This window comes from Shimia sp., assembly GCF_049116215.1.
Classification (GTDB): Bacteria; Pseudomonadota; Alphaproteobacteria; order Rhodobacterales; family Rhodobacteraceae; genus Shimia.
Window position 1 is genome coordinate 55448 of the sequence record NZ_JAGDZB010000005.1, and the last position, 55714, is coordinate 111161.

At 58.3% G+C, this 55714-nt stretch carries 53 protein-coding genes and 1 tRNA gene (1 of these 54 only partly in view); 22 read left to right on the plus strand and 32 right to left on the minus strand.

The features are described 5' to 3' along the window. Positions 1 to 120, plus strand: the final stretch of a protein-coding gene (locus JXR15_RS14990) for a DUF6525 family protein (RefSeq protein WP_422054018.1). Its footprint begins 144 nt before the window's first position; 120 of the gene's 264 nt are visible here — the last part of the coding sequence; its start codon lies off the left edge, out of view; it ends in the stop codon at positions 118 to 120. A gap of 12 nt (positions 121 to 132) precedes the next feature. Here the strand turns inward: JXR15_RS14990 and JXR15_RS14995 are convergent, their stop codons facing one another. Beyond that, complete coding sequence (locus JXR15_RS14995; protein ID WP_422054019.1) at positions 133 to 1626, minus strand: DUF1214 domain-containing protein; 1494 nt, start codon at positions 1624 to 1626, stop codon at positions 133 to 135. A 372-nt stretch (positions 1627 to 1998) separates the two neighbouring features. Here JXR15_RS14995 and rpsA point away from each other — a divergent pair, with 372 nt between their 5' ends. After that, positions 1999 to 3678, plus strand: coding sequence for a 30S ribosomal protein S1 (gene rpsA, locus JXR15_RS15000; protein ID WP_299418582.1), 1680 nt, complete (start codon positions 1999 to 2001; stop codon positions 3676 to 3678). Positions 3679 to 3821: 143 nt separating this feature from the next. Continuing rightward, positions 3822 to 4664 carry a hypothetical protein gene (locus JXR15_RS15005; protein WP_422054020.1) on the plus strand — a complete coding sequence of 281 codons (843 nt, stop codon included), beginning with the start codon at positions 3822 to 3824 and terminating at the stop codon, positions 4662 to 4664. Here JXR15_RS15005 and JXR15_RS15010 read toward each other — a convergent pair. Together JXR15_RS15010 and JXR15_RS15015 are read right to left on the minus strand one after the other, a co-directional pair. Then, a complete protein-coding gene (locus JXR15_RS15010; RefSeq protein ID WP_422054021.1) occupies positions 4661 to 5422 on the minus strand; it encodes an isocitrate lyase/PEP mutase family protein in 762 nt (253 codons plus the stop codon). The two genes, JXR15_RS15005 and JXR15_RS15010, sit on opposite strands and share 4 nt — an antisense overlap. Next, positions 5419 to 6483: a bifunctional transcriptional activator/DNA repair enzyme AdaA gene (locus JXR15_RS15015; protein ID WP_422054022.1), complete on the minus strand. Its 1065-nt coding sequence runs from the start codon at positions 6481 to 6483 to the stop codon at positions 5419 to 5421. The genes JXR15_RS15010 and JXR15_RS15015 overlap by 4 nt, the downstream gene beginning before the upstream one ends. Positions 6484 to 6618: 135 nt before the next feature. Between JXR15_RS15015 and JXR15_RS15020 the strand changes: the two genes are divergently transcribed. Further along, complete coding sequence (locus JXR15_RS15020; protein ID WP_422054023.1) at positions 6619 to 7368, plus strand: class I SAM-dependent methyltransferase; 750 nt, start codon at positions 6619 to 6621, stop codon at positions 7366 to 7368. Positions 7369 to 7413: 45 nt separating this feature from the next. Here the strand turns inward: JXR15_RS15020 and JXR15_RS15025 are convergent, their stop codons facing one another. From JXR15_RS15025 to JXR15_RS15035, 3 genes are all read right to left on the minus strand, one after another. Continuing rightward, the gene (locus JXR15_RS15025; protein ID WP_299418592.1) at positions 7414 to 8325 is read right to left on the minus strand and encodes an ABC transporter permease; all 912 of its coding nucleotides are present in this window, start codon (positions 8323 to 8325) and stop codon (positions 7414 to 7416) included. Next, positions 8318 to 9325, minus strand: coding sequence for an ABC transporter permease (locus JXR15_RS15030; protein WP_422054024.1), 1008 nt, complete (start codon positions 9323 to 9325; stop codon positions 8318 to 8320). The genes JXR15_RS15025 and JXR15_RS15030 overlap by 8 nt, the downstream gene beginning before the upstream one ends. Before the next feature lie 109 nt (positions 9326 to 9434). Next, on the minus strand, positions 9435 to 11135 hold the full coding sequence (locus JXR15_RS15035) for a peptide ABC transporter substrate-binding protein (RefSeq protein WP_422054025.1): 1701 nt from the start codon (positions 11133 to 11135) through the stop codon (positions 9435 to 9437). Positions 11136 to 11435: 300 nt separating this feature from the next. On the opposite strand from JXR15_RS15035, the gene JXR15_RS15040 reads away from it, so the two are divergent. The 4 genes from JXR15_RS15040 to JXR15_RS15055 all read left to right on the plus strand — a co-directional run bounded on the left by JXR15_RS15040 (position 11436) and on the right by JXR15_RS15055 (position 15940). Beyond that, on the plus strand, positions 11436 to 13256 hold the full coding sequence (locus JXR15_RS15040; protein ID WP_422054026.1) for an ABC transporter ATP-binding protein: 1821 nt from the start codon (positions 11436 to 11438) through the stop codon (positions 13254 to 13256). A 4-nt stretch (positions 13257 to 13260) separates the two neighbouring features. Continuing rightward, the gene (gene argE, locus JXR15_RS15045) at positions 13261 to 14424 is read left to right on the plus strand and encodes an acetylornithine deacetylase (RefSeq protein ID WP_422054027.1); all 1164 of its coding nucleotides are present in this window, start codon (positions 13261 to 13263) and stop codon (positions 14422 to 14424) included. A gap of 159 nt (positions 14425 to 14583) precedes the next feature. Next, positions 14584 to 15405 carry an arginyltransferase gene (locus JXR15_RS15050; RefSeq protein ID WP_422054028.1) on the plus strand — a complete coding sequence of 274 codons (822 nt, stop codon included), beginning with the start codon at positions 14584 to 14586 and terminating at the stop codon, positions 15403 to 15405. Between the two features lie 103 nt (positions 15406 to 15508). Then, positions 15509 to 15940: a hypothetical protein gene (locus tag JXR15_RS15055; protein WP_422054029.1), complete on the plus strand. Its 432-nt coding sequence runs from the start codon at positions 15509 to 15511 to the stop codon at positions 15938 to 15940. Positions 15941 to 16033: 93 nt separating this feature from the next. Here the strand turns inward: JXR15_RS15055 and JXR15_RS15060 are convergent, their stop codons facing one another. From JXR15_RS15060 to JXR15_RS15075, 4 genes are all read right to left on the minus strand, one after another. Further along, positions 16034 to 17146: an ABC transporter substrate-binding protein gene (locus JXR15_RS15060; RefSeq protein WP_422054030.1), complete on the minus strand. Its 1113-nt coding sequence runs from the start codon at positions 17144 to 17146 to the stop codon at positions 16034 to 16036. 251 nt (positions 17147 to 17397) lie between these two features. After that, positions 17398 to 18033 carry a 50S ribosomal protein L25/general stress protein Ctc gene (locus JXR15_RS15065; protein WP_422054031.1) on the minus strand — a complete coding sequence of 212 codons (636 nt, stop codon included), beginning with the start codon at positions 18031 to 18033 and terminating at the stop codon, positions 17398 to 17400. Positions 18034 to 18137: 104 nt separating this feature from the next. Then, a complete protein-coding gene (locus JXR15_RS15070) occupies positions 18138 to 18764 on the minus strand; it encodes a hypothetical protein (RefSeq protein ID WP_422054032.1) in 627 nt (208 codons plus the stop codon). Between the two features lie 65 nt (positions 18765 to 18829). After that, positions 18830 to 19996 carry an alpha-hydroxy acid oxidase gene (locus JXR15_RS15075; RefSeq protein ID WP_422054033.1) on the minus strand — a complete coding sequence of 389 codons (1167 nt, stop codon included), beginning with the start codon at positions 19994 to 19996 and terminating at the stop codon, positions 18830 to 18832. Between the two features lie 144 nt (positions 19997 to 20140). Between JXR15_RS15075 and JXR15_RS15080 the strand changes: the two genes are divergently transcribed. Continuing rightward, the gene (locus tag JXR15_RS15080; RefSeq protein WP_422054034.1) at positions 20141 to 20686 is read left to right on the plus strand and encodes a heme NO-binding domain-containing protein; all 546 of its coding nucleotides are present in this window, start codon (positions 20141 to 20143) and stop codon (positions 20684 to 20686) included. A 56-nt stretch (positions 20687 to 20742) separates the two neighbouring features. Then, positions 20743 to 22059: an ATP-binding protein gene (locus JXR15_RS15085; protein WP_422054035.1), complete on the plus strand. Its 1317-nt coding sequence runs from the start codon at positions 20743 to 20745 to the stop codon at positions 22057 to 22059. Positions 22060 to 22093: 34 nt separating this feature from the next. Here JXR15_RS15085 and JXR15_RS15090 read toward each other — a convergent pair whose 3' ends face one another. From JXR15_RS15090 to JXR15_RS15100, 3 genes are all read right to left on the minus strand, one after another. Beyond that, a complete protein-coding gene (locus tag JXR15_RS15090; protein WP_422054036.1) occupies positions 22094 to 23665 on the minus strand; it encodes a trimethylamine methyltransferase family protein in 1572 nt (523 codons plus the stop codon). Between the two features lie 115 nt (positions 23666 to 23780). Then, complete coding sequence (trpA, locus tag JXR15_RS15095) at positions 23781 to 24572, minus strand: tryptophan synthase subunit alpha (protein ID WP_422054037.1); 792 nt, start codon at positions 24570 to 24572, stop codon at positions 23781 to 23783. Positions 24573 to 24653: 81 nt separating this feature from the next. Then, positions 24654 to 25064 carry a VOC family protein gene (locus JXR15_RS15100; protein ID WP_422054038.1) on the minus strand — a complete coding sequence of 137 codons (411 nt, stop codon included), beginning with the start codon at positions 25062 to 25064 and terminating at the stop codon, positions 24654 to 24656. Between the two features lie 99 nt (positions 25065 to 25163). On the opposite strand from JXR15_RS15100, the gene ychF reads away from it, so the two are divergent. After that, positions 25164 to 26261 (plus strand): redox-regulated ATPase YchF, encoded by a 1098-nt coding sequence (gene ychF / locus JXR15_RS15105; protein ID WP_422054039.1) that lies wholly within the window; start codon positions 25164 to 25166, stop codon positions 26259 to 26261. Between the two features lie 74 nt (positions 26262 to 26335). Here the strand turns inward: ychF and JXR15_RS15110 are convergent, their stop codons facing one another. The 4 genes from JXR15_RS15110 to JXR15_RS15125 form a co-directional block, all read right to left on the minus strand. Next, positions 26336 to 27067 (minus strand): amino acid ABC transporter ATP-binding protein, encoded by a 732-nt coding sequence (locus JXR15_RS15110; RefSeq protein WP_422054040.1) that lies wholly within the window; start codon positions 27065 to 27067, stop codon positions 26336 to 26338. Next, entirely contained in the window at positions 27067 to 27900 is an 834-nt protein-coding gene (locus tag JXR15_RS15115) for an amino acid ABC transporter permease (RefSeq protein ID WP_422054041.1), read from the minus strand. The genes JXR15_RS15110 and JXR15_RS15115 overlap by 1 nt, the downstream gene beginning before the upstream one ends. A gap of 14 nt (positions 27901 to 27914) precedes the next feature. After that, the gene (locus JXR15_RS15120) at positions 27915 to 28730 is read right to left on the minus strand and encodes an ABC transporter substrate-binding protein (RefSeq protein WP_422054042.1); all 816 of its coding nucleotides are present in this window, start codon (positions 28728 to 28730) and stop codon (positions 27915 to 27917) included. A 184-nt stretch (positions 28731 to 28914) separates the two neighbouring features. Continuing rightward, positions 28915 to 30693, minus strand: coding sequence for a PQQ-dependent methanol/ethanol family dehydrogenase (locus tag JXR15_RS15125; RefSeq protein ID WP_422054288.1), 1779 nt, complete (start codon positions 30691 to 30693; stop codon positions 28915 to 28917). A gap of 318 nt (positions 30694 to 31011) precedes the next feature. Between JXR15_RS15125 and JXR15_RS15130 the strand changes: the two genes are divergently transcribed. Continuing rightward, the gene (locus JXR15_RS15130; RefSeq protein WP_422054043.1) at positions 31012 to 31983 is read left to right on the plus strand and encodes an ABC transporter substrate-binding protein; all 972 of its coding nucleotides are present in this window, start codon (positions 31012 to 31014) and stop codon (positions 31981 to 31983) included. Positions 31984 to 32046: 63 nt separating this feature from the next. Then, on the plus strand, positions 32047 to 32697 hold the full coding sequence (locus tag JXR15_RS15135; protein ID WP_422054044.1) for an ABC transporter ATP-binding protein: 651 nt from the start codon (positions 32047 to 32049) through the stop codon (positions 32695 to 32697). On the opposite strand, the gene JXR15_RS15140 is transcribed toward JXR15_RS15135, so the two are convergent. Genes JXR15_RS15140 through JXR15_RS15165 form a run of 6 tightly spaced genes read right to left on the minus strand, consistent with a single transcriptional unit; the run spans position 32637 to position 37356 of the window. After that, positions 32637 to 33173, minus strand: coding sequence for a tetratricopeptide repeat protein (locus tag JXR15_RS15140; protein ID WP_422054045.1), 537 nt, complete (start codon positions 33171 to 33173; stop codon positions 32637 to 32639). The genes JXR15_RS15135 and JXR15_RS15140 overlap by 61 nt on opposite strands. A 58-nt stretch (positions 33174 to 33231) precedes the next feature. Beyond that, a complete protein-coding gene (locus tag JXR15_RS15145; protein WP_422054046.1) occupies positions 33232 to 34023 on the minus strand; it encodes an ABC transporter permease in 792 nt (263 codons plus the stop codon). Beyond that, the gene (locus JXR15_RS15150) at positions 34020 to 34736 is read right to left on the minus strand and encodes an ABC transporter ATP-binding protein (protein ID WP_422054047.1); all 717 of its coding nucleotides are present in this window, start codon (positions 34734 to 34736) and stop codon (positions 34020 to 34022) included. The genes JXR15_RS15145 and JXR15_RS15150 overlap by 4 nt, the downstream gene beginning before the upstream one ends. Beyond that, positions 34733 to 35194: a hypothetical protein gene (locus JXR15_RS15155; RefSeq protein ID WP_422054048.1), complete on the minus strand. Its 462-nt coding sequence runs from the start codon at positions 35192 to 35194 to the stop codon at positions 34733 to 34735. Before JXR15_RS15155 ends, JXR15_RS15150 begins: the two co-directional genes overlap by 4 nt. A gap of 27 nt (positions 35195 to 35221) precedes the next feature. After that, entirely contained in the window at positions 35222 to 36181 is a 960-nt protein-coding gene (locus JXR15_RS15160; RefSeq protein WP_422054049.1) for a YVTN family beta-propeller repeat protein, read from the minus strand. Continuing rightward, positions 36178 to 37356, minus strand: a complete 1179-nt coding sequence (locus tag JXR15_RS15165; RefSeq protein ID WP_422054050.1) for an ABC transporter substrate-binding protein — start codon at positions 37354 to 37356, stop codon at positions 36178 to 36180. The genes JXR15_RS15160 and JXR15_RS15165 overlap by 4 nt, the downstream gene beginning before the upstream one ends. Before the next feature lie 145 nt (positions 37357 to 37501). Here JXR15_RS15165 and pedF point away from each other — a divergent pair, with 145 nt between their 5' ends. Both pedF and JXR15_RS15175 read left to right on the plus strand, forming a co-directional pair. Next, positions 37502 to 38203: a cytochrome c-550 PedF gene (pedF, locus tag JXR15_RS15170; RefSeq protein ID WP_422054051.1), complete on the plus strand. Its 702-nt coding sequence runs from the start codon at positions 37502 to 37504 to the stop codon at positions 38201 to 38203. A 3-nt stretch (positions 38204 to 38206) separates the two neighbouring features. After that, positions 38207 to 39115: a transporter substrate-binding domain-containing protein gene (locus tag JXR15_RS15175; RefSeq protein WP_422054052.1), complete on the plus strand. Its 909-nt coding sequence runs from the start codon at positions 38207 to 38209 to the stop codon at positions 39113 to 39115. Positions 39116 to 39119: 4 nt separating this feature from the next. Here JXR15_RS15175 and JXR15_RS15180 read toward each other — a convergent pair whose 3' ends face one another. Together JXR15_RS15180 and JXR15_RS15185 are read right to left on the minus strand one after the other, a co-directional pair. Beyond that, positions 39120 to 39992, minus strand: coding sequence for an FAD:protein FMN transferase (locus JXR15_RS15180; protein ID WP_422054053.1), 873 nt, complete (start codon positions 39990 to 39992; stop codon positions 39120 to 39122). Continuing rightward, complete coding sequence (locus tag JXR15_RS15185) at positions 39989 to 42085, minus strand: 4Fe-4S binding protein (protein ID WP_422054054.1); 2097 nt, start codon at positions 42083 to 42085, stop codon at positions 39989 to 39991. The genes JXR15_RS15180 and JXR15_RS15185 overlap by 4 nt, the downstream gene beginning before the upstream one ends. Positions 42086 to 42188: 103 nt before the next feature. Here JXR15_RS15185 and JXR15_RS15190 point away from each other — a divergent pair, with 103 nt between their 5' ends. Next, positions 42189 to 42953, plus strand: coding sequence for an ABC transporter permease (locus JXR15_RS15190; RefSeq protein WP_422054055.1), 765 nt, complete (start codon positions 42189 to 42191; stop codon positions 42951 to 42953). Positions 42954 to 43027: 74 nt separating this feature from the next. Here JXR15_RS15190 and JXR15_RS15195 read toward each other — a convergent pair. Beyond that, positions 43028 to 43117 (minus strand) — tRNA-Ser (locus JXR15_RS15195). A gap of 169 nt (positions 43118 to 43286) precedes the next feature. Here JXR15_RS15195 and JXR15_RS15200 point away from each other — a divergent pair. Then, complete coding sequence (locus JXR15_RS15200; RefSeq protein ID WP_422054056.1) at positions 43287 to 43670, plus strand: carboxymuconolactone decarboxylase family protein; 384 nt, start codon at positions 43287 to 43289, stop codon at positions 43668 to 43670. Positions 43671 to 43687: 17 nt separating this feature from the next. Here the strand turns inward: JXR15_RS15200 and plsY are convergent, their stop codons facing one another. The 5 genes from plsY to JXR15_RS15225 all read right to left on the minus strand — a co-directional run bounded on the left by plsY (position 43688) and on the right by JXR15_RS15225 (position 47696). Beyond that, on the minus strand, positions 43688 to 44299 hold the full coding sequence (gene plsY / locus JXR15_RS15205; protein ID WP_422054057.1) for a glycerol-3-phosphate 1-O-acyltransferase PlsY: 612 nt from the start codon (positions 44297 to 44299) through the stop codon (positions 43688 to 43690). Further along, on the minus strand, positions 44299 to 45573 hold the full coding sequence (gene pyrC, locus JXR15_RS15210; RefSeq protein ID WP_422054058.1) for a dihydroorotase: 1275 nt from the start codon (positions 45571 to 45573) through the stop codon (positions 44299 to 44301). The genes plsY and pyrC overlap by 1 nt, the downstream gene beginning before the upstream one ends. Before the next feature lie 55 nt (positions 45574 to 45628). After that, complete coding sequence (locus JXR15_RS15215; protein WP_422054059.1) at positions 45629 to 46069, minus strand: hypothetical protein; 441 nt, start codon at positions 46067 to 46069, stop codon at positions 45629 to 45631. Next, positions 46069 to 46635, minus strand: a complete 567-nt coding sequence (locus JXR15_RS15220) for a hypothetical protein (protein ID WP_422054060.1) — start codon at positions 46633 to 46635, stop codon at positions 46069 to 46071. The genes JXR15_RS15215 and JXR15_RS15220 overlap by 1 nt, the downstream gene beginning before the upstream one ends. 104 nt (positions 46636 to 46739) lie before the next feature. Then, positions 46740 to 47696: an aspartate carbamoyltransferase catalytic subunit gene (locus JXR15_RS15225; RefSeq protein WP_283427098.1), complete on the minus strand. Its 957-nt coding sequence runs from the start codon at positions 47694 to 47696 to the stop codon at positions 46740 to 46742. A gap of 126 nt (positions 47697 to 47822) precedes the next feature. Between JXR15_RS15225 and JXR15_RS15230 the strand changes: the two genes are divergently transcribed. From JXR15_RS15230 to JXR15_RS15250, 5 genes are all read left to right on the plus strand, one after another. Further along, a complete protein-coding gene (locus JXR15_RS15230) occupies positions 47823 to 48617 on the plus strand; it encodes a uracil-DNA glycosylase (RefSeq protein ID WP_422054289.1) in 795 nt (264 codons plus the stop codon). Then, positions 48614 to 49219, plus strand: coding sequence for a metallophosphoesterase family protein (locus JXR15_RS15235; RefSeq protein WP_422054061.1), 606 nt, complete (start codon positions 48614 to 48616; stop codon positions 49217 to 49219). Before JXR15_RS15230 ends, JXR15_RS15235 begins: the two co-directional genes overlap by 4 nt. A 9-nt stretch (positions 49220 to 49228) precedes the next feature. Further along, complete coding sequence (gene moaB, locus JXR15_RS15240) at positions 49229 to 49774, plus strand: molybdenum cofactor biosynthesis protein B (protein ID WP_422054062.1); 546 nt, start codon at positions 49229 to 49231, stop codon at positions 49772 to 49774. A 138-nt stretch (positions 49775 to 49912) separates the two neighbouring features. Next, positions 49913 to 51367 carry an efflux RND transporter periplasmic adaptor subunit gene (locus tag JXR15_RS15245; RefSeq protein WP_422054063.1) on the plus strand — a complete coding sequence of 485 codons (1455 nt, stop codon included), beginning with the start codon at positions 49913 to 49915 and terminating at the stop codon, positions 51365 to 51367. A gap of 3 nt (positions 51368 to 51370) precedes the next feature. Continuing rightward, positions 51371 to 54769, plus strand: a complete 3399-nt coding sequence (locus JXR15_RS15250) for an efflux RND transporter permease subunit (protein WP_422054064.1) — start codon at positions 51371 to 51373, stop codon at positions 54767 to 54769. Here JXR15_RS15250 and JXR15_RS15255 read toward each other — a convergent pair. Beyond that, entirely contained in the window at positions 54761 to 55579 is an 819-nt protein-coding gene (locus JXR15_RS15255) for a protein-disulfide reductase DsbD domain-containing protein (protein ID WP_422054065.1), read from the minus strand. The genes JXR15_RS15250 and JXR15_RS15255 overlap by 9 nt on opposite strands. Between the last annotated feature and the right edge of the window lie 135 nt (positions 55580 to 55714).

The following is a 55714-nucleotide window of genomic DNA, read 5'->3' on the forward strand; positions in this document are numbered from 1 at the left end:
TGGCGCAAGGCAGGAGGGGCGCGCGACCCCAAGGCGGCGCTTGAGCGGTTGGATGCTGTTGAGGCGGCGACCCTAAAAAAGGATCGCCTGAATGGGTGTGCACAGGATGTTGCTCGGTAGATAAAAAGCCTTTTAAGGAGCGACTTTTTCCATATCGCCCAGCATCCAGCCGCTTTCGAGCCAGCCTTTTTCTGGTCCGTAAAGCCGAAATAGCAAGAAGTAGTCCTCGGTGGTAGGGATCCAGTTGCTTTCCATGCCTTCCGGCGCGGTTGCCCCAAAGTAAATGTCGTAGGACCCGTCGTCGTTTGCCTGCATGCTGTCGGCGTCCCTGGAAGACAGCCCCACGCGGTCCACGTTGCGAATGAAACTCTTGGTTTCCATGGAATAGACAATCACTGACCAGAAATCTTTGGCGGGCGTGTCAGAAGGCACGTTGAGTTTGTAGGTGGCTGCAGGATCAAACATATCGCCGTTTTGATCGCGCAAACCGGTCAGGTAGAAAGTGCCACCGCCAAGAAACTTGGGTAGGTAGGTGATCCAGAAGTAGCTTCCGCCGGCACGGTCATCGACTAGCACTTCGGTGTCGGTTTCATAAGGAAAGCCGGCTTCGGGTTGGCCTTCAGCGAAGTCCCAGACCAACCACTGCGATTTTAGAGCACCATTTGCGTCGGTCCACAGCGGGACAGTCGCAAGACCCGGTTCGACAAAATAGCGCTGCATTGCGGCGTAAGCCAGGACAAGGCCTTCATTCATGGCTTTGAGTTGTCGGTCGTTGGGCTCAAAGGGCTTGCCCTTTTCGATGCCCAAGTCTTTTAGAAAGTTGACCATGACCTTGTCTTGCGGGCGGATCGGGTTGTTTTGAACGTAGTCGTTCAGGTCCTGAAAATAGGTGTGATTGTAGTAAGGGAGCGAGTCATAGGGGACATCTGATGCTTCGTGGTAGGTCGTGGTCGGCGGGTTGTCTGCCTCTGAAAGGTAGTAGATTTTGATGGTCTGGGCGTAATCGGCTGCATCTGCGTCCGCGGCACCATTGTAAAGCCGTGGGCGGAAGGAGAAGCCGTATTCGTATGTGTCGGTTTCAAATGGCATGTAGCCAGCTGCGGTGAGGTCTTCCAAAGATTGCGCACCGTCATAATCCGGCGGCAGCATCAAGTATTTGCCGCCTTCTCCTTTGTCATGGCCGTCTGGCCCCACATCTACAATGGGAGAGTCCCAAGCATTTACGATGGTTCCGAAATAGCTGACCTTGTCAGTGGCAGCAGGCACCTCGATTACCAGCGGACCGGGGGCCGAGGTCATGGAGGACCAAGCATAGGCTGTTACGTCATTTGCTGTCAGAAAACCGTGCTTGGCATCGAAAGGTTTATTGAGATAAGCAACGTCGTTGTAATCGCCACCCAAATCGCGCCGAATACCTTTTAGGAAGTCGATCATTCCAGCAGCGGGCATACCCCAGATTGCAGTCTGCGTCGCTCGCTGAACCATGATCTGGTATTCGATGTCTTCGACCATCGCCGACCGTGCGAGGATGTCACCGGTGTCGTTGAAGGTTTGTGCGAGGGCTACTTGTGAAGCAAGTGTGAAGGCTGCCGCCCCAAGTGTGCGAGTCAGGCTTGCTTTGATCATGGGAACCTCAAAATTGACTAAAAAATCACCCTTAAGGTAGTTTGTGCCTGTAGTATTGTCACCTGAAGAGTGCGGCGAGAACGTAGGGGCGCGGACGGTGGTGTGGTGCGCGTAAAGGCGCTGTTTGGTTCGCGAATCCGCTTGCCCCTTAGGGGGATTCTGGCTATATCGCCCCTGTCTATAAGGCGCAAATGCCATAAAACAACGGGACGAGCAGGGTCGGGAACGCCGGCCCTCTTTGTTTTTTGTGTGTTTTTCCAGTTGTTTGGCGCGCCAAAGACCAACTTGTTCTGCCAGAAGGCGGACACCAACCAAGACCGGCGGAGACAACCGCGCGGCCAGTAAAAATGTTTGAAAAGGAAATGACGCCACATGGCTGATACAACCATGGAGGAATTCGAAGCCCTCCTTAACGAAAGCTTCGAAATGGACACACCGAACGAGGGTTCGGTTGTCAAAGGCAAAGTCATCGCAATTGAAGCGGGCCAAGCCATCATCGACGTAGGCTACAAAATGGAAGGCCGCGTTGATCTTAAAGAATTCGCAAATCCAGGTGAAGCTGCTGAAATCGCTGTTGGCGACGAAGTAGAAGTCTTCCTGCGCTCGGCTGAAAACGCCCGCGGCGAAGCGGTTATCTCCCGTGAGATGGCGCGCCGTGAAGAAGCATGGGATCGCCTCGAGAAAGCCTACGCAGACGAAGAGCGCGTTGAAGGCGCAATCTTTGGTCGCGTTAAAGGCGGCTTCACAGTTGACCTCGGCGGCGCCGTGGCCTTCTTGCCTGGTTCCCAAGTTGACGTACGTCCAGTACGTGACGCCGGCCCACTGATGGGTCTGAAGCAGCCGTTCCAGGTTCTGAAAATGGACCGTCGTCGTGGCAACATCGTTGTGTCCCGTCGTGCGATCCTCGAAGAGTCCCGTGCCGAACAGCGCGCAGAAGTCATCGGCAACCTGTCCGAAGGCCAAGCGGTCGACGGTGTGGTCAAAAACATCACCGAATACGGTGCGTTTGTCGACCTCGGCGGCGTTGACGGCCTGCTGCACGTCACCGACATGGCATGGCGTCGTGTGAACCACCCATCTGAGATCCTGACAATTGGCGAAACCGTCAAAGTACAGGTTATCAAGATCAACAAAGAAACCCACCGCATCAGCCTGGGCATGAAGCAGCTGCAGGACGATCCATGGGATCTGGTTGCTGCCAAGTACCCACTGTCTTCCGTGCACAAAGGCCGCGTGACCAACATCACCGATTACGGTGCCTTTGTTGAGCTGGAGCCGGGTGTTGAAGGTCTGGTTCACGTGTCCGAAATGTCTTGGACCAAAAAGAACGTACACCCTGGCAAAATCGTTTCCACCTCTCAGGAAGTGGACGTCATGGTGCTGGAAATCGATGGCGCCAAGCGCCGCGTTTCCCTGGGTCTCAAGCAGACTCAGCGCAACCCATGGGAAGTGTTTGCAGAAACGCACCCAGAGGGCACCGAGGTCGAAGGCGAAGTCAAGAACATCACCGAATTTGGTCTGTTCATCGGCCTGCCTGGCGAGATCGACGGCATGGTTCACCTCTCCGACCTGTCTTGGGACGAGCGCGGCGAAGAAGCCATCCAGAGCTACCACAAGAACGACGTTGTTCAGGCCGTTGTGTCCGAAGTTGACGTTGAAAAAGAGCGTATCTCTCTCTCGATCAAAGCCCTCGGCGGCGACAAGTTCGCGGATGCAGTTGGCGGCGTGAAGCGCGGCTCGATTGTGACCTGTGAAGTAACTGCCATCGAAGACGGCGGCATCGAAGTGGCATACGAAGGCATGAAGTCCTTCATCCGTCGCTCCGACCTGTCCCGTGACCGTGCTGAGCAGCGCCCTGAGCGTTTCTCCGTTGGCGACAAGCTTGACGTACGTGTGACCAACATCGACAGCAAGACCCGTCGTCTGGGTCTGTCGATCAAAGCGCGTGAGATTGCTGAAGAGAAAGAAGCCGTTGAACAGTATGGTTCTTCGGACTCCGGCGCATCCCTGGGCGATATCCTGGGCGCAGCTCTGAAGACTGGCGACGAGTAAGATCAACCGATCTTTCGTTTGAAAATTTGGGAACCCCCGTCAGAAATGGCGGGGGTTTTCATTTGGGCGCCCGTGTTGCGCCAAAGGATTGCCGCAAACCTGCGCGATGTAGCGGATGAACAACAAGATCGGTGAGGTCAGTCGTGGTACGTGTGGTGGTTCTTTTTCTGGCGATTGTGGCGTGTGCGGGGGCGGGCTTGTTTGTCTGGACGGCGCAGAGCACCAAATCCCGTAACGCGGCAGCAATGATGCCGGTGGCAGAACACGCGCCAACAGCCGCGTCTTTTGCGATGGAAAGCGCGACGCAATTTCATGTGCGACACCTCAAAGACTTTCACTACGAGCCGTCGGAGAAGATCCGGACCATTGTGCCGTCTGACAGCACATTGGACGGGATCACCCCGGTAAAGTGGCACTATGTGGGCCCGCAGGTTGCGCGCCCGGTGCCTTTGGTGGTGCTGTTTCACGGGCGCGACCGGACGGGCCTGTCGATGATCGAAATGTGGTATGAAACCGCCCGCAACAACGGTTTTGCGATCCTGGCGCCTACCGCGCCTAGTGGGAATTGGCCTTATGAGGCGCCATCACCGTATGTGTTGGAGAAGATGATCGAGCAGTTGCATGAGACGCATCAGATTGATCGGAAGCGAGTGTTTCTTTTTGGGCATTCTGCCGGCGCGGTGTATGCGCAAGCCCTGCTCAACAAAACAAAGGGCCCGTGGCGCGCGGCTGCGCTACACGGTGGGTTTCTTCCGGCCAGCCATCAGATTGTCCCACAAGAGCCCAAACCGTATCGGGCCTATGTCGGGCAACATGAAAAGGCGTTTGAACTGGACGACATTCGCGCCTCCGGCGAAGAGATGGCACGACGTGGTGTGACCAATGAGTTGATCATCATCCCACAACACACACATTGGTTTTATGACATCGGCGACCAGATTGCCGCCGACAGCTGGGCTTGGTTTGGCAGCCTGTCGACGCCTTAACCGTAAAGACGTTCCGCTTGCTGCGTCAGGGCCTTCATGGCGACGCGGTAAGGGGCGGGGCCAAAACTGATCCGAGCCACGCCCGTTGCCGCCATAGGCGCCACGTCTGCGGCAACATCGAGACACATGGCGTTCACTGGCAGGGAGACCGCGGCGCAGATGGTGCGGATCATCTCTGGATCAGACAGGCCGGGGATAAAGAACCCGCTGGCGCCAGCCTCGGCATAGGCTATGCCGCGGGTGATGGCGGCCTCGACATGTTGCCCGTGTTCGGTTGGATCAGACTGCAAAAACAGATCGGTGCGCGCGTTGATGTAAAGCGGCACTTCGTGAGTGTCTGCCTCAGCGCGGATTGCGGCGATACGCGCGGTTTGTGTGTCGATGTCATGAAGGCCTTGGCCTTGCACCAGACGGTCCTCAAAGTTGATGCCAATGATGCCTGCAGCCAGCACACCCGCGGTGTTTTTGCGTAGTGCATCGGTATCAACCGCATATCCCCCCTCAAAGTCGAGCGAGACCGGCACGTCGCAGGTATCGGTGATGCGGGTGGCGATTTGGAGGAGAGTCTCCAGCGGCAGAGCTTCGCCATCCGCGTAGCCTTGGGCGGCGGCCACGGACCAGCTGCCGGTGGCCAGCGCGGGCGCACCGCCTTTGGCAATGGCAGCGCCGCTGCCTGCGTCCCAGCAATTGTAGAGCACTAGCGGCGTGCCGGGTTGGTGCAGCGCGGCAAAGGCGCGGGCGCGATCAGCTTGGGTCATGATGTTGTCTTTCGTTGATATTGGCGTTCGATTTCGATGAGTTTCTGTTTGCGCCATAGCCCGCCACCATAGCCGGTCAGCGCACCAACTGCGCCGAGCACACGGTGACAGGGCACCAGCAAAGCAATCTGGTTGGCGCCGTTCGCGCGGGCCACAGCGCGGGTGGCTGTAGGGCGGCCAATGGTTTTGGCCAGTTCGGAATAGGTACGGGTTTTCCCAGCCGGGATGTCGCAGAGTGCGTGCCAGACTTCTTTGGTGAAAGCTGATCCGTGGAAGGCGAGGGGCGTTTCAAACTGTGCGTTCTTGCCCGTGAAGAAGGCGGTCAGTTCGGCCTCGACCTGATCGGTGGGAGCGTAGCGGCCGAGGCCCAGATCGCCTTTGGCAAACGCGCGCAGGCGGGACAGCTCGCGGGGTAGGGCCTTGCGTTCGACAAACTCCAACAGATGCAGATGGGACGCGCTGGAGACGGCGATCATGTCACCCAAGGGGGAGGTGATCCAATCCGCGCGGAGAAAGCCGCCTTTGCGCAGATCTGCTGGGGCGCACCCAAGTAGGCGGGCAAACGCCGCGCGGAAGGCGGAGGCGCTGTCAAAGCTGGCACTGTGCTGTGCGTCGATGACCTTGTCGCCTTGGCTGAGGACTTCGAAGCCCTCCCGCAAACGGCGTTGGCGGGCCATTTCCAAAAAGGTCATGCCAAACTGGCGTTTGAACGACCGGCGCACGGTGGAGAGATCAAAACCCATTTGGGCGATGTGGCGCTCGGACCAGCGGATGTCTGGGCGTTCATCTAATGCGGCCAAAAGCGCGGCAATGGCGGGATCGGATTCGGCAGCAGGGGCCAGGGGATGGCAGCGTTTGCACGCTCGGTAACCCGCTTCGATGCACTCACCGATGGAGGCAAAGAAGGTGCAGTTTTCTGATTTGGGTTTGCGGGCGGGGCAGGTGAGGCGGCAGAAGACGCCGGTGGAGGAGACACAGACATAGGCGCGCCCGTCGTAGGCTGCGTCGCGCTTGAGCAGCGCTTCATAGAGTGCGTCATGGTTGGGCAAATCAAACATCATGACGGCACCCTAGCAGGCGACATCCGCCATGCAGCCGAAAATCAGGCGTGTATTTCAGAAAGCTGGTCAGGAATGCGTGACTGGAAGTTTACCTCAGGGCAGGCTTAAGCTCAGGCAACATGTGTGAGGGTAGTGATGGCAGTGAACAGTTTGTATTCAGATCCGGCGCTGATTGCGGTCTATGACGCCTTAAATGCCGGGCGGGAGGACTATGACTTTTACCTGTCACAGCTGCCCAATGTGTCGCAACGAATTTTGGACATCGGCTGTGGTACCGGCCAGTTTGCACTGGAGTTGGCGGCGCGTGGGCATGACGTCTGTGCGGTTGATCCTGCGCCGGGCATGGTGGCGTTTGCGCGGGAGAAACCCGGTGCAGAGCTGATCGAATGGTATGTGGGGCGGTGTTGTGTTGTGCCCAAGTCGCGGCCGTTTGATTTCATTTTTATGACCGGCCACGCGTTTCAGTGCCTGTTGAGCGATCAGGACATCTTGCGGCTTTATGCGGAGGTCGTGGCGCGGCTGGCGCCGGACGGGGCGTTTTTTGCTGAGAGCCGCAATCCGGCTGTGAAGGCCTGGGAGCGGTGGCAACCGGAGAACGCAGGGCCGCCGGTGGCCTTGCCTGAAGGTCGGACAGTTCAGGTTGCGCATGAGGTGACATCGGTGCGAGGCGAGCTGGTGCAGTTTGACGAGACGTATCGGTTTGAGCCCGAGGGGCTGGAGATTGGCTCCGAGAGCTGTCTGCGGTTTTGCACCAAGGGGCAACTGGAAGCATTGGCGCATCAAGCGGGGCTGGGGGTGCGGCATTTGAGTGGAGGTTGGGACGGGCAGGCTTTTGACGAGACAAGCAGCCCTGAAATCATCATGGGGCTGCAGTTTCGAAACTAAAAAGGCCGGGCAAGTGCCCGGCCTTAAGTGTCTTAGTTGGGGGCCCTACCGACCGCGGATGCGGGGGTCGAGCGCGTCGCGCAAACCGTCGCCAAGGTAGTTCACCGACAGCACGGTCAGCGAGATACCCAATCCGGGCCAGAACACACGCTCCGGGTAGTCTTGCAGATACTGCACCGCATCGTTCAGCAGACGGCCCCAGGTTGGGAAGTCTGGCGGGAAGCCAAGACCCAGGAAGGACAGCGCCGATTCCGTGATGATCGCGTTGGCGATCCCCAAAGTGGCTGACACCATGATCGGCGACAGCACGTTGGGCAGGATGTGACGGGTGATCATGTTCTTGTTGGACGTCCCGATGGAACGGGCTGCCAAAACAAACTCACGCTCTTTCAACGCCAGCACATCACCACGCACGATCCGCGCAGTGGGCATCCAGGAGGTGACGCCGATGGCGACCACGATCAGGATGAAGATGCCGCGCTCCGGACCAACCGCTGAGGACAGCGGTTCGCGGAAGAGCATCATCATCACCAGCAGAAGCGGCAGGATCGGCAGCGCCAGGAACAGGTCTGTCAGACGCATCAGCGGGCCGTCGAGTTTCTTGAAGAAACCGGCGACAATGCCGACAAAACTGCCCAAACTCAGAGCCAGCAACATGGCGGTCAGGCCCACTGCGATGGAGGTTTGGCCACCTGCCATCATCCGTGCCAGCAAGTCACGGCCCAGTTGGTCGGTGCCAAAGGGGTGCGCCATGCTTGGACCTTGGTTCCGGGCCCGAATATCGATGTAGGTCGCGTCATAGGGCCAGAGTAGGGGGCCAATGAACACACCAAACACGATGATCAGGAAGATGATGCCACCCAGCAAAGCGCCTTTGTGCGCTTTGAACTGGTGCCAAACATCGTACCACTGGCTGTGCGGTGGGGTGGTTGGCTCGGTGTTGGTGGTATCAGTCATAGCGGATCCTCGGATCAAGAATGCCGTAGAGCACGTCTGCGATCAGGTTGAAGAAGACGATCAGGAAAGCGAACATAAAGGTCAGCGTCTGCACGGTTGGCAGATCGTTGGCCTGAATGGCGCCGATCAGCTGAGCACCGATGCCGTTCACGGAGAACACTTGTTCGGTGATGATGGCGCCGCCGAAGATGGCTGGCAGACCCAGCGCAATCACGGTCACAACCGGGATCATCGAGTTGCGCAGCACGTGCACCAGCACAACCACACGCTCACTCAGGCCTTTGGCACGCGCGGTGCGCACATAGTCCTGATTGAGGTTGTCCAGCATGGACGCACGCATGTAGCGGCTGATCTGTGCAGTGGTTTGCAGCGCAAGCACCATAACCGGCATGATCATCTGGCGCAGCTGATAAACAAAGCTGTCCCAATCCACGACCTCATGAGTGGTGTCGTAGATGAACGGGAACCAACCCAAGTTCACCGAGAACAACACAATCACTAGTGGGCCTGTGAAGAACGGCGGGATGGAGTAGCCGATCATGGTGATGAAAGTACCTGCCTGATCGAACAGCGAATACTGTTTGTAGGCGGAGTAGATGCCAATCGGCAGCGCGATCAGGATGCCCACGATGTAGGACAGGCCCACAACCCACAGGGTCTGTGGCAGGCGCTCGACAACCACGTCCATCACAGGACCGCGGTGCTGCCAGCTGATGATGCGCTGCTTACCTTCGGCGAAGGTGGTGCCAAACATGTGGTCAAACAGGATCTGGGGTTCCACCCAGAAGAACTGGACCAGCCATTTGTAGAATCTGATGTAGCCAGGTTCGCCAAGGCCAAGGGCCAGGCGCATTTTTTCTTTGACCTCTGGCGGGACGGTCAAGGGAACTTGTGCCATCGGATCGCCGGGCGCGAGCTCGAGCAGGAGGAAGATGACAAGTGAGATAAAGAGCAACGTCGGGATCGCAAGGATCAGACGGCGTATGGTGAAGGTCAGCATGGAAGCGCCTTTGTGCGTCGTTTTTGTTGTTGAGCCCCGCGCAGTGACCTTACTGTGCGGGGCTTAATAGAGTTGGGGCGAGCCCGAAAGCTCGCCCCTGATCGGTGAATTACTTCACACGATGCCAGTCTGCAACATTCCACAGCTCGGAGTCCCAAACGTTCAGGACGACGCCGCCCAGAGAGTTTGCGTGTGCCGAAACGCGGCCACGGTGCACGAGAGGCACGATGGTGTAGCTGTCTTTGGTCAGCATGTTGTTCATCTTCTTGGCAATCTCGCCACGCTTCTCGATGTCACCGGTGCGTGCCAGTTCGTCGATCAGAGCGTCGTATGCCGGATCACAGAAGCGGTTGATGTTCTCACCCTGCCACTGGGAAGATGGCTTTGGCTCGCCGCCACAACGGTACGCTGCGAGGTATTGCTGAGGGTCGGTGCCGTTGAAGGTGTTGGCATACATTTCCACGTCTGCGTAGAACTTCTGGAAGGTGTCTGGGGACCCAGCGTCACCACCGAAGAAGACAGATGCGGACAGGTTGCGCAGTTCGGTTTCAACACCGATCTCGCTCCACCACTGTTTGATCAGGGCTTGGAAGTCCTGACGAACGGCGTTTGTGGAGGTCTGGTACTGGATGGACAGCTTTACGCCGTCTTTGGCGCGGATACCGTCGCCACCTTTAACCCAGCCAGCTTCGTCCAGCAGCGCGTTGGCGCCGGCGATGTCCTGAGTGGCACAGTAGTCGTTGCCAGCTGCGTAGTTTGCAGGCACAGGCACCAGATCACAGGTCACTTTACCCGCTTTACCGTAGCCGATTTCAACCAGCAGCTCGCGGTCGATCGCCATGGACAGCGCTTTACGCACGTTCATGTCGGACAGGAATGGGTGTGGGTGAGCAACAGTCGCACGCTCGCCTTCCGGAAGGTCGGAGGACGGGTTGGTCATGTTCATTTCCAGACGTTCAACCAGCGGGCCGAAGCCAGCGATCGCTTTGCCTTTGCCGCCTTCTTCCATCTTGGCAATCACATCAGGTGCCAGCTGGAGGTTCCATGCGTAGTCAAATTCGCCGGTTTCCAGAACCGCACGACCAGCACCGGTTGCGTCTCCGCCACCTTTGAAGGTCACAGTTGCGAACGCAGGCTTGGACGCGTCACGGTAGTTTGGGTTGGCTTCGTACTGGATCACGTCGTTGGTTTTGAAGTCAGTGACAACAAATGGGCCAGTGCCGATTGGGCCGAAGTTCTCAGCTGTACACTCAGGAGCTTTGGCGCCTGTGCAGTTCTCGAACTGAGCTTTCTGGATGATTGGCGATTGACCGCCAACAAATGGGCCATATGGGTTTGGCTTTGGCTGGTTGAAGGTCACTTTGACGGTTTTCTCGTCCAGTGCTTCGATGTTTTCAACGCCGTCAAAGAATGCTGCCTGTGCGCAACCGCCTTCTGGGTGCATGCAGTATTCGCCGGTGAAGACAACGTCAGCGGAGGTCACTGCGGAACCATCGGACCAAACCATGCCGTCAGCGATGGTCCAAGTGATGGTGGTCAGGTCCTCAGATACGCCGCCGTTTGCAACGGTTGGGATCTCAGCTGCCAGGAACGGAACCATTTTGCCGGTTTCGTCGTAACGTGCCAGCGGCTCCAGGGTGAGGGAGGCGGATTCAACGTCCTTGGTACCGGAAGACAGGTACGGGTTCAGGATGGATGGCGCCTGCCAATAAATGATGTTTACGTGGCCGTCCGAACCGCGCTCTGCCATGGCTGCTGGGGCCATCACAAATGCTGCTGCGGCGCCAAGCATCAAAGTCTTTGCTTTCATGTCTCACTCCATGTTGGTGCACGCAAGATGCGTGCTTTTGGGACGGATTGGTTCCATCCGGTTTTTGCTTGTCTGGAGAGGGCGCAAATGAGCTCATTTGCGGTTTCACAAAGTGAAAAAGTCGTACTCCCCTCAGACTGCAGGCATCACAGACCAGTGAGGGTAAAATTGCAAGGGGCCAAATTGAATAAATGTTCATTCAGAGCCTGAATCTGGCCCTACATGGTTTGACCATTGCAAATATGGGCGATAGCTTCGCGGCGAGGGACAACAAAAACAAGAGTAAGGGGAGACACCTTCATGTTGGACAACGCCATTGCGTCAATCGAGAATCTGCGAGTCGAGTTCCAGACCAAGGACGGGCCCGTGGTGGGCGTGGAGGATGTGTCCTTCAAGGTGAACCCAGGCGAAACCGTTTGTATCGTTGGAGAATCTGGCTCCGGTAAATCGGTGTCCTCGCTGTCGCTGATGCGTCTTGTTGAGTTTGGCGGCGGCGATATTGCCGGTGGTAAACTGTTGTTTGACCGCAAAGATGCGGAAGATGTGGACCTGTCTGAGGCCAACCAGGATTTGATGCGGACGATTCGCGGCAACGAGATCGGCATGATCTTCCAGGAGCCGATGACCGCGCTTAACCCGGTGTTCACTGTCGGGCGTCAGCTGACCGAGGGGCTGCGGTTGCACAAAAAACTGTCCAAATCCGCGGCGGAATCGCGGGCAATTGAGCTGTTGCGAGAGGTGCGCATTCCGGAACCTGAGCGCCGGTTGAACCAGTACCCCCATGAGCTGTCCGGCGGCATGCGTCAGCGTGTTGTGATTGCCATGGCGATGGCCTGTGAACCGCGTCTTCTGATTGCGGACGAACCAACAACCGCGTTGGATGTGACCATTCAGGCAGAAATTCTCGCGCTGATGGACCGGCTGAAGCGTGAAACCGGCACGGCTGTGATGTTCATCACCCACGACATGGCGGTTGTGGCACAGATGGCGGACCGCGTTGTGGTGATGTTCCGCGGCAATAAGGTGGAAGAGGGTACCGTCGAAGAGATCTTCGAAAACCCAACCCATGATTACACCAAGGCGCTGCTGGCAGCGGTACCCAAACTGGGTGAGATGCGTGGCACAGATGTGCCAAGCCCAATGAAGCTGTTTGGCGACACCTCCCACAGCACCGATCCAATTCCCGGCACAGATGAGGTCATTCTTGAGGTGAAAAACCTCGTGACCCGCTTCCCGGTGAAGGGCGGCCTGATGCGCCGCACCGTGGCCAACGTGCACGCGGTTGAAGATTTGTCGTTCACCGTTAACAAGGGCCAGACCCTATCGCTTGTGGGCGAGTCCGGCTGTGGTAAATCCACTGCGGGCCGCTCTTTGTTGCGATTGGTGGAACCGACATCGGGTAGTGTTCAATTTGATTGCTGCGATGTAATGTCGCTCAATCCAAAGGAATTGCACAAAACACGCCAAGACATGCAGATGATCTTCCAGGACCCATTTGCATCTCTGAACCCGCAGATGATGTTGCAGGACCAGGTCTCTGAGCCAATGCGCAACTATGGCACGCACTCCGGTAAAGAGCTGCAAAAACGAGTCGAGATGCTGTTTGACCGTGTGGAACTGCCCCGCAGCTTCATGCGCCGCTATCCACACGAGATGTCCGGTGGTCAGCGTCAGCGGATCGCGATTGCCCGCGCGCTGGCTTTGAACCCGAAGCTGATTGTCGCAGACGAAGCGGTGTCCGCGCTTGACGTGTCGGTACAGGCGCAGGTTCTGAACTTGATGATGGAACTGCAGGCTGAGCTGGGCATTTCCTACGTGTTTATCAGCCACGATATGGCCGTTGTGGAACGGGTGAGCCACCATGTCGGTGTGATGTATCTGGGCCGGATTGTGGAGCTTGGCCCACGCCGCGCGGTGTTTGAGAATCCGCAGCACCCGTATACGCAGGCGCTTATGAAGGCGGTGCCAATTGCCGATCCACGTCAGCGCAAGTCTGAGAAAGATCTGAACTTCAAGCCGATCCCGTCGCCAATCCACCCTGTGGGGTATGAAGCCGCGCCGTCTGAGTACAAAGAGGTTGGACCGGGCCACAAGGTTCTGATCACCGACAGTGGGTACTAAGCCGATGGCGGAGCGTCTGAGCCCGCGGGCCATTTTGGACAAGTTGGTGTCGTTTCCGACCGTGTCGAGCGACACCAACCTGCCGCTGATCGAATGGGTGCAAGACTATCTTGCGTCCCACGGTATCAAGGCCCACCAACATCCACATGAGACAGATCCGGCGAAGGCGGGTCTGTTTGCCCATGTTGGCCCGATGGTCGAGGGCGCGGTGGTGTTCTCAGGGCACACGGATGTGGTGCCTGTTGAAGGCCAGCCCTGGTCAACCGATCCGTTTGAGGTGGTTGAGAAAGACGGCAAGCTGTTTGGCCGTGGCACCTGTGACATGAAAGGCTTTGATGCGCTGGCAGTCTGGGCCATTGTTGAGGGCCATTATGGTGACCTGAAGCGTCCATTGCAGCTGGCATTGTCTTATGATGAGGAAATTGGCTGCACAGGTGCGGCGCCGCTGATTGAGAGCATCGACACACATTTCCCCAAAGGGTCTGCGGTTATTGTTGGTGAACCTTCGATGATGGGCGCGGTGACCGGCCACAAAGGTGGGCAGGGCTTCAACGTGCATGTGCGCGGTTTTGAGGTGCACAGTTCGCTGATGCACACCGGCGTGAACGCGATCATGTATGGTGCCAAGCTGATCGAATGGGCCAACGAGATGAACGTGGAAAGCCGCGCCAAAGAAGCGGGGCCCGTGGCGGCGACGTTTGAGCCGCCGTGGACCACCGTGCATGTTGGTGTGATTGAAGGTGGCACGGCGCACAACATCACCGCGCTGGATTGCCGCTTTGGTCTCGATTTCCGCATTGTGCCAGATGAAAACCGCGACGACTGGATTGCCCGATTCAAAGCCAAGGTGGCCGAGGTTGAGGCGGAGATGCAGGCGGTTGTGCCGGAGAGCCACATTGCGCTGCAAGAAAAGTTTTACGTACCGGGTCTGTTGCCGGAAGAGGCCGGCGAGGCGGAAGCTCTGGTGCGCCAGTTGACCGGGGACAACGCGCCCCGTGTGGTCAGTTATGGCACCGAGGGTGGTCATTTCCAAAATGCCGGATACTCCACAGTGATCTGTGGTCCGGGGGACATTGCGCAAGCCCATCAGCCAGATGAGTTCCTATCGGTGGCGCAGTTTGAAGCCGGAAAAGGCTTTATGCAGAAGCTGATCACAGCCTGTTCCTGAGACCTTACCAAAGGGTCACGAAATTAGTCGAAATGAACGGTTAATGCCTGTCAAATTTTAACCATGGCTCCGGAAACCCGCCGATTACCCCCTTCGGGGGGCTTGGCGGGTTAATAACCTGTTGATAACGTCGGAAGCGTTCAGAGGTGATGGAGTGTCATGCGTCATAGTCTTCCGATAGTCCCGCAGTTTTACGTGACCGCGCCACAGCCGTGCCCGTATCTGGAAGGCCGGATGGAGCGCAAGTTGTTCACCGCACTGCAGGGCGACAACGCCACTGCTTTAAATGACTCGCTATCGCAACAGGGCTTCCGGCGTTCGCAGAATGTGCTCTATCGGCCATCATGCACAGACTGCAATGCCTGCATGTCCGCCCGGATTGACGTCTCCAAATTCACCGCCACCAAAAGCCAACGCCGGGCCGCACGCCGCAATGCACATCTGCAGCGCAGAGCAACATCGCCCTGGGCCACGGAAGAGCAGTTTGACCTGTTCCGCCGGTATTTGGACAGTCGCCACGCGGACGGTGGTATGGCCGACATGGACGTGTTTGAATTTGCCGCAATGATCGAGGAAACCCCCATTCGCAGCCGGGTGGTGGAGTATACCGATCGGGACAGCGGTATGTTGGCGGGCGTGTGCCTGACCGATGTGCTCGAAGACGGTGTCAGCATGGTCTATTCGTTTTATGACCCGGAGATGAGCCGCACGTCTTTGGGCACGTTCCTGATCCTGGATCACATTGAAATCGCGCGCGAGGCGGGGCTGCCTTACGTGTATCTCGGCTATTGGGTGCCAGGCAGTCAGAAGATGGGGTACAAGGCCAAGTTCTCCGGTCTGGAGGTCTTTGTTGGTGGGGCGTGGCAGGCGATGACGGATCCTGAGGATTTCGCTGAAGAGCACCATCCCTTGGCGTCGCCGCCAATTGCGGAGCAGGTTGCGAACATCGCGTTACCCGACGTGCGTGGCCGGAAAGTGTAAGCGTCTTATCGTTTCGCAACGCGCCTTCAGCGCGCCTTGGTCATACTGTTGACAAAGACCTTTCCTAGAACCTCGATGTGTTTTTGTTTCGAGATATAGGTTTATGAATTTCTTTCTCTGGTTCACGGTTGCGGTGGTCGGCTTCTCCGGAAATACCTTCGCAGATCGGGTGGTGTTGAAGTCAGGTGCGCGGGGAGACCTTCAGACATCAGTTTGGACTGCGCCAGCGACGTTTGGTGGGGCAACAGAAGGAAACTTGCTCCATCTCACCGTTAAGCTCGACCAGAAAAGAAAACCTCAAACCCAACAAGATGCGCAGTCCCTGTGCCATGTTTATGGCCAGCGTGAGTACGCTCGGTTACAGGGGAGCAAAGAACTCCGGTATGCTGCCAAAGGGCTGTTTGATTTGGACGCCGAGCTGGTCGCTGTGAGGGTATCCTTTGCATTTGGAGGACAAAACGGTTTGAGCCACGCGGTCAATCGCGACTTCGATATGCGCGGGATTGTGAAGTGTCGGCCTTTTGGGCAAGACTGACCTTCTGACTGAATCCCGCACTCATGGCCATGGTGCGGTGTAAAAAAACGCGGCAACCGAAGATGCCGCGTTTTCTATTTGTGACCCTCTGTCCTACAATGACAGAGGATATGACGCTGGCGCCTCTTGGTTGGTCGCGCTCATGCCCATTGCGCGTTTGGAGATCAACTCGATCGCGTTGCCTGCGGCACGGGTGTATGGCGGCCAGAACATGCTCTCTTCAAAGAAGTCCGGGTTGGCTTCGATCAGTGGGTTGGCGTCGACCAATGCGGAGGATGCGACCATACCCAGGCCTTCAACCACGCGGGTCTGAACCTCTTTACCGATGAAATAGTTGGCAAAAATCTCCGCCGCTTCCAGCTTTTGACCTTCCAGATGTTTGGCAAAGTTGATGGTGTCGAGCCAGACGGTGTTGCCTTCCTCAAACGGCACCAGGCCCCAGTTGCCACCTTCGGCAATAGCCGCGGAGGCACCTACGCCATAAGAGGCCACCAGATCATATTCGCCGGTGAAAGGCGGGGAGGCGCTCCAGAAGTGGCCAACCTGGCTGTAGAGCGCATTTACGGTCTGCTGCAGATCGCTGTCCGCAGAAGCGAGGGCGCCCAATGCGGCACGGTCGCCGGAGACGTCGTTCACCTCAAAGGCGGAGCGGCCAAGCGCCAGCAGCGCCAGCGATACGTTTGGATGCACCTGTCCATCGGTCAACGACAGACGGCCTTTCCATTCCGGTTCCAGCATGGCTTTGACCGACGCTGGCATCTCCTGCACGTTGTCGAGGTTGGCCCAGATGCCGTAAGCGCCACCACCCCATGGGATATAGAGGTGCTGATCGCCCTTCATGCCCATCGGGATGTCGGTCAGCGCCTTGGACAGGTGCTGGTAGTTTTCCAGACGGGGAGAGTTCACGTCGATGGGCTGCAGCATGTTGGCAGAAGGGCTGCCTTCCATGTTGATGTAGTTCAGCGTCAGGAAGGACACATCCACGTCACCAGAGCGCAGCATGTCAAACATCTGCTGCGGGCCCTCAGCCACGGTCTCCAGCAGGTTGACCTGAACGTCGTAACCTTGCTCTTTCAGCAGAGCATTGACTGCCGATACCTCGGCGTCGTTGACGTAGCCGTCCCATGTAAAAATATTGAGCTGTTCGGTTGCATGCGCCATGCTTGCGCTTGCCGCCAAAATACATCCCATCAAAGCGTGTTTCATCTAGGCACCCCAGTTGTTGAAAACAGTGTTTGTGCGACCGGCCAAATGTTCGCTGATCGACTTGTGGGCACGATTGCGCGGGAACCCCTAACAACCTGTGAATGAGTATCTTTCGGGTTGTGTGTTTTTGGGGTGATTGTCGCGCCAAGTTGAAAAGTACTTGATTTCAATTGTGTGCAGTCCTGCGTGCGCAAAAAAACGCGGCGCCCGGAGGCACCGCGTTTCCACAAACCGCAGATGCGGTGATGTGATTATTCTTCGGCTGCGGCCTCTTCGCCTTCACCTTCGCCGTCTTCATCTTCGCCAGCGGAACGCAGGCCGGACGGTGCGGACAAGTTGGCGATCACGAAGTCGCGGTCGATGGTTGGCTTTGCACCTTCAGGCAGGTCGATCTGGCTGATGGTGATGGTGTCGCCGATGTCTTTGCCGGTCAGATCCACAACCAGACGCTCAGGAATGTCGCCTGCGGTCACGTTCAGCTCAACTTCAGGACGTACGATGGTCAGCACGCCGCCTTTTTTGATGCCAGGTGCTTCTTCTTCGTTTTCAAAATCAACGTGGATGAACAGGTTGATTTTGGAGGTGCGACGCAGACGCAGCAGGTCGATGTGGGTTGGCAGGTCTTTGATGATATCGCGCTGGACACCACGGCAGATCACACGCACGTCTTCCTGGCCTTCAACTTTCAGGTTGAACAGGGTCGACAGGAAGCGGCCGTCTTTCAGTTTCTTCAACAGAACATTGAAAGGGATTTGGATTGCTTGTGGGTCTGCTTCGCCACCGTAAACAACACCAGGAACAAAACCGTCGCGACGCGCTTGACGAGCGGCGCCCTTGCCTGTCCCCGTGCGTGCTTCGGCGTTCAGATCAGGAATTTGACCAGCCATTTTGAATTCTCCATATACATAGGCAGGGATCCTCCAAGGCTGTATCCCCGCGTGAAGACGCGCCTATAGCGCGGATTTGTCAGAATGCAAAGGGGATTCGCGCGTTATGTGTCCTGAAAATCCTGCAAGATGCCGTCCGCATCCCTGATGCGGTCATATAGCGCAAAATCTGCAGGGCGGGCGGCGCGGAATTTGGCCTCCACGGATGGCGAAATTTCTGCCTCCATCTGAGGGGAGACATTGAGTTTGCGCGGCTGAATGTCGTCTTCAAAGCGTCCAAAAAGAAAGGCGCGCAGCAGGTCTTGGCGCTCATAAGCAAACAGGTGATGCACCGGGACGACGCCTTCTTCCAGCGATAAAAAGGAGGCTTGTGAGCCGATCCCTGCGGCGCGCGACGGCGTGTCACTGATGGCGTCCAGGATATACTCATCAAAGCTGACTCCGCCGTGACAAGTTGAATTGTCCAAGCTCATGCGTTCCGGGCTGCGGTATTTGTACCAGCTGCGCGCGTGGTCGACCGGATCTCGCATGACGGCAAAGCGTTCCGGCGTGAGGTCATAAGTGTCTTTCAGGAAAGGCGCGAGTTTGGCGTGATATTTGCCCATCGTCATGTGTTTCACCTTTTTGGTGAAGATCACGTCGGCTTTGGGACGCAAGGCCAATTCATAAGCTGTCGAACCGGTTTTGGGCACCGATAGAAATGCCAGATTTGGTTTGAAAAAGACCAACATGCGCGCGAACCCTCTTGCCCGGTGCGTTTATGGCGCGCCGAGCAAGAGCTTGTCAAAGCAATTGCTTAGGCCTGCCAGCGGCCTTCGAAGTTTTCCGGTACCAACAGGATATCGCGGTCCAGGTCTTCAATGGTGCGGCGGCCACAGAGTGCCATGGACACATCCAGTTCCTTGTGGATCACCTCCAGCGCTTTGGTCACGCCAGCTTCGCCCATTGCACCAAGGCCGTAGATGAAGGCGCGGCCGATGTATGTGCCCTTGGCGCCCAATGCGAGCGCTTTGAGCACGTCCTGACCGGAGCGGATACCGCTGTCCAGATGCACCTCAACCTCGTCGCCCACGGCCTCCATGATCGAAGGCAGGGCGCGAATGGCGCTGAGCGCACCATCCAGCTGGCGGCCGCCGTGGTTGGACACGACAATGGCGTCCGCGCCCACTTTGAGCGCCATTTTGGCGTCATCGGCATCCAGAATACCTTTCAGGATGACCTTGCCGCCCCATTTCTCCTTGATCTTGGCCACCTTGTCCCAGTCGAGGGTGAGGTCAAAGCTCTGTGCCGTCCACGCGCCCAGATCGGCGGTGTCGGTGATGCCCTCGACATGTCCTACGATGTTGCCAAAGTTGCGCCGCTTTGCGCCAAGCATCTCAATGCCCCAGCGCCATTTGGTCATCAGGTTGGCAATGGTGGACGGGGTCAGCTTGGGCGGAGCCGACAAGCCATTCTTTAGGTCTTTGTGGCGTTGGCCCAGGATTTGCAGGTCCAGCGTGATGACAAGTGCGGAACAGTTGGCGTCTTTGGCGCGCTGGATCAGGCGGTCGACGAAGTCTTCGTCGGTCATTGTGTAGAGCTGAAACCAAAACGGTTTGGTGGTGGCCTCGGCCACATCCTCAATCGAGTTGATCGACATGGTGGACAGGGTGAAAGGCACGCCGAACTTTTCGGCTGCGCGGGCGGCTTTGATTTCACCATCAGCACATTGCATGCCTGTAAGGCCCACGGGTGCAAGCGCCACCGGCATGGCGACATCCTGTCCGATCATCTGGCTGGCGGTGGAACGGCCAGACATGTCGACGGCGACCCGCTGGCGCAGATATAGGTCGGCAAAGTCCGATGTGTTCTCTACAAAGGTCTTTTCTGTCCAGCTGCCGGTCTCGGCATAGTCGTAAAACATCCGGGGTGCGCGGCGTTGGTAGAGGCGCTTGAGGTCCTCGATGCAGGTGATGACAGGCATAAACTCACTCTCAGGTCGCTTTTTGGTAAAGCTTCTTTACCAATGCGAGGGATTTCGCGCAATCCCCCTTGTCGGTTAACGGGATGTTTACACTTTGTTCTCATAATTTCTTGTTGTGATTGTATGAGTGGCGCGGAGGTCCGCATGAAAGGCATTGTTTTTGTCGAGTTGATCCGAATGGCCGAGTCTGTGATGGGCGAAGAGGCGGTGGATGACATCCTGGACAAGGTGGAATTGGAGAACGACGGCGCGTTCAGCGCGGTTGGCAATTACCCCTGTCGTGAGCTTTTGCAGATTGTGGACGCGGTTGGCGCGGAGCTCGGCGCGCCGGTGGAAGCCTTGCACAAGCAGTTTGGCCATTGGATGTTTGGCCGTTTTGCTGACGGCTATCCGGTGTTCTTTGAGGGCAAAACGGACGGCTTTGACATGTTGGAGTCGATCGAGAACGAGGTGCATGTGGAGGTGCGCAAGCTTTACCCCGAGGTGGAATTGCCCACTTTTGCGACCGAGAGGCTCGAAGATGGGCGTTTCAAGATGGTCTATTCCAGCGAACGGCCCTTGCACCACTTTTGCCACGGTCTGATTGAAGCTTGTTTGCAGCACTTCAAGCATGAGGCGTCTATCCAGATGACGGAGCGCAAGGACGGCGAGAAGTTTTGCGCTGAGTTTTTGATACAGAAGGCCGCCTGATGTATTTGCGAGAGCCCATAGCGCCGCCGACGGACGCCGTGTCGCGGCGAAGATACATGCGGGAGCGTGTTGCGAGGGAGGAGGCCGAGTCTCTTCTGGAGGGCAAAAGTCGCGAGCTCTATGAGGCCAATCAGCGGTTGCAAAAGCTGTTGGGCACCATGGAGCAGGCGGTGCAGGATCGTACACGTGAATTGGAAGAAGCGCGGGTTGCGGCGGAGTCCGCCAATGAAGCCAAATCGGTTTTTCTGGCCTCCATGAGCCATGAGATTCGCACGCCGCTCAATGGTATCCTTGGCATGGCACAGGCGTTGGACGACAGTGGGCTGAGCGAGGAACAGGCGAAACTGGTGACCATTCTGGGCGACAGCGGACGGCTGCTGTTGGCAATCATCAACGACGTTCTGGACATCTCCAAAATTGAGGCCGGCAAGCTGGAATTTGAAATCATTCCTTACCAGCTCACCGATTTGGTGGATGGCATGCGCCACCACTATCAGTTTCGAGCGGAGGAAAAGGGGCTCGCCTTCAAGACCGTGATGTCGCAAGCGGCCCGCTGCTCGGTCAAAACCGATCCGGTGCGGCTACAGCAGGTGGTGGGCAACCTGTTGTCCAATGCGATCAAGTTTACTGAGACTGGTTCGGTGGCGTTGCATGTGGATGTGATTCCGCATCGATCGGGAAAAGCGGTGCTGAGCCTGAAGGTCAAAGACACGGGGCCGGGCATTCCCAGGGCGCAACAATTGCGCCTGTTTGAGCGGTTTAGCCAGGCCAACGCCAGTGTCACGCGCATGCACGGCGGTACCGGACTCGGGCTGGCCATATCGCGCCACATCTGCGAGCTGATGGGCGGCGAGATTTCTCTGCGCTCCCCCCCCGGCGACGGAGCCGAGTTTCACGCCAAGGTCATGGTCGAATTTTCCGATGCCACGCCGGTGCAAAACGGGCGGCGCTCGGCCGCGGATGCGGGACGCAGCCTGTCGGGTCTGCGGGTGTTGGCAGCGGAAGACAACCGCACCAATCAGATTGTGCTTAAACATATGTTAAAGAAGGTGGGGCTGGCGCTGGACATTGTCGACGATGGTGAGCAGGCGGTGCAGGCGTGGGAAAAGACACGCTATGACATGGTGCTCATGGACATCAATATGCCGGTCATGGATGGGCTGGAGGCGACGCGGCGCATTCGCGAAATCGAAAGCCGAAAAATGCAGGAACCAACGCCGATTCTGGCTGTCAGTGCCAATGCAATGGTGCATCAGGTGGCCGGATACCTATCGGAAGGTATGAGTGGCCACGTGCCCAAGCCGATCAGTCGCGACAGTCTTGTGCAGGCCATGGCCAACGCCCTGCAGTCAGAGGGACGCTGGCCGGAGTAGGCTATGCAATGTCCGCAGGCCAGTTGGCTTTGTGTCAGATGGTGTCCACTTTGCCGGAATAAACCTCGACGATATGTTTATCTGCCGCCGCCGCTAGGGCGGCGATCTCGGCGTTTTGCGTGTCTGACAGAAAGCCCGTTTGAGGCGCCTCATCAATCGCCTTGAGCGCGTGGTCGCGCGCGACGTCAAAGGCCGTACGGCGCCCGCCGGCCTCGTAGTCATCCCGGCCAATGCGTTGAAAAATCTCCGGCGTGTGTTGATCGCGACAGCCCGCCACCGTGTGGTCACTGTCCAGGAAATGACCGCCAACCGGCACTTTGAGCATCTCCTCAAAGTTTAGGGCGGCGTCATTCACCTCTGGTACCTGCAAGAAGCGTCGTGCCATGCCGCCAAGCTCGTTGTCCAACACCGCCTGAACCGGACAAAAAACGGTTGCACATTCAAGCTGGCCAATGCCACCCAAAATATCCGCCCCAGACAGGGCCACGGTTTGCATCAGAAGGGCCCGTTCCGCCATGGATTGATGGTCAGAGTCCGGTGTGTCCGAGCCAGACCCATACGTATGCGCCATCAGGCCAAAGCCCTGTTTCACCAATTGGATCGACAGCGAGGCGGCCTGCATCGCCTCCACAGAGGATTGCAGCGCGCTGCCGGTGCGCATGTCGAGTGCAAACATCAATGGCGTGGCAATCACGGGCAGGCCGGGGGATAGCACATGCGCCATTGTCACCATGCCCACCACCTCAGCCACGGCCATGACTGCAAGCGCTGCGGGCGAGAGCGGCGCGGTGCCACCCGCGCTGGGCAAGGAGCAGGCGTGCACCGGCACGCCGTATTTGCCGCAGGCAATGATCACCTCTGTGTCCATGTATTTGAATTCCAGCGGCGAGAAGGAACAGGTGATGGTGCTGGTCGACGGGTTGGCGCGCAGGGCGTCTTCACCTCCGGCGGCAATGGCTGCAATTTTGAGCAGGTAGTCGATGTTTTCTTTTTGGTACGGCTGCATCCACACGTGTTTTTCCGTGTTGGCAGAGATGGCCGCAAAGCTGTGGATGTCTGCGGTGACCTCGGGCACGCCGTGCACAAATGGATGCGCAATGAAGCCCACTTGATCCAGCGTATTGGCCACAGCGGCAATTTCGCGGGCGGCTTTCAGGTCCATGTTGCGGTAACTGGCATCGCGTGGATCAACATAGCCATGGCCGCCGGTGCCAGTGCGCAGGATGAAGCCTGCATCCAGACGCGGCACCTGCATGTCAAATTTCCGGTCCCGCCCTGCGAGATGACAGCTTTTGGGCGTCGCGGCCAATGCCTCCGCCACCATATCGCGCGGCATTTTTAGGCGGCCTGATTCAGCTCCTTCGATCGCACCTGCACGCAAAAGCGCGGCCTTGGCTTCGGCATGCACAATCATCACGCCGTAGTCCGCCAAAAGGTCCAGCACACGCCCTTTTAGGGTTGCCATGCGGTTGCTGTCGAGGAAGCCAAAATGCGCGCGCGGGCCAATCACATGCTCAAGAGAGAACGCGTCTGCGGACGCCCGGCTGATCGGCGGGGACTTGCGGCCGCGGCGTTTGCGAGGGGAGGGGGGCTGGTCGGATGGCATGGCGTGTGCTCCTAGTTAAAGGGAAAGGGCACACACCGATTACGCTCACTGCCTGCCGACTTGAGCAGCTTTAGTGTAGCATGGCGTGACGAACCACGCCAAATGCTTGTTTGGATCAGGCGCGGTGAGCTCCGTCGGCCAGGGACTTTACAAAGGCCAGCACTTCGTTGACAGATTTGCCTTCCGCGATTTGGCTGACAATGGCAGATCCAACCACGGCACCATCTGCGACAGATGCGATGTTTTCTGCCTTTTCTGGGGTGTTGATGCCAAAGCCCACAATCACTGGCAGATCGGTTTTGGATTTGATGCGGGCCACTTCTGGTCCCACATTGGTGGCCTCTGCTTCGGCGGAGCCTGTGATGCCGGTGATGGAGACATAGTACACAAAGCCGGATGTGTTTTGCAGAACCTTCGGCAGACGCTTGTCGTCTGTGGTCGGCGTTGCCAGACGAATGAAGTTCAGGCCCGCTGCCTGTGCTGGAATACACAGCTCGGCGTCCTCTTCCGGCGGCAGGTCCACTACGATCAACCCGTCAATGCCAGCAAGCTTTGCATCCATCAAAAACCGGTCAACACCGCGCGAATAGATCGGATTGTAATAGCCCATCAGCACAATTGGCGTGGTGTCATCAACACGTCGAAACTCTGTGGCCAGATCCAGCGTCTGTTCCATCGTCATGCCGCCATCTAGGGCGCGCTGGCCGGCCAGCTGAATGGTAGGACCATCAGCCATTGGGTCGGTGAACGGCAAGCCCAGCTCGATGATGTCGACGCCAGCTGCGGGAAGGCCTTTGATGATTTCCAGAGAGGTGTCGTAGTCGGGATCTCCGGCCATGACATAAGACACGAAGGCTTTTTTTCCAGCAGCATTCAGTTCGGCGAATTTGGCGTCGATGCGAGTCATGAAGATCCCTCAGAGTTTGATCACAGCAGATGTGCCGAAAAGTCGAAGGGAAATCAATCCTTGGTAATCGCCCTTGAGAGCTCAGGCCTCGGTATCCGCAACCATGATCATCCATTGTGTGCCAAACTTGTCTTTGCACATGCCAAACCCAGCCGAGAAAAACTGCTTTTCAAAAGGCATGATTACCACGCCACCATCGCTCAGCGTGTCAAAGCGGGTTCTGGCCTCATCCAGGGTCTTCGCTTGGTGTGCCACAGAGACAGATGCCTGCGGCACATAGGGCATGCCTTCAGCCATATCGTTGGACATCAGTGTCCAACCGTCTTTTTTGATGTGGCTGTACATAATCTTGTCGCTTTGCTCCATGCCGATCTCCGGCGGGGCATCCTCAAAGCGCATTTTGACCACGTCATCAGCGCCAAAGACCTCGGCGTAGAAATCCATGGCCTCTTCGCTGGTACCGTCAAAGTACAAGTAGGGGATAAATGTCATGCCAAATCTCCTTGTATAATGGGACGATTGTAACACGTGGCTTGCGCCGCGCCCAAACTCTGCATAAGAGCGACACAAACCAGAGACAGGAGACCGGACATGGGTTTCAAGATGGGCATCGTCGGATTGCCAAACGTTGGCAAATCCACGCTCTTTAACGCGCTGACCAAGACCGCTGCAGCGCAGGCGGCAAACTTCCCGTTCTGCACCATTGAGCCTAACGTGGGTGAAGTGGGCGTGCCGGACGCACGGTTGGACAAGCTTGCTGCGATTGCGCAGTCCAAACAGATCATCCCAACCCGCATGACCTTTGTGGACATTGCCGGTCTGGTGAAAGGCGCTTCCAAAGGCGAAGGTCTGGGCAACCAGTTCCTGGCCAATATTCGTGAAACCGACGCGATTGCCCATGTGCTGCGCTGTTTTGAAGACGGTGATGTGACCCACGTGGACGGTCGGGTTGATCCGGTGGCGGATGCGGAAACCATCGAAACCGAGCTGATGCTGGCGGATCTGGAAAGCATCGAGAAGCGCCTGCAGGGCATCGTTCGCAAGGTGCGCGGTGGCGACAAAGAAGCGGTTCAGCAGGAACGCCTGTTGAAAGCAGCGCAAGAGATGCTGGAAGATGGCAAGCCGGCGCGTTTGGTTGAGGTTGACGAAGACGACACCAAGGCCTGGAAAATGCTGCAACTTCTGAGCACCAAGCCTGTGCTCTATGTGTGTAACGTGGGCGAGTCTGAATCTGCTGAAGGCAACGCACACTCTGCCAAAGTGGCTGAGATGGCGGCGGCACAAGGCAACAGCCACGTGATCATCTCAGCGCAGATCGAAGAAGAGATCAGCCAGCTGGAAGATGATGAGGCCATCATGTTCCTGGAAGAGATGGGGCTGGAAGAAGCTGGATTGGATCGTTTGATCCGCGCAGGTTACGAGCTTTTGCATTTGGAAACCTACTTCACCGTTGGCCCAAAAGAAGCCCGCGCCTGGACCATCCGTCAGGGCACCATGGCGCCTCAGGCGGCAGGGGTGATACACGGTGACTTTGAAAAAGGCTTCATCCGTGCCGAGACCATTGCCTATGAGGATTACATCGCTTGCGAGGGCGAAAGCGGTGCCAAAGAGGCAGGCAAAATGCGCGCAGAAGGCAAAGGTTATGAAGTGAAAGATGGCGACGTCATGCACTTCCTGTTCAACACCTAAACGGTGTTGATCGGTTCAAATTGAAGAAGCCCGCTGCGATGACAGCGGGCTTTTTGTTTTGGGCAGATGCGGGGTTATTTCAGAGCGCGTGCCAGAAACGCCTGGGTGTCGGGATGTTGCGGCGCATCAAACAAGGCGCTGGGCGTAGCTTCCTCAACCACTTTGCCGTCTTTCAGGAAACAAACCTTGTCCGCCGCCTCCCGGGCAAAGCCCATTTCATGGGTCGCCAGAACCATGGTCATGCCGCTGTCTTTGAGCAGGCGCAGTACGTCGAGCACTTCGCCCACCAACTGCGGATCGAGCGCGGAAGTGATCTCGTCAAACAACATCACTTCAGGCTTCATTGCTAAGGCGCGCACAATGGCGACCCGCTGTTGCTGCCCACCGGACAGTTGGTCCGGATAGTGATCTATGCGGTCGGCGAGACCAAAGCGTTTGAACAGTTCGGTGATCTCCGGGCGCAGCGCGGCGCGGGACTTCTTATAGACCCGCCGCGGCGCGAGCATCACGTTTTCTGCCGCTGTCATATGCGGGAATAGATTGTAGCTCTGAAACACCATGCCAATGCGGCGGCGCACCGGTTGTGGGTCCAGGCCGGGCAGCGAAATGTCCTCGCCGTCTAGCAGGATCTCTCCGTCTTCGATGGTTTCCAGCAGGTTGATACAGCGCAGCAAGGTGGATTTGCCCGCGCCGGAAGCCCCAATCAGGCAAACCATCTGGCCCTCTTCGACCTCCAGGTCGATGCCGTCGCAGACCGTGTTGTCGCCAAATCGCTTTTCAACCGCCTTCAGGGTGATTTTTGGCATCAGCTGCGCTCCCGGTTTTGCTTGGCTATCAGGTAGTCGGCATAGCGGGTGGCCGGAATTGTGACCGCGAGGAAGATCACTGCGGCGCCAACGTAAGGGGTAAAGTTTGCCAGCAGAGATTTGAAGACACCGGCCTGTCGGAAGATTTCCACCGGTCCAATGAAGCTGAGCAAGGCCACGTCCTTTTGCAGGGCGATGAACATGTTCATCTGCGCCGGGATCACGCGGCGGATGGCTTGTGGCAGGATCACAAAGCGCATGCTGTCAGCGTCAGACAGGCCCAAGGACTGCGCCGCCGCGCGCTGGCTTTTGTGCACGCTTTCAATGCCAGAGCGGAAAATTTCCGCCACATAAGCCGAATAGGTCAAGATCAGCGCCAGGGAGCCCCAGATGTAAGGGGAATTCCACGGGCGGGGCAGGCCAAGGCCGGGAATGCCAAACCCAATCAGGTAGACGGTCAACACCACCGGTACGCCGCGGAAGATGTCGGTGTAGGCCGCCCCCAAAATGCGCAGCGGAAACAGCGCTGGGTTGCGGGTGTCGCGCGCGAGAGCGACCAAAAGGCCCAGGATGACAATGGCCGGTGCGCTCCACAGGAAAATCGCCACGTCGAGCTTGAAGGCCTCAAGCAGTTTGGGAAAGGTTTTGGCAAAAACCTCCCAATTGAAAAAGCTGGCTTTGACCCGGTCCCATCCCGGTGCCATCGGCACCAGGATCACAACGGCCAAAAATACCGCAAAAGTGCTGCCGCCCGCGATTAGCAGGGAGCGGCGGCGCAGGCGGTCTTCATAAATTTGGCGGCGGGTTTTGCCCGCCGCATTGGTCTTTGTCATGGTCTTTGATCAGCTTATTTGATCAGCGGAACACCGGTGGTTTCCTGAAGCCATTCTGCTTCAATCGCTGCCAGCTTTCCGCTCTCGGTCAAGCTTGCGATAGCCTCATCGACACAGGTTTTCAAGGCGTTGCCTTCTTCCAGCAACAGGCCAAAGCGGTCGGGGTTTTCGGTGCGATCCGCTGGGAATTGCCCAATCACGGAAGAGCCCTCGACCACAACGGCGCTCAGATAGAGCGCGGTGGGCAGGTCAAACAGTGCGGCGTCGATCTGGCCAGCCTGCATGGCGGCGGTCACGTCGGCGTTGTCACCGTAGAGCAGCGGCATGTCGTTTGGCCCAATGGTGTCCATCAACACCGGCACAGCAGTGGTGCCGCCCATTGCGCCCCATTTCAGATCTTTGAGCGCGTCGACGGTGGCGGCGGTGTCTTTGGCGTCAGCAGACGCCAGGATCGCCATTGGCGCGGCATAGTAGGCGGAGGAGAAGTCGACCATCTTTTCACGCTCTTCGGTGATGGAGAACTGCTGCAAGTTGAAGTCAAAGTCTTTTGGGCCCGGCTGGATCGCTTGATCAAAGGAAGAGCGCACCCAGGTCACCTTGTTCGCGCCAAAGCCCATTTCCTCAGCCACGGCGTAGGCCACCGCCGCTTCAAAACCTTTGCCGCTTTCTGGCGCGTCGTCCATCACCCACGGGTAGTAGGCCGGGTTGCCGGTGGCGACGGTCAACGTGCCTTCGGTCAGGGTTTTTCCATCGGCACAATGGCCAGCGGCAAAGGCGGCGGAGGTGGTCAGCGCGGTGAGCGCGGTGGCGGCAATAACTTTGTGAAACACGGTGAATTCTTCCCTTTTGAACTGTTTGGTCAAAACATGCTCGGGAAGGGGCGCGTTGTCCAGCCCAAGGAGGCGCAAGATGCCGCTCGAAAACACCTCAAGCCTGCGCAGTTGCCGTTTCTGGGCAGTGCAATGAAAAACGCCCCCGCTAATGCAGGGGCGTATTTAAGTCATTGGGGCCGGATCAGTTGTTGGAGGCCAACTGTTCTGGCAGGCGGAAGGTCCAAAGGGTGCCACCTTGGTTGAGGTAGTTCACCTTCTTGGCCACTTCACCACCCCAGAGCGGCACCGCGCCACCCCAGCCGGAAATGATGGTCACATATTGCTCGCCATCCTGCTCCCAGGTGATCGGCTGGCCGACAATGCCGGAGCCCGTCTGGAAGGACCACAGCTCCTCGCCGGTCTCGTCATCAAAGGCGATGAACTTGCCTTCTGGCGTGCCGGTGAACACAAGGCCGCCTGCCGTGGTCATAACGCCGCCCCATAGAGGGGCATCGTTTTTGAATTCCCACTTGATGTCACCGGTGTCCGGATCGATCGCTTTCAGGCTGCCGATGTGGTCTTCGTAATTCGGCTTGATGGTAAAGCCCGCACCCAGATAGGCGGCGCCTTTCTTGTAGGTGATCGGCTCGTTCCAGATGTCCATGCCCCATTCGTTGGAAGGTACATAAAAGTTGCCGGTGCGTTGGGAGTAGGCCATTGGCATCCAGTTTTTGCCACCCAAGAAAGATGGTGAGGCAAAGACAATCTCGCCCTTCTTACCATCTGCCGCGCCCGCCGGATTGCCCGGACGGTTGGCTTCGTTGAAGATCGGACGGCCGGTGTCATCGATGCCGTCCGCCCAGCTGATGTCTTTCACAAAAGGAGTTGCGGAAACAAAGGCGCCATCTTCGCGGTCCAGTACGTAGAAGAAGCCATTTCGGTCGGCGGTGGCAAAGCGCTTGTTGCCTGCGCGGTCAGTATAGGCCACCACTTCGTTGACGCCGTCATAGTCCCAACCTTCGCGCGGGGTGGTCTGGAAGTGCCATTTGATTTCGCCATTGGCTGGATCAATGCCAATCCGGGACGCCGCATAGAGGTTGTCGCCGGAGTTGTCGTCCTTGGGCTCACCCGCGTCACGCAGCCAGCTGTTCCATGGGGCCGGGTTGCCTGCACCAAACACCAGCGTGTCGGTGTCGATGTCATAAGACCCGCCAAGCCAGGTGGCGCCGCCGCCGGTCTTCCACATGTCACCCGGCCAGGTGGCGTTGAGCGTGCCGGTCATGGTGCTTTCTTCGCCGTTCAGCGTGCCCATGTGGCCTTCGATCACCGGACGGGTCCAAACCAACTCGCCGGTCTCTGCGTCGCGTGCCTGCACTTCACCGATGATGCCAAATTCACCGCCGGAGTTGCCGGTCACCACAAGGCCATTCACAATCAATGGTGCCGCCGTGTAGCTGTAGCCCGCTTTGTAGTTGGCGATTTTCTTGTTCCAGACGGTGTCACCGGTCTTGGCATTGAGCGCCACAATCCGCGCGTCCAGCGTGCCAAAATAGATGTTGTCGCCATAGATCGCCGCGCCACGGTTCACCACGTCACAGCACGGCAGAATGCCCTCGGGTAGGCGCGCGTCATACTGCCAGAGCTCTTCGCCGGTCTTCACATCAATCGCGTACATACGCGAGTAAGAGCCGGTGATGTACATCACACCGTCATGCACGATCGGCTGGGTTTCCTGCCCGCGCTGTTTCTCGCCACCAAGGGAGAAGGCCCAGGCTGGCACCAGGTTTTTGATGTTGTCGCGGTTGAGCGTGTCCAGCGGGGAGTAACGTTGCAGATGCCGCCCCATGCCGTTGGTCAATACGTCGCCGGTCGAAGCCGCGTCATTTGCCAGCATCTCTTCGGTCACACCGGTGCCGTGCCCGTCTGCCAGAGCAGTGGTCGCCACCAGACTGGCGGTCACCGCCAACATAAATTTGTTCATCATTGAGTATCCTCCCAAAACTGTCCTTTGGGCGCCGGTCCATTGGGGAGCGTTTTTCGCAGGGACACATTCCACCCGCCGCAAGTATTCGCTCAATGGGAGTGCTGAGGTATTGCACAATGGTCGTACGACCCAAGCAGGCTTGACAGAAACCTTGCGACTTTGGTCGGAGAACGACTCGTGTCGGGTGATGATTTTCAACTTTGGATTGCGTGATTCCCCCGCCAATTAAGCTGCAAATCTTCTGCGCACTGGCCTTTGGTCGTATTTCGACAATCCGTCCGGCTGGTAGGTTTGTTGCCCAAAGAGGAGGCGACCATGACATTTATGAAAACGCTGGGCGGCGCGCTTGCGGCTGTGGTGCTCACCACCACTGCCTGGGCTGAAACACCGGTTTTGAAGGCGTCGGTTTTGAAATTTGGTACCGTGAACTGGGAGCTGAACACCATCAAGCACCATAAATTTGACGCGGCCAACGGGTTTGATCTGGAGGTGCAGGGCGTGGCTGGTGGTTCGGCTGCCAAAGTGGCTTTTCAAGGTGGCGAAGCGGATGTGATTGTCTCCGACTGGCTGTGGGTGGCACGTCAGCGCGCTGCCGGGAAAGATTACGTGTTTATTCCGTATTCCAAAGCGGTTGGCGGGGTCATGGTTGGCAAGGGCAGCAACGTACAAAGTCTGGCCGATCTCAAAGGGCAGAAGATTGGCATTGCCGGTGGCCCCTTGGACAAAAGCTGGCTGATTCTGCAGGCTTATGCAGCCAAGACCTATGGTCTGGACCTGGAAGCTGAGACCGAACAGGTGTTTGGCGCGCCCCCTTTGATCTTCAAGTCGGCTCTGTCCGGCGAGGTGGGCGCGGCGATCAATTTCTGGCACTTCCTGGCCAAAATGGAAGCGTCCGGGATGCGCAAACTGGTGGATGTGTCGCAAGCGGCCTCCGCGCTTGGGCTGGACCCAAACACGCCGCTTCTTGGCTATGTGGTGAAAGGCGACCTTGTGCGCGAAAATCCGGATCTGGTGAATGGTCTGGCGGCGGCGAGCCGCTCTGCCAAGGAACTTTTGGCAGCGGATGATGCAGAATGGGACCGTTTGCGCGACAAGATGAAAGCCAAGACGGATGCACAGTTTGAGGCGCTCAAAGCGGGCTTCCGCGCGGGCATTCCAGCTCCGGGGCCAGTGGATGAAGCCGCAGCTTCACGCATGTTGGAGCTTATGGTGGACCTTGGCGGCGAGGACCTGATGGGCAAAGCAGAAGCCTTGCCGGATGGCACTTTCCTGAGTAGTGGCAGTTAAGTGACCGAAAACGCTGCAAATCTCACAAGCCCGCCCGACACACCACCGGGCGGGAAAGCTGTTTTGGACCTATACGTGGAGCGGTTTGGTCGCGGCGAAACTCCAATCCTTGCGGAGATGTCGCTGACACTGAAGCAGGGGGAGACGCTTGTTTTGGTTGGCCCGTCCGGTGTGGGCAAAAGCACATTGCTGCGGATCATTGCTGGCTTGGAGGTGGGGTTTCACGGTCGATGCTCCATCCACGGCAAAGTCTCCATGGTGTTTCAAGAGCCAACCCTGCTGCCCTGGCGGACCGTGCGCGACAACTTGTGTATTGTTGCCGATCTGGAGCCAGGGGAGGTGGAGACCCTTCTGGCGGAAGTGGGTCTGGGCGGGCGGGGTGACGATTTTCCGGGCCAGCTCTCACTGGGCCAACAGCGGCGCCTTTCGCTTGCACGCGCTTTGGCAGTGCGGCCAAACTTGTTGCTGATGGACGAGCCGTTTGTGTCGCTTGATCCGGCACTGGTTGAGGACATGATGACGCTGTTTGCGCGGCTGCGCGTTGCCCATGAAGTCACCACCGTATTGGTGACCCACTCGATGGACGAGGCCCGCGCCTTGGGCAGCCGCATTGTCACCTTGGGCGGTAGCCCAGCACGTATTGTCGAGGATGTTCAGAACGCCGGCGCGTATTTCCAGTTATCCGCATCCGGGGTGATTTCTTCCAGGTCATAACCGGCACCTTGCAACCGGCGGGCAATCTTCAACCCGTCTTGCGCAGCTTCGTCAATCAATTGTCGCCCCAAGGTATCATCCTGAGACACCCCGTGACCGCGCATCAGGGCAATGCCATAGTTGAACTTGCCTACCGTATCGCCAAGCTCGGCCGCGCGGCGGTCCCATTCAGCGGCGGCATCGGGGTTGTACTCTCCTCCAAGACCATTGTTGTCGAGTTGCCCCATCCAGGTCATTGCACCGGTGTAGCCGTCTTCGGCACAGGTTTGAAACAGGGTGCGCGCGGCGTCGTGTTGCCCTTCTTTGGTCAGCCCGTAGCCCATTGAACACAACACCATGCCGCTTTCACCGCGCTCGGCCCGCTCGACAAAGGATTTCAAACTCATTTCATCAGGGTTCAACGCGCCCAGCTCTGGAGCAGTCTCAGCAAAAGCCGGTGCGGCGGATACAATCATAATCGCTACAAGGTGTCTCATGGTTGCATTCTATCAGAGGCTTTCGCTCAGATCATGGGCGCTATGGTCGTAAGACATGTCAACGTTTGCGACTTATTCCCGAGCGCGCCGGGGCGTATCCCCAAAGCGCCAATGCCGTGAACACAGCCGCTGATGCAACGGTCCAGGCCAAGGCGGCCAGGTTGACTTGCCCGTATAGCGCAAAGCGGATCAATTCGACTGCATGGGTGAACGGGTTGAGGGCGCAGATGTCGTGTAATAGTTTGGAACTCTCCGCCATTTTCCAAAGCGGATAGAGCGCAGAAGACAGGAAGAACATGGGAAAGATCACAAAGTTCATCACCCCTGCGAAGTTCTCCAACTGTTTGACAAAGCTGGACAGTAGAAGCCCCAGCGCGCCCAGCATGATGCCCGCAACCAACAGGGCAGGGAGCACCGCGATGTAACCCATTGGTGGCATGGTGATGTCAAACCCGGCGGCAATGGCAAGGAAAACATAGACTTGCAAAATCGAGATACCGGTGGAGCCCACTATCTTGCAAAACAGCAGCCAGCCGCGCGGCAATGGCGAGGTGAGCAGCAGTTTCATCGAGCCCATCTCGCGGTCATACACCAGCGACAGAGAGGATTGCATACCGTTGAACAGAAGGATCATGCCACACAAGCCGGGCACGATATAGGTCTCATAGGTGATGTAGGTTTGATACGGCGGGATGATCGACAGGCCGAGCGCGGCGCGAAACCCGGCAGCAAACACCAGCAGCCAGACCAAGGGGCGCACGAGCGCGGCGACAAAGCGTTCCCGTTGATGTACAAAGCGCAAGGCTTCCCGCAGCACAATGGCGCGCAAGGATGCGAGATAGGGGCTCATGCTGCGGCTCCGGTGAGCGAGAGAAATCGATCTTTCAGAGTTTGGCCCCCGGCGATTGCGGCGGCGTCCCCTGTGGCAAGCACGCGGGATTTGTGCAGGATCACGAGGTCATCCTTTGCAGCAACCTCATCGGTTAGATGGGTGGCCCAGAGCACGGTTTTGCCGTCCTCGGCCAGCTGGTGCGCATAGGCCGTGATCGCCTGACGCGTGGCGGCATCCAGCCCCACGGTTGGTTCATCGAGCAGCAAAACCTCCGGATCATGGATCAAGGCCCGCGCAATCTCTGCCCGACGCCGATGCCCCCCGTTCAACGTGCGAGCTTTCTCACCGGCCCGTTCCCGCATGTCGAGACGGTCGAGGGCTGCGTCGATCCGGTGCCGCGCTGTGCGTCCCGACAAGCCATGTAGTGCTGCAAAATAAGTGAGGTTCTGCTGCACCGACAGATCAAGGTCCAATGTGGTTTGTTGAAACACAATGCCCAGATGTCCAAGCGCGGCGCGCGGCGACTGTGAGAGATCGTGCCCGGCAATCTCGATCTCTCCGCTTTGCGGGGTAAACAATCGCGTCAGGAGATTGAACAGCGTCGACTTGCCGGCGCCATTGGGGCCAAGCAGGGCGCAAAAACGGCCTTGAGCGACGTGGAAACTCACGCCGCTCAAAGCCTGTTTCGAACCGTAGGCATAGGTCAGATCGGTGACCGTCAGCCCACTCATTTAATGGTGATGTCCAGCCGCTGGGTCTCACCCGTGGTGCCGGGGATTTTGATGTAATATTGGCCTGGCTTGATGGCGACAAAGCCAATTTCCATCTCGCCGGCTTCGTCAAACTCGACACTGTCGAGGCCAAGCGGGCGGATTTCCAAGCCTTCGACCACAATCTCGTCAATCCAGATCGCGCGGAAGAACTCCGGCCCAACCAAGGCCAGCTCCTGGCTGCCGTCGCCTTGAATTTCAAATTCATAGTAGGTGCCGGAGGTCAGCTCCCAAGGTGCGGCGGAGATCGGCTCGCCTGCGGAGAGGATGATCGGTGGCAGATCTTCTTTGTTTTTGCCGGCCAGTAGACCCGCCGCGCCAAAGCCCGCGTCATCATCCGCAAAGGCGGTCAAAGGTGTGGCTGCAACCAGGGCGCTGAGGGCGCAAGTGGCCAGGGTGCGGCGAATGGAATTGGGCATAAAACTCTCCTGTTGGTATTCTTTTACTTAGGATGCTGGGCGGTAGGCGGCGCCCCAAGGGAAGCGGCCCACTTTGATGGTTTTGAGGGGCTTGCGCGAGGCCACGTCGATCACGGTCACATCGCCAGACACACCGTTGGTGGTGAACAGCTGCGAGCGGTCTTCGTTAAACGCCATGTGCCAGACACGGCGGCCCACCAGAATGTAGTCTTCCACCTCATAGGTGTCGGCATTGACCACGGCGACGTGGTTGGACGGCCCAAGCGCCACAAAGGCGTGGGTGTCGCTCGCGGTGAATTCAAAACCCACAGGCTGCACGCGGTCAGGGTGAACGCCTTGGACTTCAAAGGATATCTTGCCTTTTTCGGCTTGGGTCTCGCGGTCAAACACGGTGACAGTGCCGCCAATTTCGGAACTCACCCACATCTCGCTGCCGCCTTTCACAAATTCGGCGTGGCGCGGGCGGCTGTCGACCAATGTATTGGCAAACAGTTTCTGAGTTTCGGTATCAATCCAATGCGCCATATTGGTGGTCTCGGATGTGGTGATCGCGATCTTGCCGTCCGGTGAGACCGCCATGCCTTCCGGTTCCACGCCCACATCAATTTGCGCAATCACTTTGCGGGTTTCCGTATCCACAACGGTGGTGATCGCGTCATCCTCATTGGCGATATAGAGATGGCGGTCATTGGGGTGCAGCACAAACTGTTCCGGGTCCTCGCCGGAGGGCAGATCATGCAGGATTTTGCCGGTGGCCGGGTCCATCACCTGCACCGCATCGCTGTCAGAAGCACAGATGTAGACCCGCGAGTAGTCCTTAGAGAAGGTGATCCCGCGCGGACGTTCGCCGGTCTCATAGGTTTTGATGACTTCCAATGTTTCGGTGGAGATCACCGAAACAGTGTCGTCTTTCTCGTTGGTAACCCAAATCTCTCCGGCAAAAGCTGGTGTGGCAAGAAGGGTGGCAAGGACGGCGGTGCGGATCATTTGAAGGCCTCACATTTGCTTTCGGGGCGATCGAGCCCAAGACTGTCTAATTCATTGGAATGATGCAAAAAACCTTCCAGCGGCGCGGTGGCGACCAATGCACGGGGGTGGGCCAGGGCGATGGGTTGACGCAATTGGCCGTTCCAGTCGCGATAGGTCAGGGGGCGGCCTTTGAAGCCGGCCAATTCAAATTGATCCGATAGGATGTAGGCTTTGAGCGTTGCCGGATCTGTGCTGTTGGTGCGGGTCAAAGCCTCGCCCAAAGTGCGCACCGCGGCCCAGCCAGCGTAGTCTTGTGCCAGCATTTCGCGGCTGTTTTGCGCTTCAAACCGGGATTGCAGCTGCACCGCGCCCCATTGTTCGATCACCGGTGACCAGGTCACGGCGCTTAACCCTTCAGAGCCCACCACCGGACGGGCTTCCCAAGTGTTGTATTGCACATAGCGGCCAAAATCATGCAACTCGTCGGCCACAACCAGAGCGTCGTAATCCCCAAACTCTTGCGTAAACAGCGGCACTTCCTGCGCCGCGTTGCGCCGCATGTCTGCTTCAAATCCCCAGACTTTCTCTGCCTCCAGATCCAAGCCAAATTTGGTCAGGGAGTGGCGCATCGCTTCTGCGTAGGCCTGATCCACCGGATGCTGACCACTCACCATGACCAGTTTGTCCCAGCGTTTGCTGACAAAAAACTGCGCCAAGGCGTCGGTGCGCATCGCGTCGGAGGGCAGGCTGTGCAGCAGGTTGGCGCGGCAGTCCGCGCTGCGTAGGGACAAATCCCCTGCGGCCGCATTAAACAGGATTGCGCCCTCGGCTTCTGGCAGATCTGCGATCTGGACCAGCACCTCCGGTGCAGCATCAATCACCAGATAAGGCGCGTAGGTGAGCATGCTGCGCGCTGCCTCTAATGGGTCGCCATCTTCGGGCACCACGGCGCTTTCCAATACGTAGTTTTGACCCAGAAACTTGCCGGTGGTCAGGTTGTCCTGCAATCCGGTCAAGGCTCCGGCTAGGCCAATGTCGTCAGGCTCAGGATCCAGATTGGACAGGGTGGGCGGTGCAGGCTGTTCAACGGTGAGGTAGCCGATTTTTAGCTCCATCTCGGCCCATGCGGAAGTGGCGGCACAAAGGGCCGTGGTCGCGCTTAGGGCGAGTGATCTTGTGGTCTTGAACGTCATGAGGTGACCCTATCGGGCGCCCGCGGTCTCACGAATAAGACTTTGGTCGTGAATGCGGCGAAGTCCAACCAAAGTCCAATACCGGGGGCGGCGGCGGCTGTCGTAGACCAGATGAAACGGACCCGAGACATCAGGGAGGAACACGATGTCCAGACCCCATTTCTTCACCCGCGTCATGACCACAGGCGCTTTGCTGGCCGCTGGATCACTGGCAAATGCCCATGGTGACGTGAGCCCACAGGCTGTGGATACAGCCGGATTGCCGGAGGTTGGCGAGGAGTGGCTGACCGAAAATCCGTATCGTGCGGAGGCGGCGGGAGAGGAGACCTGGCTGCGCGCAATCGAGATTGGCGCCTCGGGCTACACCCAAAATTGCGCCCGATGCCATGGGCTGGAGGTTGTGTCTGGCGGGCTTGCGCCCGACCTGCGCTACCTGGAGGCAGAGGAATATGGCGATGAATGGTTCATCGAACGTTTCCGCACCGGATACACGCAAAACGGTATTACCAAGATGCCCGCTTTTGGTGAGTTGCTGGGGCAAGAAGCCGCCTGGGCCATCCGTACCTATGTTGAGGCGCGCCCTGACGACGGTGCCATTGATGACTTCTCGGACGAATTGAAAGCCCTGCGCGATCAGTTTGGCGCCTATGCCCAATCGACCGACGGGGCTGATGCTGATGCCATCAAACAGCGCCTGACAGAGATCGCTGAGGGCATCGAGACCGGCTCAGGTGCACCGGTGGCTGACAGTGTGGCTTTGCGCGCGGCTCGCGCCATTGACGGATCTGCGGAAGCCTACGCAGCGGCCGCAGAAATCTTGACCGTTGGCCTGTCTGCTGCAAACTAAGGCATGGCGTTTTCACATACTTTTCTTACCGCTGTCGCCCTCACCTTGGTGGGGGCGGTTGGCGTTCAGGCCGCTGATCCCTGCGCCGATCACGTGCCACAGGCAAAACCCCAGAATGTTGGGCGCGACATTGTCGGGCAGGAACTGGATGTCATTCAGGATCGCGGTCACATGTTGTTTGCGGTCTATGAGGATTACCCGCCCTACAGTTGGGAGGAGAAAGGCAAGCCACGGGGTGTGGACGTGGAAATTGCCCGCATCATCGCTGAAGATCTGGGCGTGGAAGCACAGTTCAACTTTGTTGCGGCGGATGAAAACCTCGATGGCGACCTGCGCAACAACATCTGGAAAGGCCCGCTGATCGGTGGGCGTGTGTCCAACGTGATGATGCGCGTGCCCTATGACAGTGCCTTCAAGTGTCGGGTCGAGCAGGTGGTTTTCACTGGGCAATACGCGAGTGAGAGCATCGCGATTGCTTATGACAAAGCCTCATATCCAGACGCAGACGACAAACCCATCCCTGCTTACTTCCGCTATGACACCGTCGGCGTTGAGAACGACTCGATCTCCGACTTCTACCTCTCCGGCTTTGTTGGTGGGCAGCTGCAATCCAACATCCGCCGCTTTGACACCACCGTGGAGGCGATGGCCGGCCTGGCACAGGGGGAGGTCATGGCGGTCATGGGGCCGTTGAACGCGCTGGAGCATGGATTGGCTGATAGCTCTGATGTGCACCAGCCGCCATTGGCGGGTTTTGCGGTGAGCAAATGGACGTTAGGTGTGGCGGTGAATTTCCGCTATCGGCCTTTGGCTTATGCGGTGGATGACGCGATCAACTACGCGCTGCAGGACGGGCGGATTGCCAAGATCTACGCCGACTACGGCCTGACACATCTACCGCCGGAGCGGTAACGGGTCACAGGGTGATCAACTCGCCATCAAAGCTCACAAGCGTCACGCGGCGCAAGTTGGCAGCGGCTTTTATCGCCCGCACCTGATCCAAAGGTGCCAAGGTCAGCGCGGTGGAAAGCGCATCTGCCCACGCTGCGGTGTCCGCCTCAACCGTGACAGAAGACCAGAATGGCCGCGCCTTTGGATGCAGGATGTGGCCCCGCTCTCCCAGTGGGGAAGCACTCGTGTCAGACGTAGCAATCGCGCCCCGCGTCAAAGTGTGTTGCCCCATCAAACCGTGTTTTGCGTCCTGTAGGCCGAGCCGCCAGGTCCCGCCAGTGCTGCGATACTCACCAATGTTGATCAGAGCAGCGTCAAAGCCATTGGCTGTCAGCAGGTCAGCCACAAGATCGGTGGCAAAGCCCTGTGCAATGCCATTGAACGTAAGCGCCTGATCAGGCTGCAGGGATATGCGGTTGTGCGTGATTTGAACGCGGTCCCAACCAATGGCCTGTCGCGCTTGGTCTGTTGCACCGCCATCTGCCAGCGCCTGCCAAAGCGGTTGCACCGTTGGGTCAAACAATCCTTCTGTGACGTGATATGCCGCATCGGCCTGCTTCGTCAGCGCGTAAAACTCTTGGTTCGGCATTAGCTGCTTGGTTCTGTTGAGCTGGGACAGAGCGGAGGTCGGATCGTAAAGGCTAAACCCAGCCTCTACCTCTTTGATCAGTGTTTTGGCATGCTCCAGAGATGGCCCTGCCAATTCCGCTGGCCCTTTAAGCGAGATGTTCACCTCCGCGCCCAGAGCATACCCTTGCCAGCTGTGGCGCTTTGCGAGCGCTGGGCTGCCCACAAAAGCGGCGGCAATGGCGAGAAATCTGCGGCGGGATATTGTCATTGTGCGGCCATCTGTTGTTGACGTTTCTTGGCGGCAAGGATCAACGGCACGCATTGTGCCGCATCGTCATGAATGGTCACGCAGTCTAAACATTGGAAACATTCGGAATACGCCACTGCCCCGGATTTGTTGATGGCGCCGTAACTGCATTTCACCCGGCAGAGTTGGCAAGGAGAGCCACATTCTGCGCGTCGGGCAATCCAGTCCCGCCCGCGCAACAGTCCACCAATTGCCATCAACGCGCCCAAGGGGCAGAGGTAACGGCAAAAGCCTTTGAAAAGCACCATAGACAAGACCAGCAGGCCGGCGGCGTAAGCCACGTAGTACCATTCGCGCACAAAGAACGTGGTGATGGCGGTTTTGAACGGCTCAACTTCGATGGCTTTGTCCAAGGCGGCAGGGGCCATAAACAGGAGCACAAACAGTCCGGCGAGCACGACATATTTTAGGTACTTGAGGCGGACATCCCATTTGGCGTTGGGCGTGATTTGTGGCACCCGCAATATTCGCCCAAGGTGGTGCGCAAACTCCTGCAAAGCCCCAAACGGACACAACCAGCCGCAAAACAACCCGCGCCCCCAGAGGACAAAGCCGATCAATGTGGCGGTCCAGATCATCAGAGAAAACGGATCATAGAGCAGGAAGGCAAAGGATCCGCCATCCGCCACTGTGCGCGCTACGGCCAAAGGTGTGGCGATGGACAGCTGCCCCTGACCCCACCATCCGATGAAGCCTGTGACAAACGCCAGCGTTGCCAGCCGCAGAGCGGTGAAATGCTGATGCCCAGCCAGCGTATTCATCCGCCCGCCTAAGACAAAAAGCAGCCCCGTGAGAAACACACCAAGTACAATCAAATCACCCTGCCGGTTGCGCAGCGCGTCCACCCAAGGCGGCGTGGGCTGAATCACCTCAGGGCGCAGATAAAACCGTTCTGGCGTGCTATGGGTCACGTCCAGCGTCACCGAGCCGATCTCGGGCTGAAACGAGCCATGCGCCCGCAGCGCTTTCACTTTCAACGTCCACTCGCTCGCAGGATCCAATCCCAAACGCCGATCCGTGCGCAGGATCAACGCGGCGCCGTCATGCAACGCCGCCGGCACATCGTCGTTCAGCTCGATGAAAATGTCGCTGTCCCTGAAGGCGATGGGAAACCCACCTTGCTCGGCACTCAGCAAATCCGGCGCGGTGTTGCGCACAAAATCTTCGGTCACCAATCCATGACGCGCGGTTTCGATCACCAACACCGGCTCGTCCGTCGTGGCGATGGCCATAAAGTCCTGAAGCTCTTCAAAAGCGTCCGGACTCAGAGCCGCCTTGGCAATCGACGGCGCACCAATGTCGACCACCCACAGGTCCAAATACGGGGCATCCGGTTGTTCCTGCGCTTCCAGGTCGTCCTCTTCCCAAAGCGTCCCGGCAAAGGCGGCGTCCATCTCGTGATTCAACACCGTGTTCCGGGTCACTATGCCTTGTGAAACCAAGTCATTCCAAGTCAAGTCTTCTTGGTAAGTTGGGTCAGGCGACGCCGGTGGCCCCGTGGCAATGCCGCTCATTTTCTCCCGCGCAACCTGAAGCGCCGCCGCGAGAATGCTCTCATGCGCAATACGCACCGAAGCGGTGCCTTTGGTCACCCCGTCCAGATACACCAGCGCCGAGCCGTCCCCGCCGCTGCCATAGGGCGTGCCCACCACCAAACTGTCCGAAATCGAATGGCCACGATATTGCTTAAAAAAGTCGTAGAACAGCTTTTCCGGCAAGCCCGAGACAAAAATCGGCTCGTTGTGGGACAGCAGCTGCACATCCAGAAACCGCCCATCCAGATCGAGCACCACCAACAGGTTGATCGCCGCGCCGGAAAAGCCGGGCAGGGGGGCCATGGGCTCGGTTTCAAACACATACCCGGCTTCCGCGCCGCCGGAGTTCAGAAGCTGCCAAACACCTTTGTCGTTCACCGCCTCGCCAAGGCTCATTGGCGGCACAATGTAGGGCGCTAAAGCCTCGCGCGGCAAAGGCTCTGCCGCCAGTGTAAGGGCAGAGGCGCACCAAAGCAGTGCCGCAGACAAAACAGAGAGGGCCGTTGACCAGACAGACATGACCGGAGCCTAGGCAGGAACCAAAGCGCCCCCTATTGGACTTAGGTCGCAGAGCCGCAGAATGGCTTTGCTCGCGGCTTTTTCCCTATGGCACAGTGGGTGTATGAACAAGCCTCCCGTGCAAGCCCTCCCTGTCATAGTCTCGCTTTTGGGATTGGTGGGGCTGTGGGCGCTGGCCGCCAGGCTTGGCAATGATCCCAGCATTTTGCCGACGCCCGGCACTGTGTGGCAGATCCTGCTTGAAGAAATCGCCAACGGAGAGTGGCAGACACATATGCTGGCAACGTCCGGCCGCGTGGCAGCGGCCTTTGCACTGGCAATGGGATTTGGCACGGCTTTGGGCCTGGTCATGGGGCTCAACGAAACCGTGAACCGCTGGCTATCAGCTTGGCTGTTGGTTCTGCTCAACATCCCGGCACTGGTGGTGATTGTGCTCTGCTACCTCTGGATTGGCCTGAACGAGGTGGCGGCCATCACTGCGGTCGCCCTGAACAAAACCGCCATGGTGGCGGTGACCATCCGCGAAGGCGTGCAAGCGCGCGATGCTGCACTGGCGGATTTGGGACGGGTGTTTGAGATGCGCCGGCTCACTTACCTACGTCACGTGCTCTGGCCGCAACTTTGGCCTTTTGTGGCAACGGCCATGCGCAACGGGCTGGCGATCATTTGGAAAATTGTTCTGGTGGTCGAGTTTTTAGGGCGCAGCAACGGGGTGGGCTTTCAAATCCACCTATACTTTCAGTTGTTTGAAACCGGCTATGTTTTGGCCTACGCGCTCAGCTTTACTGGTCTGATGTTGCTGATCGATTTTGGCCTGATCCGGAACTTGGAAAATCGCGCCAACCATTGGCGTGTCGTGTCTATTTAAGCTGAGAAACTCGTTCAAACCGCCGCAAACCAGCACGCAACTGCGGCTATTTGTTTGTGTCGCCAATGAGGTGATGGCGGAGACGAAGGGATTCGAACCCTCGATACCGTTTCCGGTATACTCCCTTAGCAGGGGAGCGCCTTCGACCACTCGGCCACGTCTCCGCGGACCCGTATATTTGCCACATCCCTCAGACACAAGAGCCAAAACTCACGAAATTCAGAAATTTGGTGATTGGTAATTCGGCACGTGGTGGCGACCCGCAAAGAACTCTCGCGAGCAGGACAATCTGCCCCTAAGGTTCTCACAACATTCGTTTTGGGAGGACGCGACATGAGTATGGATGAGGACATGTTCCTGAAGGGACTAGAGGCGCGCAAAGCCACGCTGGGGGCTGAATATGTGCAGAACACGCTTGATAACGCCGATGAATTTCACCGCCCGTTTCAAGAGGCGATGACCGCTTGGTGCTGGGGCTTTGGTTGGGGGGACGACACCATCGATGCCAAAACCCGTTCGATGATGAACCTGTCGATGATTGCGGCGCTGGGCAAAATGACCGAATGGGAAATCCATTTGCGTGGCGCTTTAACCAATGGCGTGAGCAAAGACGAGGTGCAGTCGATCATCCACGTGGTTGGAATATACTGCGGCGTGCCGCAGGCTCTGGAGTGTTTCCGTGTGGCCAAGCGAGTGTTTGCCGAACTCGAGGCCTAGGCAACAGGAAACACGACTTAGCTCTTCTTGGCACCGATCTTCGGCTCGGTGCCAGTCCGCAGACGGGCGATATTTTCATGGTGGCGGGCAAAGACAATCACCGCCAACAGAACCGCCAGAACAACTGCGTCGCCGTAGCCCAATATCAGCATCCAGACTGCGCTCGATGCGGCGGCGACCAAAGCTGACAGTGACGAAATGCGGCTCACTGCGGCCGTCGCCAACCATGTCAAACAGCAGGCAATGCCCACCGGCCACGCCAGCGCCAGCATCAGGCCCAAGAAGGTTGCAACCCCTTTGCCGCCTTTGAACTTAAGCCACACCGGATAGCAGTGTCCTAGGAAGGCCATCAGCCCCGCCACCTGCGCTGCGTCTTCGCTGGCCATGATGCGCGCGATCAGCACGGCCACCGCGCCTTTGCCGCCATCCAAGATCAGGGTCAGTGCCGCCGCCTTTTTGCTGCCGGTGCGCAACACGTTGGTGGCGCCAATGTTGCCCGATCCAATCTCGCGCAGATTACCCAGCCCCATGACCTTGGACAAGACCATGCCAAAGGGGATCGACCCCAGCCCATAGCCAACAACCGCCCAGAGCAGCAGGGCAGGCAACGCAGTTTCCAAGACGGGCATCAATCTCTCCGGTAAACGGCCGCACCGGCCACGTAAGTTGCCAGCACCTTACCTTGCAGGCGGGCGCCGTCAAACGGCGTGTTTTTGGATTTGGACTTGAGCTTGAACCGGTCGAGCACAAACGGCGCATCCGCATCAAACAGCACCAGATCCGCAGGCGCACCTGCCTCCAGACGGCCACTGTTAAGCCCCAGCCGTTTGGCCGGGTTTAACGCCATGGCGCGGAACAGCTCCGGCAGGGTCAGATCGCCGTTGTGATAGAGCCGCAGCGCCGCAGGTAGCAGGGTTTCCAGCCCGACCGCACCAGAGGCCGCTTCCTCAAACGGCAAACGCTTGCTTTCTTCGTCCTGCGGCGTGTGCATCGAGGAAATTGTGTCAATCAACCCGGATTTCACCGCGTCTATCAACGCCAAACGGTCTTCTTCCGCCCGCAGCGGCGGCTTGATTTTGAAAAACGTCCGGTAATCCGCCACGTCCAACTCGTTCAGCGTCAGGTGGTGGATCGAGGTGCCCGCCGTCACATCCAGCCCGTTCTTCTTGGCGCGTTCCAGCGCGGGCAGGGCGCGGGCGGCCGTGATCTGATCGGCGTGGTATTTCGCGCCGGTCATCTCCACCAGCGCCATGTCGCGGTCCAACCCCATACGCTCTGCCATTGGTGACACTGCAGGCAAGCCACGCAGCGCCGCAAATTTGCCCGCCGTGGCCGCCGCACCTTTGGACAGGCCTGGCTCTTGTGGGTGGGCAATCACCAACGCGCCGCAGGAGCGGGCATAGCTCAACGCACGGGAAAACACTTTGGGGTCACTCACCACGTGATCACAATCGGTGAACGCCACCGCGCCTGCATCCAGCAGGAAACCTATCTCGGTCATCTCGCGGCCTTCGCGGCCTTTGGTCAACGCCGCCATTGGCAGCACGTTCACAGGGGCAGCTTCATTGGCGCGGCGCTCGACAAATTCCAGCACTTCCGGCGTATCAATCGCCGGGAGCGTGTCCGGGCGCGTGACCATGGTGGTGACCCCACCAGCCGCCGCCGCCGCGCCTGCGGTTTTGTAGCTTTCTTTGTGGCGTTCCCCAGGTTCGCAAACCTTCACGCCAATATCGACAATCCCCGGTGCCAGGCATTTGCCGCCGCAATCGACAACCTCATCTGCCTTTGGCGCGGCCTCATAGCCCAACTCCGCGATGACGCCATCTGCGACCAGCACCCACCCAAGGGCGTCGCTGTTCTTGGCCGGATCAATCAAACGGGCGTTTGTGAAGAGCGTGCTCATTGGTGATCTCCTTGAACCGGTGCGCGGCGTCTTTGTGTCGTTCGTTGTTGATAAGTCAAGTGCTGGCCCCGTTCATGACACGCTCAATTGCGGCCATGGTTGCCTGTGGGTCCGCCTGATATTTGATAAGGTGCTTGTCGCCGTTTTTGGTCACCACCTGCACAAAGCTGCCCAGCTTGTTCAGCTCGGCAATGTTGGTGAGCGAAATGGCGCGGCCACCGGGGCCAAGCAGCCGCTGGTTGGTCAAATCCCAACGCACGGCCAATTCATCGGACATCAGATACCCTGCGCGGACCACAACGGCGGCCAAGCCGCCAACGGCGCCGGTCCACACATAGGGATTGCCCACGGCCCACAGGATGCCCATGCCGGCTGCCATGGCGCCTGCGGCGATCCATGTGTTGGTGCGGATATAGCTGCTGCGGTCGCCTTGAAAGCTCTCCAATACGGTCTCGCCGTCCAGAAGCTCTGCAGTGGGTGTCAAAAGATCGGGCATCACAAAATCCAAAAGAGAAAGCCGCCCAGAACCAGGGCAACGAGGGGCAAAGCCAAAATGGCCAGCAGCAAAGTCAGATGCGGGTTGGACGAGGGCGCAGGCGGCACTGTGCCTTGTGTGGGGGCGGGACCCTTTGCGCTGGCATCTGGCAGCGGTTCAAAATGTACTGGCGCGCCGTCTTCTTTGTAGGTTCCAATCCAACGCAGTGGCGCTTTGGGTGACAACGTCTGCGCCACGCCGTCAAAGGCGGCGGACAGCACAATCAACACCCAGCCTTTTTGCGCCGCCAGCCGGGCTGCGTCTTCGGCAACATCGTTGTGCGCAATGCCAAGGCCTTCGATCATGTAACCGGTGAGCCCCATCTCTTCGAGATCGCTGACCGGGAACAACTCGATGAAGTCTTCATCCAAATAGGTGAAGCCCAACGCCTCTTTTAAAGGCCAGAACAGTTGGTAGCCGTCCTCATCGAAGGTTCTGCTCTGAAAGGCCTCGATCTCCTCTGACGGCACGTCGACGGCAAACAGCCGCACCAAGCCACGTTCTGAAGAGGACACCTGCACGTGCATCAGCCCCCGATCCAGACAACCAAGCCAACAAAGGCAAACATCACAATCAGGGCAACGGTGGCGACACGGCCGCTCATTTTGGGGTCTTTGGGATCTTCCATGGCTTAGGCCTCCATCACCTGTTGGGCGCGGGATTCGCGCAGGTTGCGGGCCAACAGATCCATCGCGGCCATACGCACGGCCACACCCATCTCGACCTGTTCCTGAATAACCGAGCGGTTGATGTCGTCGGCAATCTCGCCGTCGATCTCCACGCCGCGGTTCATCGGGCCGGGGTGCATCACAATCGCATCGTCTTTGGCATGGGCCAGCTTGGCGGCGTCCAGACCATAGCGGTGGTAATACTCACGCTCTGACGGAATAAAGCCGCCGTCCATGCGCTCTTTCTGAAGACGCAGCATCATCACCACGTCCACATCTTTGAGGCCTTCTTCCATGTCCTCATAAATCTCCGCGCCAAACTCCGCGAAGTTGCCCGGCACCAAAGTGGGCGGCCCAATCAGACGCACGCGATTTTCCATCTTGCCCAGCAGAATCAGGTTGGAGCGGGCCACACGGCTGTGCGCAATGTCGCCGCATATCGCGATGTTCAAGCGGTGCAACCGGCCTTTTGCGCGGCGAATGGTCAGTGCGTCCAAAAGCGCCTGTGTCGGGTGCTCGTGGCGTCCGTCACCGGCGTTCAGAACCGCACAATTCACTTTCTGCGCGAGCAGGTCTACAGCGCCGGAATGCGGGTGGCGCACGACCAGCAAATCAGGGTGCATCGCATTGAGTGTCATCGCTGTATCAATCAGCGTTTCGCCTTTTTTGATCGAACTGGCCTGCATCGCCATGTTCATCACATCGGCACCCAGCCGTTTGCCCGCGATCTCAAAACTCGCCTGCGTGCGGGTGGAGTTCTCAAAGAACATGTTGATCTGCGTGAGGCCGGTCAGCGCATCGGAGTGCTTCTGTGCGCGGCGGTTTTGATCAACGTATTGATCCGCGAGGTCCAGCACGGTGGTGATCTCTTCGGGCCTGAGCGGCTCGATCCCCAAAAGATGCTTGTGATCAAAGCGCATGTGCTGCTCCTTTTGCCGAGATTGGACCGCTTATAAGAAGGGTGAGGGGGCGGGGCAAGCGCCCGTCTTCGGGATCGGAGGCTATGCGCTCTTTTGTCTGCTCGGCTGCCGGTCTACTCTGCGGCCATGGAATCGGCATTGGACTATCATACGGCGCGCGCCTTGCTGGAATGGCATGTGGAACTCGGCGCCACCGAAGCCATTCTGGACGCGCCTCTGGACCGCTATGAGGTGCCCAAAGAAGACCCCAAGAAAAAGGCTGCTGCCGCCGCTCTGCCGGAAACACCTGCCGCGCCGGTACGCAGACCTAAGATCGATCCGGTCGCCGAGGCGGAAAAGGCGGCAAAGGCCGCTGGGGATCTCGCCGCACTGGAGCAAGCGATAGCGCAGTTTGAGCACTGCAACTTGAAGCGCGGCGCCCGCAATCTGGTCTTTGCCGATGGCAATCCAGCCGCCCGCGTGATGATCATTGGTGACGCGCCGGACCGTGACGAAGACCGCGAGGGCAAACCGTTTGTGGGCCGCGCAGGGACGCTGTTTGACAAAATGTTTGCTGCCATCGACATGGGCCGTGATGTGCCAATGAGCAAGGATGCGCTCTATATTGCGCCGGTATTGCCTTGGCGCGCGCAACGTGGTGGGGAAGTGCCGGCCCCAGTGCTGAAAATGATGCGCCCATTTCTGGAGCGCCATATCCAACTGGTGGCGCCCGACTTTATTGTGGTGATGGGCAACGCCGCCTTAGAATGTGTCACTGGCCAACGCGGCATCAACCGCGCACGTGGACAGTGGCAAACCGAATTTGACAAACCTGTGCTGCCGATGACGAATCCCGCTGACTTGCTGCGCCGTCCGGCATTAAAGCGCGAAGCATGGGCCGACCTATTGAGCCTCAAAGCCAAACTGGACACGACCCCATGAAAATCCTCGCCTTCTCCGATCTGCACCGCGCAGCCCTTGCGGCCCGTCGCCTTGTTGAGATGAGCCAGGACGCGGATTTGGTCATTGCCGCTGGCGATTTTACAAACCACCGCATAGACCTGCCAGGAGCCTTAGACCTGCTCGCAGGCATCACCGCGCCGATCGTTATGGTGCCGGGCAACAACGAAAGCGAAGACGAACTGCGCGCCGCTGCGCCCAGCAACGCCACAGTCCTGCACGGCGAGGCGACAACTTTCGAAGGCCTCAACATCTTTGGCCTCGGATACGCTGTGCCTGTCACGCCGTTCAAAGACTGGTCCTGTGATATTGATGAGCCCACCGCCGCCAAAATGCTGGCTGCCTGTGACGCCGCTGACATCCTGATCAGCCACTCGCCGCCAAAAGGCCATGTTGATGTCACCTCCACCGGCCTGTCGCTTGGTTCCACAGCGGTGCTTGAGGCAATTGAGCGCATTGCGCCGCCCTTGGTCCTATGTGGTCATATCCACGATTGTTGGGGTCAGGCGTCTCAGGTTGGCCCGTCCAAAGTTGTGAACCTCGGCCCCACCGGCACGTGGTTTGACATCGCCCCATCCGCCTAGGAGACTGCCATGGGCCGCATCGACGAAAGCAAAACCTTCATCCCCGTGAAGATCGCTATCCTGACAGTGAGCGACAGCCGCGACCTCAGCCAAGACCGCTCCGGCGACACTCTGGTGGCCCGGCTGGAAGAGGCGGGCCACGTTCTGGCCGACCGCGCCATCATCAAAGATGAGCGGGCCGAGATCGCGGACCAATTGCGGACATGGTGCGCGGATGCGGCCATTGATGTGATCATCTCCACCGGCGGCACTGGCCTCACAGGACGCGACGTGACCGTGGAGGCCCACCGCGACGTCTATGAAAAAGAGATCGAGGCCTTTGGCACGGTCTTCACCATGGTTTCGATGCAGAAAATTGGCACCTCCGCCGTGCAGTCCCGCGCCACGGGCGGTGTGTCCAAAGGCACCTATCTCTTTGCGCTGCCCGGCAGCCCCGGCGCCTGCAAAGACGCCTGGGACGAAATCTTGAAGTACCAGCTGGACTATCGCCACATGCCCTGCAACTTTGTGGAAATCATGCCGCGGCTGGACGAGCATTTGAAGCGCAGCAAATAATCTTGCGCCTCCGCAATTTTTTTTGACAAAAAATGTGACGGAACGTTCGCAGACATCCGTATCACCTTAGCGTGCCTTGGCTTTTGGTCCGGGCAGGCGCATCATGGACTGTACCACCGACGCTGGGAGGCGAGGCAGATGAGATTTTTGCGGCAAAGTCTGACGGGGCTGTTTTTGCTCTCGGCCACTGTGGCTTTGATCCTCTATGCGGGCAGCCTTGTGATGAACGCGGTGGAAGAGCGCATGGCGCAAGAGAGCAAAGGCCCACCTGCGCGCGAGCGCGTCTTCACCGTCAATGTGAAAATCGCAGAACCCGGTGCCGAAACGCCAGAACTCGTGGCTTTTGGTGAGGTGCACAGCCGCCGCTCTCTGGAGGTGCGCGCGGCTGCGGCGGGCACGGTGATATTCCTGTCTGAGAACTTTGAAGACGGCGCCACTGTCAATGCGGGTGAGGTTCTAGCCAAAATCGACCCCACCAAAGCCCGCTATGCCCTGGATCGGATTGCCGCTGACTTACTGGACGCCGAAGCCGAACAGCGCGATGCTGATCGCACCCTGATCCTGGCGCAGGACGAATTGAAATCTGCTGAGGCGCAATTGGGTCTACGTCAAAAGGCCTTTGATCGTCAAATTGACTTGCAAGATCGGGGCGTGGGCACCGCAGCCTCTGTGGAAGTGGCGGAACTGGCTCAGGCGGCCGCACGTCAATCGGTGCTGTCTAACCGCCGTGCGCTGGCCCAAGCAGAAGCGCGTGTGGATCAGGCGGCAACCCGTTTGGACCGCACCAAAATTCAGCTGGCGGAAGCACAGAAAGACCTAGACGACACTGTCATCACCGCTGACTTCTCCGGCACACTGTCTGAGGTCAATATTGTACAGGGCGGGTTGGTTTCCATGAACGAACGCCTCGCCACGCTGATTGACGCCGAAGCGCTCGAAGTGGCGTTTCGTGTCTCGACCACGCAATATGCCCGGCTGCTGGATGACGCCAACAATCTGCATCGGGCTGAGGTCAATGTGGCCATGGATGTGCTGGGCGCCGATCTGACGGCCACCGGTGTGATCACCCGTGACGCCGCTGCAGTTGGCGAAGGCCAAACTGGGCGGGTTTTGTACGCGCGATTGGACGCCCCCCGTGGCTTGAAGCCGGGTGATTTTGTCACTGTACGTGTGCGTGAACCAGAACTTGAGGACGTGATCCGCCTGCCTGCAACCTCTATCAACGCGGTCAGCGAAGTACTGGTCGTGGGCGAAGGTAATCGCCTGACCACGCAAAATGTGCGCCTTGTGCGCCGCCAGGGCGACGATGTTCTGGTCCGGGGGCGCGGTTTGGCGGGCCAGCAAGTGGTCACCCGTCGCACGCCACTTCTGGGCGAAGGTATCGCCGTGAAACCATTGACCGGCGGAGAGAAAATCCCCGACGCCCCAGCCATGGTCGCTTTGAGTGATGAGGAACGCGCCAAGTTTGTTGCCGCAATCGAGTCCAATGGGCGCATTCCGTCAGACGCCAAAAAACGCATGTTACAGGCGCTTAGCCAGCCGGAAGTACCCGCACGTATGGTCGAACGCCTGCGCAGCCGGATGGGAGGCTAAGCCATGCGAGAAATTGGCGACCGCGCCAGCGGCATTCTGAGCTACTTCACCCGACACGCCACCGCCGCAAACCTGCTTTTGGTGGTGCTGATCCTTGCCGGCATCGCCGCCATGCCCCGCATGCGGGCGCAGTTTTTCCCTGATGTTGTGATCGACAATGTCTCCGTGTCCATTGCATGGGAAGGGGCAGGGGCCGAAGATGTCGACGCCGCTATTGTGCAGGTTATGGAACCCGCTCTGTTGGCTGTGGAAGGTGTGGAAAGCACCGCGTCGCGCTCCACCGAAGGCAGCGCCCGCATCACGCTTGATTTTGAACCCGGCTGGGACATGGCGCGGGCCACTGATGACGTGCAGGTGGCTGTGGATGCCGTGAATACCTTGCCGGAAGAGGCCGAGGACCCAACAGTACGACGGGGCGCTTGGCGCGATCGCGTCACCGATGTGGTCATTACTGGCCCCGTGGATGTGAACCAGATTGCCCGTTTCGCGGATGAGTTTGTCACGCGGCTTTATGCCGAAGGCGTGACCCGCACCACCATTCGCGGTTTGGCGGAACGCCAGACCATTGTGGAAGTCTCTTCGGTGGACTTAATCACCCACGACATCACAATGGAGCAAATCGCGCAGGCTGTGGCCCAGGAGGTCAACGCTGACCCTGCAGGCGACGTGACCGGTGCCTTTGCCCGTGTGCGCACCGGTGTTGAGAAACGCGCGCCCGATGAGATTGCTGGCATTGCCCTGCGCTCCAATTCCGACGGCACCAAGCTGACCGTGGATGATGTGGCCACCGTGCGGGTCGAGGGCGTGGATCGCAATCGCACGTACTTTGTGGGCGACGATCCGGCCATGTCGATCCGCGTCGACCGTACCGATGCAGGCGACGCCATCGCCATGCAACGCGCCGTGGAAGAGGTGGCCGCAGAGATGCAGGCGACCTTGCCCCAGGGCGTGAAACTCGAGTTGATCCGCACCCGCGCAGAAGCCATCACCGGCCGTCTCAACCTGCTGATCGACAACGGGTTGATGGGGCTGGCGCTGGTGATTGTGCTGCTGTTCCTGTTCTTGAACGCCCGCACCGCTTTCTGGGTGGCCGCAGGCATACCAACGGCGATGTTTGCCGCCGTGGCATTGATGTATGCCGCCGGGCTCACGATCAACATGATCTCGCTCTTTGGTCTAATCATCACGCTTGGCATCGTGGTCGATGACGCAATTGTGGTGGGCGAACACGCCGACGCCCGCGCGCGACGGTTGAATGAACCGCCTTTTGTTGCCGCCGAAAACGCTGCCAAGCGGATGTCGCTGCCGGTGTTTTCCTCCACCATCACCACCGTGATCGCGTTCTTTGGCCTCACCGCCATTGGCGGGCGGTTTGGCGACCTTATTGCGGACATCCCCTTTACGGTGATTGTGGTGCTCATGGCCTCGCTGGTGGAATGCTTCCTGATCCTGCCGCACCACATGGCCCATGCGATCAAGAACTCCGCCAAGGAGCATTGGTACGATGTGCCGTCCCGCGTGGTAAACCGAGGCTTCCGATGGGTCCGAGAAACCCTGTTCCGCCCTTTCATGCGCTTTGTGATCTGGGCACGCTACCCCATACTGGCGATCGCGGTTGTTGCATTGGCCACGCAAGCGGCATTGTTCATTGGCGGCGACGTGAAGTGGCGTTTCTTCAACGCGCCTGAGCGCGGGTCTGTCACCGGCAACTTCGCCATGTTGCCAAGCGCCACCCGGGCGGACAGCCTCGCGATGATGAAAGAGATGCAGCGCGCCACAGAAGAACTAGGCAAAGAATACGAAGAGCGCCACGGCCGCAATCCGCTGGACTATGTGATTGCCGAAATCGGTGGGAATTCCGGCCGTTCTCTGCCGGGGTCTGAAAGCCTTGACCCTGACCTCTTGGGCGGCATTGCCATTGAACTCATCGACGCCGACCTGCGCCCCTATTCCAGCTTTGCCTTTGTCGGAGAGCTGCAAGACCGCGTCGCGCGTCATCCTTTGGTGGAAACCGTGAGCTTCCGCGGCTGGCGTTCTGGTCCCGGTGGTGATGCGCTGGACGTGCAGTTTTATGGCGCCGACAGCGAAACCCTCAAATCCGCCAGCGAAGCCTTAAAGACTGCGCTGGAAGAGTTTGGCGAGGTCTCCGCCGTGGAGGACAATCTCAGTTACGATAAAGAAGAGTTGATCCTTGAATTAACCCCGCAAGGCCGCGCTTTGGGCTTCTCTATCGACGCGCTGGGCCGCGTGCTGCGCCACCGTCTCAATGGCATCGAAGCCGCAACTTACCCCGATGGTCCACGCAGCGCCGCCATCCGTATCGAACTGCCCGAAGGCGAACTGACGGCGGACTTCCTCGAAGGCAGCCTGATGCGCACGCCCAACGGCGCCTATGTGCCGCTCGCGGATGTTGTGACTGTGCAAAGCCGCACTGGGTTTTCGACGGTGCGCCGCGAAAACGGCGTACGCTTGATTTCCGTGACCGGCGATATTTCTGAGGATGATCCCGCCCGCGCCGAAGCCATCCTAGAGCAGTTGCGCGTCGATATTCTGCCAACCATTGCCAGCGAAAAACAGGTCGAGTGGCGGCTCGCAGGTTTGGCGGAGCAGGAAGATGAATTCCTCAATGACGCCCGCTCGGGTCTGATCCTCTGTCTTGCTGGCATTTATCTGGTGCTCGCCTGGGTATTCTCCAGCTGGACCCGTCCCATGGTGGTCATGGCGATCATCCCCTTTGGCTTGGTCGGCACCATATACGGCCATTGGTGGCACGATGTGCCGCTGTCGATGTTCACCGTAGTTGGCCTGCTGGGCATGACAGGCATCATCATCAACGACAGCATCGTGCTGATCACCACCATCGACGACTACGCCAAGGACCGTGGCGTGATCCCCTCGATCATTGACGGCGCGGCGGACCGCTTGCGCCCGGTGTTCCTGACCACAGCCACCACCGTGTTAGGCCTTGCCCCTCTGCTGTTTGAGCGCAGCGCCCAAGCGCAGTTCCTCAAACCCACCGTGATCACGCTGGTCTATGGGCTGGGTTTTGGCATGTTCCTTGTGCTGCTGGTGGTGCCAGCATTGGTGGCGATTCAGTATGACTTCACCCGCCAAATGCAGGCTTTGCGACGCGCCCCTCGCGCAAAAGGCATCCGCGCAGGTGTCTTCCTCTGCGCCACGGTCATTGCCGCGTGGCTGGTCGCCACTTTTGGTTGGGTGTTGCTGAACGGTGAAATCCACCCGCTTCTGGCCCAAACCGGCCTGCCCACGGATACCTTCAACAGCGCATTCCCGGCGCTGTTGCTGTTCCTTGTCGGCGCGTGGTTGATTTCGGTTGGCGGGTATTTGGTTGGCGTCGCTTGGATGATCTTACGCGTTTGGCGTAAAGCGGCCTCAGCCTGAACAGCCGATAATATCCACCGCATGGTTGGCACCCAGCACAGTGAACCGCAGATCAGCGCGGTTCACCATGAAAGAACTGGCGTCCACATGCATCATCTCGGTTTCGGTCACCAAGGCGCCACCCTGCCGCTTGGTGGTGCCTTCCGCCACCCAGACCTTTCGATCGGCGGTTTCCACCACGGCCACTTCAGCACCACCCGCGCTGGGCATATGAATGGTCGCCTTCAGCGCCACACCGTTTGAGGTCGGCGTAAGCTTGCAAGTCACCTTGCCCACGCCAGCCTCACGCGCTGTCAAAGGCTGATCCACCAGCGCCGCGGTGATCTCCGCATCGCGTGCCCCACTGGGCGGCAACTCTGCCTTGACCTTCAGCCGCTGCGGCACACAGATCTCGCGGCAGACGCCGATGTCGAGCGTGGCCTTCACACGGACGGGCTTGCCCGCATCTTTTGGCGAAATCTTTATCGGCAATACCAGAGCGTCGGTATAACCAATCGAGCGCATGCCATTTTGGTCGAACACTTCCGGCGTGGGCCACGCCAAGGAGACAGACCCTATATTGCGCGATCCGTTCCAGGTGATCTGTGGCGGAATACCCGCATCTCCCGGCGCCCGCCAATAGGTCTTCCACCCCGGGTTCAGGGTGATTTTCACCGCTGCCATATGGGTGCCATCCGAATCCCGCCACCCCGGCAACACTTCGGCCTGCACCACTTGGTCAAAGGATTGGGCCGTAGCTTCGATGGGGGCGAGGGCAGGGGCCATCAGCGCCGCAAGCGCCAGAGAGGGGAGGAGGGAACGTTTGGTCATAGGCAACACATGCGCCATTGCGCCCCGAAAACCAACTCACAATCCGATCAGAAAACCGCGAGCGATTGAAACAGTTTGCTTACCTCTTGCGTCTAACCTCTGCGGGACACATGTTGAAAGCAGGCGTCGACATTC

Bases quoted from the DNA above. Each gene is read 5' to 3' on its own strand.
- JXR15_RS14995 (WP_422054019.1), bottom strand. From the start codon at position 1,626: ATGATCAAAGCAAGCCTGACTCGCACACTTGGGGCGGCAGCCTTCACA.
- rpsA (WP_299418582.1), top strand. From the start codon at position 1,999: ATGGCTGATACAACCATGGAGGAATTCGAAGCCCTCCTTAACGAAAGC.
- JXR15_RS15010 (WP_422054021.1), bottom strand. From the start codon at position 5,422: ATGACCCAAGCTGATCGCGCCCGCGCCTTTGCCGCGCTGCACCAACCC.
- JXR15_RS15015 (WP_422054022.1), bottom strand. From the start codon at position 6,483: ATGATGTTTGATTTGCCCAACCATGACGCACTCTATGAAGCGCTGCTC.
- JXR15_RS15020 (WP_422054023.1), top strand. From the start codon at position 6,619: ATGGCAGTGAACAGTTTGTATTCAGATCCGGCGCTGATTGCGGTCTAT.
- JXR15_RS15025 (WP_299418592.1), bottom strand. From the start codon at position 8,325: ATGACTGATACCACCAACACCGAGCCAACCACCCCACCGCACAGCCAG.
- JXR15_RS15030 (WP_422054024.1), bottom strand. From the start codon at position 9,325: ATGCTGACCTTCACCATACGCCGTCTGATCCTTGCGATCCCGACGTTG.
- JXR15_RS15035 (WP_422054025.1), bottom strand. From the start codon at position 11,135: ATGAAAGCAAAGACTTTGATGCTTGGCGCCGCAGCAGCATTTGTGATG.
- JXR15_RS15040 (WP_422054026.1), top strand. From the start codon at position 11,436: ATGTTGGACAACGCCATTGCGTCAATCGAGAATCTGCGAGTCGAGTTC.
- argE (WP_422054027.1), top strand. From the start codon at position 13,261: ATGGCGGAGCGTCTGAGCCCGCGGGCCATTTTGGACAAGTTGGTGTCG.
- JXR15_RS15050 (WP_422054028.1), top strand. From the start codon at position 14,584: ATGCGTCATAGTCTTCCGATAGTCCCGCAGTTTTACGTGACCGCGCCA.
- JXR15_RS15055 (WP_422054029.1), top strand. From the start codon at position 15,509: ATGAATTTCTTTCTCTGGTTCACGGTTGCGGTGGTCGGCTTCTCCGGA.
- JXR15_RS15060 (WP_422054030.1), bottom strand. From the start codon at position 17,146: ATGAAACACGCTTTGATGGGATGTATTTTGGCGGCAAGCGCAAGCATG.
- JXR15_RS15065 (WP_422054031.1), bottom strand. From the start codon at position 18,033: ATGGCTGGTCAAATTCCTGATCTGAACGCCGAAGCACGCACGGGGACA.
- JXR15_RS15070 (WP_422054032.1), bottom strand. From the start codon at position 18,764: ATGTTGGTCTTTTTCAAACCAAATCTGGCATTTCTATCGGTGCCCAAA.
- JXR15_RS15075 (WP_422054033.1), bottom strand. From the start codon at position 19,996: ATGCCTGTCATCACCTGCATCGAGGACCTCAAGCGCCTCTACCAACGC.
- JXR15_RS15080 (WP_422054034.1), top strand. From the start codon at position 20,141: ATGAAAGGCATTGTTTTTGTCGAGTTGATCCGAATGGCCGAGTCTGTG.
- JXR15_RS15085 (WP_422054035.1), top strand. From the start codon at position 20,743: ATGCGGGAGCGTGTTGCGAGGGAGGAGGCCGAGTCTCTTCTGGAGGGC.
- JXR15_RS15090 (WP_422054036.1), bottom strand. From the start codon at position 23,665: ATGCCATCCGACCAGCCCCCCTCCCCTCGCAAACGCCGCGGCCGCAAG.
- trpA (WP_422054037.1), bottom strand. From the start codon at position 24,572: ATGACTCGCATCGACGCCAAATTCGCCGAACTGAATGCTGCTGGAAAA.
- JXR15_RS15100 (WP_422054038.1), bottom strand. From the start codon at position 25,064: ATGACATTTATCCCCTACTTGTACTTTGACGGTACCAGCGAAGAGGCC.
- ychF (WP_422054039.1), top strand. From the start codon at position 25,164: ATGGGTTTCAAGATGGGCATCGTCGGATTGCCAAACGTTGGCAAATCC.
- JXR15_RS15110 (WP_422054040.1), bottom strand. From the start codon at position 27,067: ATGCCAAAAATCACCCTGAAGGCGGTTGAAAAGCGATTTGGCGACAAC.
- JXR15_RS15115 (WP_422054041.1), bottom strand. From the start codon at position 27,900: ATGACAAAGACCAATGCGGCGGGCAAAACCCGCCGCCAAATTTATGAA.
- JXR15_RS15125 (WP_422054288.1), bottom strand. From the start codon at position 30,693: ATGAACAAATTTATGTTGGCGGTGACCGCCAGTCTGGTGGCGACCACT.
- JXR15_RS15130 (WP_422054043.1), top strand. From the start codon at position 31,012: ATGACATTTATGAAAACGCTGGGCGGCGCGCTTGCGGCTGTGGTGCTC.
- JXR15_RS15140 (WP_422054045.1), bottom strand. From the start codon at position 33,173: ATGAGACACCTTGTAGCGATTATGATTGTATCCGCCGCACCGGCTTTT.
- JXR15_RS15145 (WP_422054046.1), bottom strand. From the start codon at position 34,023: ATGAGCCCCTATCTCGCATCCTTGCGCGCCATTGTGCTGCGGGAAGCC.
- JXR15_RS15150 (WP_422054047.1), bottom strand. From the start codon at position 34,736: ATGAGTGGGCTGACGGTCACCGATCTGACCTATGCCTACGGTTCGAAA.
- JXR15_RS15155 (WP_422054048.1), bottom strand. From the start codon at position 35,194: ATGCCCAATTCCATTCGCCGCACCCTGGCCACTTGCGCCCTCAGCGCC.
- JXR15_RS15160 (WP_422054049.1), bottom strand. From the start codon at position 36,181: ATGATCCGCACCGCCGTCCTTGCCACCCTTCTTGCCACACCAGCTTTT.
- JXR15_RS15165 (WP_422054050.1), bottom strand. From the start codon at position 37,356: ATGACGTTCAAGACCACAAGATCACTCGCCCTAAGCGCGACCACGGCC.
- pedF (WP_422054051.1), top strand. From the start codon at position 37,502: ATGTCCAGACCCCATTTCTTCACCCGCGTCATGACCACAGGCGCTTTG.
- JXR15_RS15175 (WP_422054052.1), top strand. From the start codon at position 38,207: ATGGCGTTTTCACATACTTTTCTTACCGCTGTCGCCCTCACCTTGGTG.
- JXR15_RS15180 (WP_422054053.1), bottom strand. From the start codon at position 39,992: ATGACAATATCCCGCCGCAGATTTCTCGCCATTGCCGCCGCTTTTGTG.
- JXR15_RS15185 (WP_422054054.1), bottom strand. From the start codon at position 42,085: ATGTCTGTCTGGTCAACGGCCCTCTCTGTTTTGTCTGCGGCACTGCTT.
- JXR15_RS15190 (WP_422054055.1), top strand. From the start codon at position 42,189: ATGAACAAGCCTCCCGTGCAAGCCCTCCCTGTCATAGTCTCGCTTTTG.
- JXR15_RS15200 (WP_422054056.1), top strand. From the start codon at position 43,287: ATGAGTATGGATGAGGACATGTTCCTGAAGGGACTAGAGGCGCGCAAA.
- plsY (WP_422054057.1), bottom strand. From the start codon at position 44,299: ATGCCCGTCTTGGAAACTGCGTTGCCTGCCCTGCTGCTCTGGGCGGTT.
- pyrC (WP_422054058.1), bottom strand. From the start codon at position 45,573: ATGAGCACGCTCTTCACAAACGCCCGTTTGATTGATCCGGCCAAGAAC.
- JXR15_RS15215 (WP_422054059.1), bottom strand. From the start codon at position 46,069: ATGCCCGATCTTTTGACACCCACTGCAGAGCTTCTGGACGGCGAGACC.
- JXR15_RS15220 (WP_422054060.1), bottom strand. From the start codon at position 46,635: ATGCACGTGCAGGTGTCCTCTTCAGAACGTGGCTTGGTGCGGCTGTTT.
- JXR15_RS15225 (WP_283427098.1), bottom strand. From the start codon at position 47,696: ATGCGCTTTGATCACAAGCATCTTTTGGGGATCGAGCCGCTCAGGCCC.
- JXR15_RS15230 (WP_422054289.1), top strand. From the start codon at position 47,823: ATGGAATCGGCATTGGACTATCATACGGCGCGCGCCTTGCTGGAATGG.
- JXR15_RS15235 (WP_422054061.1), top strand. From the start codon at position 48,614: ATGAAAATCCTCGCCTTCTCCGATCTGCACCGCGCAGCCCTTGCGGCC.
- moaB (WP_422054062.1), top strand. From the start codon at position 49,229: ATGGGCCGCATCGACGAAAGCAAAACCTTCATCCCCGTGAAGATCGCT.
- JXR15_RS15245 (WP_422054063.1), top strand. From the start codon at position 49,913: ATGAGATTTTTGCGGCAAAGTCTGACGGGGCTGTTTTTGCTCTCGGCC.
- JXR15_RS15250 (WP_422054064.1), top strand. From the start codon at position 51,371: ATGCGAGAAATTGGCGACCGCGCCAGCGGCATTCTGAGCTACTTCACC.
- JXR15_RS15255 (WP_422054065.1), bottom strand. From the start codon at position 55,579: ATGACCAAACGTTCCCTCCTCCCCTCTCTGGCGCTTGCGGCGCTGATG.